The 56,027-nt window shown below is 69.9% G+C and carries 51 protein-coding genes (2 of these 51 only partly in view); 31 read left to right on the top strand and 20 right to left on the bottom strand.

Annotated features, from left to right (window positions below; genetic code table 11):
• Positions 1-971: the 5' portion of a glycosyltransferase family 2 protein gene (locus ACEN2M_RS11120; protein ID WP_441648189.1), read on the bottom strand. The gene continues 745 nt to the left of window position 1, outside the view; the window shows 971 of its 1,716 coding nt (coding positions 1-971); its start codon is at positions 969-971; its stop codon lies off the left edge, out of view.
• A 546-nt stretch (positions 972-1,517) separates the two neighbouring features.
• Here ACEN2M_RS11120 and ACEN2M_RS11115 point away from each other — a divergent pair.
• From ACEN2M_RS11115 to ACEN2M_RS11075, 9 genes are all read left to right on the top strand, one after another.
• The gene (locus tag ACEN2M_RS11115; protein ID WP_441648188.1) at positions 1,518-3,176 is read left to right on the top strand and encodes a molybdopterin-dependent oxidoreductase; all 1,659 of its coding nucleotides are present in this window, start codon (positions 1,518-1,520) and stop codon (positions 3,174-3,176) included.
• A 2-nt stretch (positions 3,177-3,178) separates the two neighbouring features.
• Positions 3,179-3,559, top strand: coding sequence for a TraR/DksA family transcriptional regulator (locus ACEN2M_RS11110; RefSeq protein ID WP_441648187.1), 381 nt, complete (start codon positions 3,179-3,181; stop codon positions 3,557-3,559).
• Between the two features lie 122 nt (positions 3,560-3,681).
• A complete protein-coding gene (locus ACEN2M_RS11105) occupies positions 3,682-5,118 on the top strand; it encodes a DUF222 domain-containing protein (RefSeq protein ID WP_441648186.1) in 1,437 nt (478 codons plus the stop codon).
• Positions 5,119-5,209: 91 nt separating this feature from the next.
• Entirely contained in the window at positions 5,210-5,581 is a 372-nt protein-coding gene (locus ACEN2M_RS11100) for a nuclear transport factor 2 family protein (RefSeq protein WP_441648185.1), read from the top strand.
• Positions 5,582-5,629: 48 nt separating this feature from the next.
• Entirely contained in the window at positions 5,630-6,223 is a 594-nt protein-coding gene (locus ACEN2M_RS11095) for a sulfite oxidase-like oxidoreductase (protein WP_441648184.1), read from the top strand.
• Between the two features lie 32 nt (positions 6,224-6,255).
• On the top strand, positions 6,256-6,969 hold the full coding sequence (locus ACEN2M_RS11090) for a ferredoxin reductase (RefSeq protein WP_441648183.1): 714 nt from the start codon (positions 6,256-6,258) through the stop codon (positions 6,967-6,969).
• Positions 6,966-7,250: a DUF6510 family protein gene (locus ACEN2M_RS11085; RefSeq protein ID WP_441648182.1), complete on the top strand. Its 285-nt coding sequence runs from the start codon at positions 6,966-6,968 to the stop codon at positions 7,248-7,250. Before ACEN2M_RS11090 ends, ACEN2M_RS11085 begins: the two co-directional genes overlap by 4 nt.
• A 91-nt stretch (positions 7,251-7,341) precedes the next feature.
• Positions 7,342-8,520, top strand: a complete 1,179-nt coding sequence (locus ACEN2M_RS11080) for a MarP family serine protease (RefSeq protein WP_441648181.1) — start codon at positions 7,342-7,344, stop codon at positions 8,518-8,520.
• Between the two features lie 50 nt (positions 8,521-8,570).
• Complete coding sequence (locus ACEN2M_RS11075; RefSeq protein ID WP_441648180.1) at positions 8,571-9,296, top strand: RNase H family protein; 726 nt, start codon at positions 8,571-8,573, stop codon at positions 9,294-9,296.
• On the opposite strand, the gene ACEN2M_RS11070 is transcribed toward ACEN2M_RS11075, so the two are convergent.
• Positions 9,297-10,772: a sugar porter family MFS transporter gene (locus ACEN2M_RS11070; RefSeq protein WP_441648179.1), complete on the bottom strand. Its 1,476-nt coding sequence runs from the start codon at positions 10,770-10,772 to the stop codon at positions 9,297-9,299.
• Between the two features lie 99 nt (positions 10,773-10,871).
• Between ACEN2M_RS11070 and ACEN2M_RS11065 the strand changes: the two genes are divergently transcribed.
• The gene (locus ACEN2M_RS11065) at positions 10,872-11,753 is read left to right on the top strand and encodes a DUF429 domain-containing protein (protein WP_441648178.1); all 882 of its coding nucleotides are present in this window, start codon (positions 10,872-10,874) and stop codon (positions 11,751-11,753) included.
• On the opposite strand, the gene ACEN2M_RS11060 is transcribed toward ACEN2M_RS11065, so the two are convergent.
• The 3 genes from ACEN2M_RS11060 to menC form a co-directional block, all read right to left on the bottom strand.
• Positions 11,713-12,003 carry a hypothetical protein gene (locus tag ACEN2M_RS11060; RefSeq protein ID WP_441648177.1) on the bottom strand — a complete coding sequence of 97 codons (291 nt, stop codon included), beginning with the start codon at positions 12,001-12,003 and terminating at the stop codon, positions 11,713-11,715. The two genes, ACEN2M_RS11065 and ACEN2M_RS11060, sit on opposite strands and share 41 nt — an antisense overlap.
• Positions 12,004-12,020: 17 nt before the next feature.
• Positions 12,021-12,392, bottom strand: coding sequence for a glyoxalase superfamily protein (locus ACEN2M_RS11055; RefSeq protein WP_441648176.1), 372 nt, complete (start codon positions 12,390-12,392; stop codon positions 12,021-12,023).
• A gap of 79 nt (positions 12,393-12,471) precedes the next feature.
• Positions 12,472-13,581, bottom strand: coding sequence for an o-succinylbenzoate synthase (gene menC, locus ACEN2M_RS11050; protein ID WP_441648175.1), 1,110 nt, complete (start codon positions 13,579-13,581; stop codon positions 12,472-12,474).
• Between the two features lie 61 nt (positions 13,582-13,642).
• On the opposite strand from menC, the gene ACEN2M_RS11045 reads away from it, so the two are divergent.
• The gene (locus ACEN2M_RS11045) at positions 13,643-14,548 is read left to right on the top strand and encodes an oxygenase MpaB family protein (protein ID WP_441648174.1); all 906 of its coding nucleotides are present in this window, start codon (positions 13,643-13,645) and stop codon (positions 14,546-14,548) included.
• On the opposite strand, the gene ACEN2M_RS11040 is transcribed toward ACEN2M_RS11045, so the two are convergent.
• Both ACEN2M_RS11040 and ACEN2M_RS11035 read right to left on the bottom strand, forming a co-directional pair.
• Positions 14,545-15,540, bottom strand: a complete 996-nt coding sequence (locus ACEN2M_RS11040) for a hypothetical protein (protein ID WP_441648173.1) — start codon at positions 15,538-15,540, stop codon at positions 14,545-14,547. The genes ACEN2M_RS11045 and ACEN2M_RS11040 overlap by 4 nt on opposite strands.
• 31 nt (positions 15,541-15,571) lie before the next feature.
• On the bottom strand, positions 15,572-16,195 hold the full coding sequence (locus tag ACEN2M_RS11035; RefSeq protein WP_441648172.1) for a MerR family transcriptional regulator: 624 nt from the start codon (positions 16,193-16,195) through the stop codon (positions 15,572-15,574).
• An 82-nt stretch (positions 16,196-16,277) separates the two neighbouring features.
• Between ACEN2M_RS11035 and ACEN2M_RS11030 the strand changes: the two genes are divergently transcribed.
• Positions 16,278-17,771, top strand: a complete 1,494-nt coding sequence (locus ACEN2M_RS11030; protein ID WP_441648171.1) for a SulP family inorganic anion transporter — start codon at positions 16,278-16,280, stop codon at positions 17,769-17,771.
• Here ACEN2M_RS11030 and ACEN2M_RS11025 read toward each other — a convergent pair whose 3' ends face one another.
• Entirely contained in the window at positions 17,772-19,049 is a 1,278-nt protein-coding gene (locus tag ACEN2M_RS11025) for a M18 family aminopeptidase (RefSeq protein ID WP_441648170.1), read from the bottom strand.
• 135 nt (positions 19,050-19,184) lie between these two features.
• Between ACEN2M_RS11025 and ACEN2M_RS11020 the strand changes: the two genes are divergently transcribed.
• The 3 genes from ACEN2M_RS11020 to ACEN2M_RS11010 are packed head-to-tail and all read left to right on the top strand — an operon-like array spanning position 19,185 to position 24,310.
• Entirely contained in the window at positions 19,185-21,683 is a 2,499-nt protein-coding gene (locus ACEN2M_RS11020) for a glycoside hydrolase family 65 protein (protein ID WP_441648169.1), read from the top strand.
• A gap of 36 nt (positions 21,684-21,719) precedes the next feature.
• Positions 21,720-22,202, top strand: a complete 483-nt coding sequence (locus tag ACEN2M_RS11015; protein ID WP_441648168.1) for a PPOX class F420-dependent oxidoreductase — start codon at positions 21,720-21,722, stop codon at positions 22,200-22,202.
• Positions 22,199-24,310, top strand: a complete 2,112-nt coding sequence (locus tag ACEN2M_RS11010; protein ID WP_441648167.1) for a RecQ family ATP-dependent DNA helicase — start codon at positions 22,199-22,201, stop codon at positions 24,308-24,310. Before ACEN2M_RS11015 ends, ACEN2M_RS11010 begins: the two co-directional genes overlap by 4 nt.
• A 48-nt stretch (positions 24,311-24,358) precedes the next feature.
• On the opposite strand, the gene ACEN2M_RS11005 is transcribed toward ACEN2M_RS11010, so the two are convergent.
• The gene (locus tag ACEN2M_RS11005) at positions 24,359-25,354 is read right to left on the bottom strand and encodes an ADP-ribosylglycohydrolase family protein (protein ID WP_441648166.1); all 996 of its coding nucleotides are present in this window, start codon (positions 25,352-25,354) and stop codon (positions 24,359-24,361) included.
• Positions 25,355-25,566: 212 nt separating this feature from the next.
• Between ACEN2M_RS11005 and ACEN2M_RS11000 the strand changes: the two genes are divergently transcribed.
• The 3 genes from ACEN2M_RS11000 to ACEN2M_RS10990 are packed head-to-tail and all read left to right on the top strand — an operon-like array spanning position 25,567 to position 27,856.
• Positions 25,567-26,388 (top strand): amino acid ABC transporter substrate-binding protein, encoded by an 822-nt coding sequence (locus tag ACEN2M_RS11000; protein ID WP_441648165.1) that lies wholly within the window; start codon positions 25,567-25,569, stop codon positions 26,386-26,388.
• A 9-nt stretch (positions 26,389-26,397) separates the two neighbouring features.
• Positions 26,398-27,066 carry an amino acid ABC transporter permease gene (locus ACEN2M_RS10995; RefSeq protein ID WP_441648164.1) on the top strand — a complete coding sequence of 223 codons (669 nt, stop codon included), beginning with the start codon at positions 26,398-26,400 and terminating at the stop codon, positions 27,064-27,066.
• Positions 27,053-27,856, top strand: a complete 804-nt coding sequence (locus ACEN2M_RS10990; protein WP_441648163.1) for an amino acid ABC transporter ATP-binding protein — start codon at positions 27,053-27,055, stop codon at positions 27,854-27,856. The genes ACEN2M_RS10995 and ACEN2M_RS10990 overlap by 14 nt, the downstream gene beginning before the upstream one ends.
• A gap of 46 nt (positions 27,857-27,902) precedes the next feature.
• Here the strand turns inward: ACEN2M_RS10990 and ACEN2M_RS10985 are convergent, their stop codons facing one another.
• Complete coding sequence (locus tag ACEN2M_RS10985) at positions 27,903-29,684, bottom strand: oleate hydratase (protein ID WP_441648162.1); 1,782 nt, start codon at positions 29,682-29,684, stop codon at positions 27,903-27,905.
• 115 nt (positions 29,685-29,799) lie between these two features.
• Here ACEN2M_RS10985 and ACEN2M_RS10980 point away from each other — a divergent pair, with 115 nt between their 5' ends.
• Together ACEN2M_RS10980 and ACEN2M_RS10975 are read left to right on the top strand one after the other, a co-directional pair.
• Positions 29,800-30,495, top strand: coding sequence for a Pr6Pr family membrane protein (locus ACEN2M_RS10980; protein WP_441648161.1), 696 nt, complete (start codon positions 29,800-29,802; stop codon positions 30,493-30,495).
• Positions 30,496-30,582: 87 nt separating this feature from the next.
• On the top strand, positions 30,583-30,978 hold the full coding sequence (locus ACEN2M_RS10975) for a tyrosine-protein phosphatase (protein ID WP_441648160.1): 396 nt from the start codon (positions 30,583-30,585) through the stop codon (positions 30,976-30,978).
• On the opposite strand, the gene ACEN2M_RS10970 is transcribed toward ACEN2M_RS10975, so the two are convergent.
• From ACEN2M_RS10970 to ACEN2M_RS10960, 3 genes are all read right to left on the bottom strand, one after another.
• Entirely contained in the window at positions 30,971-31,342 is a 372-nt protein-coding gene (locus ACEN2M_RS10970; protein WP_441648159.1) for a DUF2834 domain-containing protein, read from the bottom strand. The genes ACEN2M_RS10975 and ACEN2M_RS10970 overlap by 8 nt on opposite strands.
• A 62-nt stretch (positions 31,343-31,404) precedes the next feature.
• Positions 31,405-34,512 carry an AAA family ATPase gene (locus tag ACEN2M_RS10965; protein WP_441648158.1) on the bottom strand — a complete coding sequence of 1,036 codons (3,108 nt, stop codon included), beginning with the start codon at positions 34,510-34,512 and terminating at the stop codon, positions 31,405-31,407.
• Positions 34,509-35,666, bottom strand: a complete 1,158-nt coding sequence (locus ACEN2M_RS10960) for an exonuclease SbcCD subunit D (protein WP_441648157.1) — start codon at positions 35,664-35,666, stop codon at positions 34,509-34,511. The genes ACEN2M_RS10965 and ACEN2M_RS10960 overlap by 4 nt, the downstream gene beginning before the upstream one ends.
• A gap of 108 nt (positions 35,667-35,774) precedes the next feature.
• On the opposite strand from ACEN2M_RS10960, the gene ACEN2M_RS10955 reads away from it, so the two are divergent.
• The gene (locus tag ACEN2M_RS10955) at positions 35,775-36,512 is read left to right on the top strand and encodes an SDR family oxidoreductase (RefSeq protein WP_441648156.1); all 738 of its coding nucleotides are present in this window, start codon (positions 35,775-35,777) and stop codon (positions 36,510-36,512) included.
• On the opposite strand, the gene ACEN2M_RS10950 is transcribed toward ACEN2M_RS10955, so the two are convergent.
• Positions 36,506-36,775, bottom strand: coding sequence for a DUF559 domain-containing protein (locus ACEN2M_RS10950; RefSeq protein WP_441648155.1), 270 nt, complete (start codon positions 36,773-36,775; stop codon positions 36,506-36,508). The two genes, ACEN2M_RS10955 and ACEN2M_RS10950, sit on opposite strands and share 7 nt — an antisense overlap.
• Positions 36,776-37,644: 869 nt before the next feature.
• On the opposite strand from ACEN2M_RS10950, the gene ACEN2M_RS10945 reads away from it, so the two are divergent.
• The 7 genes from ACEN2M_RS10945 (at position 37,645) to ACEN2M_RS10915 (ending at position 44,821) form a co-directional block, all read left to right on the top strand.
• Entirely contained in the window at positions 37,645-38,433 is a 789-nt protein-coding gene (locus tag ACEN2M_RS10945) for a DeoR/GlpR family DNA-binding transcription regulator (protein WP_441648154.1), read from the top strand.
• Positions 38,430-39,401 (top strand): 1-phosphofructokinase family hexose kinase, encoded by a 972-nt coding sequence (locus ACEN2M_RS10940; protein ID WP_441648153.1) that lies wholly within the window; start codon positions 38,430-38,432, stop codon positions 39,399-39,401. Before ACEN2M_RS10945 ends, ACEN2M_RS10940 begins: the two co-directional genes overlap by 4 nt.
• Complete coding sequence (locus tag ACEN2M_RS10935) at positions 39,398-41,437, top strand: PTS fructose transporter subunit IIABC (RefSeq protein ID WP_441648152.1); 2,040 nt, start codon at positions 39,398-39,400, stop codon at positions 41,435-41,437. The genes ACEN2M_RS10940 and ACEN2M_RS10935 overlap by 4 nt, the downstream gene beginning before the upstream one ends.
• A 42-nt stretch (positions 41,438-41,479) precedes the next feature.
• Positions 41,480-43,168 carry a phosphoenolpyruvate--protein phosphotransferase gene (ptsP, locus tag ACEN2M_RS10930; RefSeq protein WP_441648151.1) on the top strand — a complete coding sequence of 563 codons (1,689 nt, stop codon included), beginning with the start codon at positions 41,480-41,482 and terminating at the stop codon, positions 43,166-43,168.
• Between the two features lie 106 nt (positions 43,169-43,274).
• Positions 43,275-43,553: an HPr family phosphocarrier protein gene (locus ACEN2M_RS10925; RefSeq protein WP_441648150.1), complete on the top strand. Its 279-nt coding sequence runs from the start codon at positions 43,275-43,277 to the stop codon at positions 43,551-43,553.
• Positions 43,554-43,698: 145 nt separating this feature from the next.
• A complete protein-coding gene (locus ACEN2M_RS10920) occupies positions 43,699-43,944 on the top strand; it encodes a hypothetical protein (RefSeq protein ID WP_441648149.1) in 246 nt (81 codons plus the stop codon).
• Between the two features lie 4 nt (positions 43,945-43,948).
• A complete protein-coding gene (locus ACEN2M_RS10915; protein ID WP_441648148.1) occupies positions 43,949-44,821 on the top strand; it encodes an FHA domain-containing protein in 873 nt (290 codons plus the stop codon).
• Here ACEN2M_RS10915 and ACEN2M_RS10910 read toward each other — a convergent pair.
• Both ACEN2M_RS10910 and ACEN2M_RS10905 read right to left on the bottom strand, forming a co-directional pair.
• The gene (locus ACEN2M_RS10910) at positions 44,799-46,400 is read right to left on the bottom strand and encodes an MFS transporter (protein ID WP_441648147.1); all 1,602 of its coding nucleotides are present in this window, start codon (positions 46,398-46,400) and stop codon (positions 44,799-44,801) included. The two genes, ACEN2M_RS10915 and ACEN2M_RS10910, sit on opposite strands and share 23 nt — an antisense overlap.
• A complete protein-coding gene (locus ACEN2M_RS10905; protein ID WP_441648146.1) occupies positions 46,397-47,179 on the bottom strand; it encodes a tryptophan-rich sensory protein in 783 nt (260 codons plus the stop codon). Before ACEN2M_RS10905 ends, ACEN2M_RS10910 begins: the two co-directional genes overlap by 4 nt.
• A 70-nt stretch (positions 47,180-47,249) precedes the next feature.
• Here ACEN2M_RS10905 and ACEN2M_RS10900 point away from each other — a divergent pair, with 70 nt between their 5' ends.
• A complete protein-coding gene (locus ACEN2M_RS10900; RefSeq protein WP_441648145.1) occupies positions 47,250-47,690 on the top strand; it encodes a MarR family winged helix-turn-helix transcriptional regulator in 441 nt (146 codons plus the stop codon).
• 25 nt (positions 47,691-47,715) lie between these two features.
• On the opposite strand, the gene ACEN2M_RS10895 is transcribed toward ACEN2M_RS10900, so the two are convergent.
• Positions 47,716-49,395 carry a CYTH and CHAD domain-containing protein gene (locus ACEN2M_RS10895; RefSeq protein WP_441648144.1) on the bottom strand — a complete coding sequence of 560 codons (1,680 nt, stop codon included), beginning with the start codon at positions 49,393-49,395 and terminating at the stop codon, positions 47,716-47,718.
• Between the two features lie 59 nt (positions 49,396-49,454).
• Between ACEN2M_RS10895 and ACEN2M_RS10890 the strand changes: the two genes are divergently transcribed.
• Positions 49,455-50,051: a DUF2510 domain-containing protein gene (locus tag ACEN2M_RS10890; protein ID WP_441648143.1), complete on the top strand. Its 597-nt coding sequence runs from the start codon at positions 49,455-49,457 to the stop codon at positions 50,049-50,051.
• Here ACEN2M_RS10890 and ACEN2M_RS10885 read toward each other — a convergent pair.
• The 3 genes from ACEN2M_RS10885 to ACEN2M_RS10875 form a co-directional block, all read right to left on the bottom strand.
• Positions 50,035-50,859: an HAD-IA family hydrolase gene (locus ACEN2M_RS10885; RefSeq protein WP_441648142.1), complete on the bottom strand. Its 825-nt coding sequence runs from the start codon at positions 50,857-50,859 to the stop codon at positions 50,035-50,037. The two genes, ACEN2M_RS10890 and ACEN2M_RS10885, sit on opposite strands and share 17 nt — an antisense overlap.
• A gap of 225 nt (positions 50,860-51,084) precedes the next feature.
• On the bottom strand, positions 51,085-52,992 hold the full coding sequence (locus tag ACEN2M_RS10880; protein WP_441648141.1) for a DUF222 domain-containing protein: 1,908 nt from the start codon (positions 52,990-52,992) through the stop codon (positions 51,085-51,087).
• Positions 52,993-53,110: 118 nt separating this feature from the next.
• Positions 53,111-54,202: a hypothetical protein gene (locus tag ACEN2M_RS10875; protein ID WP_441648140.1), complete on the bottom strand. Its 1,092-nt coding sequence runs from the start codon at positions 54,200-54,202 to the stop codon at positions 53,111-53,113.
• Positions 54,203-54,404: 202 nt separating this feature from the next.
• On the opposite strand from ACEN2M_RS10875, the gene ACEN2M_RS10870 reads away from it, so the two are divergent.
• Positions 54,405-56,027, top strand: partial view of a S9 family peptidase gene (locus tag ACEN2M_RS10870; RefSeq protein ID WP_441648139.1) — the 5' portion only. The gene runs 597 nt beyond the window's last position; 1,623 of the gene's 2,220 nt are visible here — the first part of the coding sequence; the start codon lies at positions 54,405-54,407; its stop codon lies off the right edge, out of view.

Raw genomic sequence — 56,027 nt, 5'->3', positions numbered from 1 at the left:
TTGGAGTCGGTGTACATGCCCCCGATGTCGTTGATGGCGTCCCGACGGAAAACGACATTGGTGCCGACGCAGAACGCCGCGTTGAACCGGTTGCGGCCGGGCTGGATGAACCTGTAGAAGACGGCCTGCATGTAGCCGGCGCCGCGGGAGATGACGTTGTGCAGGTTGCTGTAGGCCTGCGGGGTCTGCACGAAGGAGACCTTGTCATCGATGAAGAACGGCAGGGTCTCGATCAGGAACTCAGGTTTGGGCACGAAGTCCGCGTCGAAGATCACGAAGTATTCCGCGGTGCTCACGGTGAGGGCATGGTTGACGTTGCCCGCCTTGGCGCCGTTCGAACTCAGCCGGCGCAGGTACCGCACGCCCAGCTCGGCGGCCAGATCCCGCACCGCGTTCGAACGGCCGTCGTCGAGCACCCAGGTGAGATGCGCGCCGTGCATCGCCCGCACAGCGGTCACGGTCGTTCGAATCACGTCGATGTCCTCGCCGTAGGTCGTGACGAACACATCGACCGTCGCAGGGTGGTCGCCCAGGTGCAGGGGCCACCGCTCCGGCTGGTCCAGCAGACCGTCCCTGACGAGGGATCGGCTGTGGATCAGGGTTGCCTGGGCTTGGTGCACGTTGAACTCCCGAGGGTCGCTCGACCCGGACAGGATTGTCCACATCGACAGCAGCGCCTGGAAGATCAGGATCGACTCCGCCGCGATGACCAACGAATACGGCAGCCAGTCACCACGACTGGCCGGGTTGAGTAGGAAGTGGGCGTACGCCAGGATGCCGACGGTGGCGATCAGCACCAGCATCACCAGCGATGGCGAGTGGGCATGACCCGTGGGCGCTGGCCGAATCTGGGGAGGTTCGGTCGCCTGTGTGTGGGCGGGGACTCGGTGCATGGCCTCGGGCGGCACCACGGACTCCAGGGTGGATTCAGAGGTGCCGGGTACGCGAAGGCTGGGATGAAGGGTGGTCATCCGTCTCTCTTTCGGTGCCGGATTCGAAAATCCGGGGTTCGCGAACGGGATCTCGGGCGAGGTTCGCGGTGCTAGTGCTGAACGCAAGCGTGGCCGGGAGGTCACGGGATGGGGCCGAGGAGCTGGTTCGAAGAGCTGGTCGACAGACCCGGGAGCGCACGGGAGAAACCATCCGACAGGGGGTGCTGACGGGAGGGCAGTGGGCTTCGGCGTCCGAGTGTCGCGGGGTCTATCGAGATCGGGATCCACGAGGGATCTGGATGCGGATTGAGGGGCGAGTGCCGGGGACGGCGTTGACGACAAACGGGGAGGTCGGGTTCGACCGTTCGTCGTGGCGGGTAGATCTCACCGTAGAACCGGCACCGCTCATCTGCCTATCGGTTCCCCCAACGTTTTCGTATTCGTAACACGGCCGTAACCCGGACTCCCGCGCGGGCGGCTGAGCGGTCGGCGAGATCCTCGCGGCGGGGTCTCGTAAGCCTTTCGTAAGGCCGATCCGGCACGATTCCCCGCATATCTCCCAGCGTCCGAACCTATGCTGGGGCCATGTCCAGCCCGCTGTCTCCCCCGTCGGCATCGGCTTCGCCCGGAGACTCATCGCCCGGCGGCTCTGCGGCGGCCCTCGGCCGGGGAACGACCCGGCTGGCTGTTCTGGCCGGCCTGGCCGCTGTGCTCGCGGGTTTCGGTCTCGCCGAGCTGGTCGCCGGGCTCATCGCGCCGGGTGCCCGCCCGGTGCTGGTGGTCGGCGCGCTCCTGATCGACCTGGCTCCGGCCTGGGTCAAGGAGCTGGTGATCTCTCTGTTCGGCACCGGCGACAAGGCGGCCCTGGTCGTCTTCATCGCGGTTGTCGCGGCGGTACTTGCCGGGTTGGCCGGAATACTCGAGTACCGCCGGCCGCCGTTCGGCCGGTATGTGATCGTGGCCGCCGGGCTCGTCGCCCTCGTCGCCGCGCTCACCCGCGCCGGGGCCTCTCCCTTCGACGCCGTGCCGCCGGTGCTGGCGATGGTCGTGGCCGCGCTGGTGCTCAGTATGCTCACCCGGCGCTTGCACGCCAGCAGGGCGCCCGCGGAAGCGGCCGCGGCGGCCTCCGTGGACCCCGGCCGAACCGCATCCGTCACCCCCGCCGCAGCCAGCCGCGCCGCCGTGGACCGACGCCGGTTTCTCGCCTACACGGGGGTCAGCGCCGGCGCCGGCGTGCTCGCGGCGCTCGGCGGCCAGCTGCTCACGGCCGGCAGCCGGGCAGCGGATGCGGCCAGGACGCTGTTCACCCTGCCTACTCCCGCGACACCAGGCGTGCCGGTTGCGGCTGGGGCGTCGTTCGACATCGACGGGCTGTCGCCGATCATCACCCCCAACGCCGAGTTCTACCGCATCGACACGGCGTTGTCGGTGCCCCGCATCGACCCGTCGACCTGGACATTGAAGATCAGCGGCCTGGTCGAGAACGAGGTGGAGATTGACTTCGCCGAGTTGCTGGCGCTGCCGCTGGAGGAGAGCACGACCACGCTCGCCTGCGTGTCCAACTATGTGGGCGGCGACCTGATCGGCAACGCGGTCTGGCTGGGCTATCCGATCCGCGAGCTGCTGGCCCGCGCCAAGCCGCTGGCCGACGCCGACATGGTGCTCTCCCGCAGCGAGGACGGCTGGACGGCAAGCACCCCACTCGAGGCTCTCACCGACGACCGCAACTCCATTCTGGCCGTGGGCATGAACGGCGACCCCCTGCCGCTCGAGCACGGCTACCCGGTACGGATGGTAGTGCCCGGCCTCTACGGCTATGTGTCGGCCACCAAGTGGGTCACCGAGCTCGTCGTGACCAGGTTCGACGAGGAGACGGCCTACTGGACCACGCGCGGCTGGTCGGAGAAGGGCCCCGTGAAGCTCTCCTCACGCATCGACGTGCCGCGCGGCGATGCCGAGGCCGGCACTGTCACCGTGGCCGGGGTCGCCTGGAGCCAGCACGTGGGTGTCTCCGCCGTCGAGGTGCGGGTGGACGACGGGGACTGGAATGCCGCGACCCTGGCCGATGCGATCTCCGCGGACACCTGGCGCCAGTGGCGCTGGGACTGGCCGGCCACCAGCGGCTCGCACACCCTCACGGTGCGGGCGACGGATGCCAACGGCGAGGTGCAGACCAGCAAGACCGCCGACGTGGTGCCAGACGGCGCCACCGGCCTGCACTCGATCAGCCTGTCGGTCTCCTGATCGTGCCCGGCATCGACCCGGAGCTCACCGAGGCAGACCTGGCCCGCTTCGGTGAACTGCTGCGGCGGCGGCGCCACGATCTTGAGCAGGACCTGCTCCGGCAGGGCGCCTCGCTGGCTGCGGTGCGCGCCGCCCGCAGCGGCGCGGATGCCGACGACGAGCACGACCCCGAGGGGCCGACCCTCTCGGACGAGTGGTCGCTGCGGGCAGGCGTGCACACCGAACTGACCGCCGCGCTGGCGGCCATCGACGCCGCCCTGGGCCGCATCGCCGACCGCAGCTACGGTCGGTGTCTGCGCCGGGGTGAGCCGATCGGGCGCGAACGGCTGGAGGCCCGTCCGGCCGCCGAGCTTTGTATCGACTGCGCGCGGGAGCAGGGCTGAAGCAGGGCGGGCGGGCTGGCTCGGTGGGAGCGCCGCTCCTCCACAGGCGGGTCTGTTGACGACTTTTCCACTGTCGTCTTTTCGGGCCCTGGAGTGTCGGTGGCCGGTGGTTCACTGTCCTCATGGCCACCTCGGATGCCACACCCGAAGATACCGACCCGGCCGCGGATCCCACCGCGGCGGCGATCAGCGCGGTCATCGATCCGCTGATCGAAAACGAGAAGGTGATCGCCGCCGGCTACGCCGAACGCGTGCGTCTGTTGGCCGAGCTGGACCGGCTCGGCCAGGAGCCTCGCATCGTCGCCGGCCTCTGCGGCGACCCGGTCGAGAGCGGCCGGGACGACCCCGACACCCAGGCACACGGGCCGGCCTGGAACGACGAGGAACTCGCCCGCCGCAGCATGGCCGCCGAGGCCGCGGGTGCGTTGCGGCTGACGGCCAGCACCGCCGGCATCATGATCGTCGAGGCCACCCGCCTCACCCATCAGCTCCCCCGCTTCCACGCCGCGCTCGGCCAGGGCAGCATCACCTGGGGGCACGCGGTGAAGATGCTCGCCCTCACCGACGGGGTGCCCGACAAGATCCTGTCGGCGTTCGAGGTGAAGGCGCTGCCCGCGGCCCAGCAACTCACCTCCACCCAGTTCGTCCGGGTCGCCGGCCGCATCCTCGAGCGGATGCACCCGGTGCCGCTGCAGGAACGGGCCGACGCCGGCTTCACCAAACGCCGCGTGCTGCTCACCCCCGACGCCGACGGCATGGCCTGGCTGAACGCCTACCTGAAGGCCGAGGATGCCCAGGCGATCTACGACCGGCTCAGCCAGGTCGCCAAGAACCTCGCCGACGACGCCGATGCCGCCCCGGCGCCCGGTGCCGAGGAGCCCGTGCCGGCCCGCACCAAGGACCAGCGCCGCGCCGACGCCTACCGCGACCTGCTCCTGGAGGGCGTGGGCCCGACCGGGCTCGGCCACGGCATCCGCGGCACCGTGCACATCACCGTGCCCGCGCTGACCCTGCTGGGCCGCAGCGACGAACCCGCCATCCTCCAGGGCTACGGCCCCATCGACCCCGAGACCGCCCGCCGCATCGCCGGCACCGCGACCAGCTGGACCCGCATCCTCACCCACCCCGAAACCGGCTGCCGGCTCTCCGTCGGCCGGGACCAATACGCCCCGCCCGCCGACATGCGCCGCTACGTCGAGATCCGCGACCAAACCTGCCAAGGCATCGGCTGCACCCGGCGCGCCACCCTCAGCGAAATCGACCACACCCAACCCTGGAACACCGGCGGCCGAACCGACGTCGACAACCTCGTGCACCTCTGCAAACCCTGCCACCGCCTCAAACACCAAACCAGCTTCAGCACCAGCCAGGGCCCCGGCGGCGCCCTCACCTGGACCACCCCCGGCGGCAAGAAATACGGTTCATCCCCCGCCGACAACGAGCCCGCCACCTACGAGCCGGCGATCTCCCCCGCCAGCTGTAGCTCCCAGCCGCCCAGAGCGCCCAACCCGCCACCGGCAGAGCTACAGGCAGAGCCAGCGGAGCCACCCCCGTTCTGAAGACGCGCGACCTCGAAGAAGGTGGGCGGAAGCTGGCGAAAATGGACGACGGACGCTGGCCGAATTCATCAGAACCGGCTAGAACAGGGTGATGACAGAGCCTCTTTCGCCCGACGTGACGAGTCAGTGGATCCAGGCCTACCTGGTGGCCTGGGCATCCAATGAACCTGACGACATTCGCGCCCTCTTCACCCCGGACGCCAGCTATCGCACCGAACCGTACGCGGATCCCTGGGTTGGCCCTGAGCAGATCGTCGACGGATGGCTGGACCACGCCGACTCCCCGGACTCCTTCACGTTCGACTGGGCCCCACTCGCCGTCACGGGCGACCTCTCCGTGGTGGAGGGCACCACCCGGTACGCCACGGGCACCGTCTACAGCAATCTGTGGGTGATCCGGTTCGCGTCCGACGGCAGGGCCAGCGCATTCACCGAGTGGTGGATGGACCAGGCGAAAACATAGACCGCGCGCCGCCCGTCCAATAGGCTGCGGCCAACTGAAAGGAACCCCATGGGAATCGTCTCTCCTGGCTTCTTCGGTCGCGGCCGCCGCGACGACCCGGCCCTGCCACCCGGGCAGTACCTCACCGGGGGGTTCCCGGTGCTCTCGGCCGGCCCCACCCCACGCATCACCCCCGCCGAGTGGGAGTTCACCATCACCACCGAAACCGGTGTGGTGCACCGCTGGAACTGGGAGGAGTTCCTCGCGCTCAAGCAGGATGACGTGACCCAGGACATCCACTGCGTCACCAGCTGGTCGAAGCTCGGCACCAGCTGGCGTGGCGTCTCGCTCGACACCCTGTTCGAGTCCGTCGAATCCGACTGCGAATTCACCATGGCGCACTCCTACGGCGGCTACACCACCAACGTTCCGCTCGAGGATCTGCTCGACGGCAAGGCCTGGATCGCGCACCAGTTCGACGGCGACCCGCTCGAACCTGCCCACGGCGGGCCCGCCCGCCTGCTCGTGCCGCACCTGTACTTCTGGAAGAGCGCCAAGTGGGTGCGCGGCCTCGAGATGCTGCGCCAGGACGAACCCGGGTTCTGGGAGAGCAACGGCTACCACATGTACGGCGACCCCTGGCGCGAAGAGCGCTACTGGTGAGAACCGGCTGGAATGTTGCGGAGGTGACCGGCGTGACCCAGGAGACGGCGACGGCCCGCACGCTGCGCCTGCGCCTGCCCGGCCTGAGCGGTCACCGGGCCGGTCAACACGTCGACGTGCGCCTCACCGCCCCTGACGGCTACACCGCAGTGCGCTCCTACTCCGTGGCATCGGCGCTGCCCGGCGACGAACTCGACCTCACCGTGGAGGAGCTGGCCGACGGCGAGGTGTCACCGTATCTCGTGCACGGCGTCTCGGTGGGTGACCAGCTCGAGGTGCGCGGCCCCGTCGGCGGCTGGTTCATCTGGGACCCCACCGACCCGTCTCCGGTGCAGCTGATCGCCGGCGGGTCCGGGGTCGTTCCGCTGATGGCGATGATCCGCGCCCACGCCGCCGCCGGCCCCGACGTGCCCGGCGCGGGCGCCGCATTCCAGCTGCTCTACTCGGTGCGGAGCCCCGACTCGGCCTATTACTCGGCCGAACTCCAGCAGCTGGCCGCCGCCCGCCTCCTCACCGTCACCCACGTCTACACCCGCGAGGCTCCGGCCGGCAGCCCGGTCGCGCCCGGCCGGCTGGATGCCGCGACGCTGCTGGCCAGCGTGCTGCCGGCATCCGCGAACCCCGTCGTGTTCATCTGCGGGGCCACCGCGTTCGTCGAGGCCGTGGCCGACTGGCTGGTGCAGGGCGGACACTCCTCCGACCGGATCAAGACCGAACGCTACGGCGGGATGGGGAGCACACCGTGACCGGCACGCCCTCGAACACCGGCCTGGACTACCTGGACGGCAACGCCGCGGCCGGGCCGCTCGGCGAGTTCTTCGCCATCGACGTCACCAGCGCCCGCGGCCGCTGCGCCCACTGCGGCCGCACCGACGCCCTGGCCACCGCGCGGCTCTACCCCAACTCGCACGGTCTGCTGCTGCGCTGCCCCGGCTGCACGGAGATCCTGTTGCGGCTCGTGGACACCGGCGACACGGTCTGCCTCGACCTGCAGGGCTTGAGCTTCGTGGAACTCCGCCGCGACTGACGCCACGTGCGCCTCCCAGCTAAACCCGCATCCGCCCGCCTAGGCTGAACCCGGCGGAATTCACGCCACTTCAAGACCCACGGGAGCGTGCATGCAGGGATCGGTCATCCTCGACGTCGTTCTGGTCGTTCTGCTCGTCGCCAGCCTGGGCGCGGGCTACCGCAGTGGCCTGATCGGCAGCATCAGCGGGCTGCTCGGCCTGGTCGCCGGCGCTGTGGCCGCCTACTTCGTGGTGCCGTTGGTGCCCACCTGGGTGCCCGCCGCCGAATGGCGCACCGCGGCATCCATCGCTGCGGCGCTGGTGCTCGTGGTCGTTGGACTCACCGTGGGCGAGGCCATCGGCCTGGCCCTCCGCCGCCGCACGCCCCGCAAACTGCGCGGCATCGACAGGCTCTTCGGTGCCGTGATCGGCGTGGCCGCCGCGGCCGCGGTCATGTCGATGGTCGCGTTCAGCGTCGGCGCCCTCGGCATTCCACTCCTCACCTCAGCGATCGCCTCCTCAGGGGTCGTGCGCACCATCGACTCCGTGACCCCCGACCCGGTGAAGAGCTTCCTCGCAGAGCTCCGCTCCACCGTCGTCGACGACGGCCTGCCCCTGATCGCGGACGCGTTCGGCGGGCAGAGCCCGACCCTGCCGGAGGCCCAGCTCGACAACGCCGCTCTCGACACCGCCGCGGCATCGGTGCTGCGCATCACCGGCAACGCCGTGGCCTGCGGTCAGAGCCAGTCCGGGTCGGGCTTCGTCATCGCCCCCGAACGGGTGATGACCAACGCCCACGTCGTGGCCGGAGTCACCGAAGCCGTCGTGGAGGTGCCGGGCGCCGGCGCCCTGACCGGCCGGATCGTCTACTTCGACCCCGTCGACGACCTGGCGATCATCGCCGTGCCCGGCCTGGCCGCCGCACCGCTCACCCTGCAGGGCGACCTCGCCGTGGACAGCGAGGGCGTCAGCCTCGGCTACCCGTTCGGTGGACCGTTCGACTCCGACCCGGCCAGGGTCATGTCGCTCGGCTCGGTGCTCGTCGCCGACATCTACGGCCAGTCGCCCACCGACCGGGCCGTCTACACGCTCGCCGCCGACGTTCAGCAGGGCGAATCGGGCGGTCCGCTGCTCAGTGCCGACGGCCGCGTGGCCGGCGTGATCTTCGCCAAGGCGGCCAACACCGCCAACGTGGGCTACGCCCTGGCGATGTCCGAGGTGACCCCGGTCGTCGAGCAGGCCGCCGGCCTCACCGGCGCGGTCTCGTCCGGTACCTGCATCCAGGGCTAGCCAGCGCTGGCAGACTAGAGCCCGTCCCACCTGCGTTTCGAAAGGCTCCCATGACAATCACCGCTGCCGCCGACGGCTCGGCCCTCGGCAACCCCGGACCGGCCGGCTGGGCCTGGTACATCGACGACAATAACTGGGCCGCCGGCGGGTGGAAGCACGCCACCAACAACCAGGGCGAGCTCAAGGCCGTGCTCGAGCTGTTCCGGGCCACCGCACACGTAGACGACGACCTGCTCGTGCTCTGCGACAGCCAGTACGTGATCAACGCCATCACCAAGTGGATGCGTGGCTGGAAGGCCAAGGGCTGGCGCAAGGCCGACGGCAAACCCGTGCTGAACCTCGACCTGCTGCAGGAGCTGGACGAGGCCCTGGCGGGCCGCAAGTACAGGTTCGAGTGGGTCAAGGGCCACGCCAACCACCCGCTCAACGAGGCCGCAGACTCCCGCGCCCGCGCGGTGTCCGAGGCCTATCAGCGGAACGCGTCTATCCCGGCCGGACCGGGCTTCGTGGCCGGCGGGCCGGCTCCGACGGCGTCGGCTGCGCGGGCGAAGTCCGCGCCTGCCACAGCCGCGCCTGCCACAGCCGCGCCTGCCAAAGTTGCGCCTGCCAAAGCCGCCGCACCGAAGGCATCCGCCAATCTGGGCCTGTTCGACTTCGAGGATGACCGCCCGCACACCGTGCAGGTGTCGCTGAGCACCGAGGAACTCGGCCGGCTCAAGCGCCGGGCGACCAGCCGCGGAGTCAGCCCCGAAGAGTTGCTCCGCGACCTGATCTAGCTAACGCCGCATCTTCGGCTTCGGCTTGGCCGCGTTCTTGTTCGGCAGCAGCGTGTTCGCCTCGTCGAGCGACATGCCGTTGGTCTCGGGCACCTTGGTGAGCACGAACAGGAAGGACAGGCCGGCGAACAGGGCGTACATACCGTAGGTGAGCGGCAGCGACCAGGCCGACATTGTCGGGAACGTCACGGTGATCAGGAAGTTCGCGATCCACTGCGCCGCCGCGGCCAGGCCGAGGGCCTTGGCGCGGATGGTGTTGGGGAAGATCTCGCCCAGCAGCACCCAGACGACCGGTCCCCAGGAGGCGCCGAACGAGATGACGAAGACGTTCGCGGCGACCAGCGCGATCGGGCCCCAGACGCCCTGCAGGGCGAGTTCGCCGTCGACCATGACCGACTGGCTGAACGCCACGGCCATGGTGGCCAACGACACCGTCATGCCGATCGAGCCGCTGAGCAGAATGGGCCGGCGGCCGATCCGGTCGACCAGGGCGATCGCCACCAGCGTGACCAGGATGTTCGTCACCGAGGTGGCCACCGAGATCGCCAGCGAGCTGGATTCCTCGAAGCCCACCGCGCTCCACAGCGTGGTCGAGTAGTAGAAGATCACGTTGATGCCCACGAACTGCTGGAACACCGACAGGATGATGCCCACCCAGACGATGGGCTTGAGGCCGAAGGCCGCACCCCGCAGCGACCCGGTGCGCTTGGCCCGGATGTCGTCGTCGATGGACGCCTTCATGTCGCGCAGTTCCCGGTCGACGTCGCCGTTCGGCCACACTTTGTGCAGCACCTCACGAGCCTTCTGCTCCTTGTCGTGCAGCACCAGGTACCGCGGCGACTCGGGCAGCAGCAGCGCGATCACGCCGTAGACGATGGCGGGAATCGCGGCGATCAGGAACATCCAGCGCCAGGCCTCCAGGCCCCACCAGAAGATCTCGCTCGCGCCGCCGGCCGTCGTGGCGAACACGGCGTCCGAGAGCAGCGCGGCGAAGATACCGATGGTGATGGAGAGCTGCTGCAGGGAGCCCAGCCGGCCGCGCATCTGACGCGGCGAGATCTCGGCGATGTAGGCGGGCGCGACGACCGAGGCGAGCCCGATGCCGATGCCGCCGACCACCCGCCACACGATGAGGTCGATCACGCCGAACGCCAGGCCGGAGCCGATGGAGCTGGCCAGGAACACGATCGCGCCCACGAGCATCACCGGGATGCGGCCGTACGTGTCGGCGAACCGTCCACCGAGGAAGGCGCCGGTTGCCGCGCCGAGCAAGGCGCTGGCGACGGCGAACCCCGTGATGGCTTCGGTGAGGCCGAACTGGCCCTGAATCGCCTCGACCGCGCCGTTGATCACCGAGGAGTCGAATCCGAACAGGAACCCTCCGAACGCGCCGGCGATGGCCAGGGCGATGACCTTGCGGTTTGTCGCCGGTTTGTCCTGAATCCGGTCCGCCTTCGATCCTGTCGTGTCTGTCATCGCCACTTCCCCCGTATCCCCTGTTGTGTGCGCTGTGTGAGCAACCTGAAAATCCTACGCCTGACCCGCACTCGGGGGTGACGTGGTATCTATGACCACATGACGCGATTCCTCGGGGTGGATCTGGCTTGGGCAGAGGGCACGACGGCGAAACCGGCCAACGAGAGCGGGCTCGCCTGCATCGACGACACGGGTCGGGTGATCGATGCGGGCTGGGCCCGCGGCATCGACGAGGTCGTGCACTGGGTGCAGTCGATGGTCGAACCCGGCGCCGTGCTCGCCGTCGACGCCCCGCTGGTGGTGAACAACCCCACCGGGATGCGCGACTGCGAGCGGGAAACCGGCTCGCGCTACGGTCGCTGGCACGTGTCCGCCAACGCGTCCAATCAGGCCCTGCCCCGCCTGGGCGGCGTGACCCTGCGCGGACGGCTCGAGCAGCTGGGCTGGGCCTACTCGGATGGGCTCGATCCCGTGACACCGGGGGCCGCAACCCTGTTCGAGTGCTACCCGTACACCACCCTGGTCGGCGCCGAAGAGTTCGGCTACGGCCAGTTGCGGCCGCGCTACAAGCGGATGGGTTCGGCGCTGCCGATCGGGGAACGCCGCGCCGAGCGGGCCGTGGTCTGCGACGACCTGATCGAGCGGATCTGGCGGCTGCACGAGGCCTCGCCGCCGATGGACCTCAGCACACATGAGGCCGCAGACAGGCTGGTCACCGAGCCCACGCCACTGACCGACACCGCATACAAGCACCGCGAAGACCTGATCGACGCCCTGCTCTGCGCCTGGACGGCATCACTCTGGCACCGCTTCGGCACCGTGCGCAGCCAGGTGCTCGGCGCCGCCGACCCCCTGGTCGTCGACGGCCGTCGGGGCACCATCATCGCGCCGGCCCGGCTGGAGCAGCGTCGTGGCGACGACCTGTTGCGGGCCGCCGCGGTCAGCGCACCGGCAGCCAGCGCCCCTTCACCCTCTCGGTGACCAGCCAGCTCACCGGCACGGCGACCAGCCGGGTCCGCGTCACGACGTGGTCGCCGATGGTCACGGCAGCGGCACCGTCGTCGGCGGTGAACCGCACGGTGGCGCGGGCAGATCCGGCCACCACGGCCAGGTCGGAGGCCTCCACCGTGGCGAGTTCCGCCGCGGCCGCCGCCGCGGCCGGCAGCACGGCATCCGGTCGCACACCGGGTTGCAGGGCGCCGATGGACATGATCACGCGGTAGGAGGGCATCCGACCAGCGTATTGGCCTAGTCCCGCGGCGGCAGCTGCTGCAGCGCCCAGGTGTTGCCGTCGGGGTCGGAGAAGTAGACAAAACGGCCCCAGGCCTGCTCGTCCACGTCGCTGGCCTCGACGCCGGCGGCCAGCAGTTGAGCCCTGGCGGCGTCCGCGTCGGCGATCACCATCTGCAGTCCGCGCTGCCAGCCGGGCTGCATGTCGGTCAGGCCGAGGCCGAGGGCGATGGAACAGGCCGAACCGGGCGGGGTCAGCTGCACGAACCTCAGGTTCTCGTTCACGGTCTGGTCGTAGTCGGCGTTGAAGCCCAGCTGGTCCACGTAGAACTTCTTGGCTTTGTCGACGTCGGTCACCGGAATGTAGACGAGCTCGATCTTCATGTCCATGGCGGATCCTCTCGTTTCGGGCCATGGCACGCTGCCACGGCACAGACCCGGCCAGCATACGACCGCGACCGGGCCTCGGCTAGAAGCGGATGTCCTGGCGCGACCTGGTCACCTCGGCCAGCACGTCCGGCAGCACCGCCACCCCGGTGCCTGGGCCGGTCGGCACCCGCAGGTGCCCGTTCTCGAGCACGAACGGGGCGGTGAGGTCCTGGGCGTAGTAGCGGTCGGAGGCGGAGGTGTCCCCCGGCAGCACAAAGTTCGGCAGGCCGGCCAGCGCCACATTGGCGGCCCGGCCGATGCCGGTTTCCAGCATCCCGCCGCACCAGACCGGCACCCCGTGCGCGGCCGCCACGTCGTGGATGCGCCGCGCCTCCAGGTAGCCGCCCACTCGTGAGGGCTTCACATTGATGATGCTGCACGCGCCCAGGCTGATGGCCGCGGCGGCATCCTGCGCCGACTCGATCGACTCGTCCAGGCACACCGGGGTGGAGATCAGCCGCGCCAACGCCGCATGGCCGAGCAGATCCCGCTCGCCCAGCGGCTGCTCGATCAGGAGCAGGTCGAACGGGTCGAGCCTGGCCAGGTGCCGCGCATCCGCGAGCGTGTACGCGGTGTTCGCGTCGACCTGCAGCAGCAGCTCGGGGCCGAACCGTTCGCGCACGGCCCGCACCGGGGCGAGGTCCCAGCCCGGTTCGATCTTGAGCTTGATGCGCAGGTAGCCCTGGGCAAGGTATTCCTCGACGTTCGTGAGCAGTTCTTCGATGGAGTCCATGATGCCCACCGAGACGCCGGCCGGCACTCGGTCGTGCACGGCGCCGAGGTAACCGCCGAAGGACTGCCCGCTCTCCCGCAGCTGGGCGTCCAGGATCGCTGCCTCGAGCACGGCCTTCGACATCTGGTGGCCCTTCACGGCCGCGAGCGCACCGCCCACCCGTTCGGCGGTGAGTGCGTCGCCGAGAGCCTGCAGCCGGGGAATGAGGTGGTCCCGGATCACCAGGTCGCTGCCGTCGATGAACTCCGAGCTGTACAGCGGACGCACCTCGGCCGCGCACTCCGCCCATCCCTCGGCGCCGGCGGTCGACACGTGCACGAGGGAGATCTGGCGCTCGGTGATGGTGCCGAACGAGGTGCGGAACGGCCGCACCAACGGCAGGCTCACCCGGCGCAGCTCGATGTTCTCGATTCTCATGAGCGGAGTTTACGGCGCATCCCCAGCCATCCGTCCGGTCTTCTCGATTAGGGTTCGAAGAATGACTGGCCTCGTGGATGGATTCGTGAACAGTTGGCGGTCGCACCTGCTGGTGACCCTCTCGGGCAACGACGAGGGCCGGCCGGCCTGGGTGGGCACCATGGCCGAGGGCGACGACGCCGGCTTCTTCGGGCCGGGCTCGGCGTCATGGGCGGTGCACGGCGGCATGGCCACCATGGTCGCGGGCATCCGCGCGCTGTTGATGCAGACCCTGCATCCCGGCGCCATGGCCGGGGTGCACGACTGGTCCAGGTACCGGGAGGATCCGCTCGGCCGGCTCAGCGGCACCATCCAGTGGCTGGTCACGGTGACGTTCGCCGCCACCGAACAGGCCGAACACGAATCCAGCCGGGTCGGCAGGTTTCACAACAGGGTGGTGGGCACCTACCTGGACGCCAACGGTCTCGAGCGACCGTACTCGGCGGGTGACCCCGAGCTGCTCTCCTGGGTGCACGTGGTCTTCACGGATGCCTTCCTGGCCAGCCACAAGCTCTGGGGCGGGCCCATCCCGGGCGGCGCCGACCGGTACGTGCGGGAGTGGGCGAAGGCCGGCGAGCTGGTGGGTGTGCAGAACCCGCCCCGCTCCGGCGCCGAGCTCGCCGCGCAGCTGACGGCGTTCTCCGACGCCGGGGTGCTGACGGGCGGCGACAGGGTGGCCGAGGCCGTGCGGTTCATCCGCAACCCGCCGCTCCGGCGCGGCATGATGCCGTTCTACCGCATCATGTTCGCCGGTGCCGTGGCCTCGATCCCGGTCGAATACCGGCGGATGCTGGGCCTTCGCCGGTCTCCCCTGCCCGTGATCTGGGCCACCGGCGCGGTGCTCGGCCTGGTGCGCCTGCTGCTCGGCGCCTCCTCCACCTCCGAAGACGCCGCCCGGGCCCGCATCGCCCGCCTGGGTGTGAGCTAACGGCGGGATTCTCGGCGCAGGGTGAGGGTGATGGCTGCGGCGGTGGCGGCGAACAGGCCCGCCGCCAGGCCCACCACCAGGGCGCTCGGCGCCACGATCGACTGGCCGGCGAGGGCTTGGCCGGTCACCAGGGCCAGCACACCCAGGTAGAGACCCACCAGCGCGCGCAGGATGCCGCTGCGGGCCAGTGGACGCGCGAGAACGGGCATCCGCCGGGCGAGCGCCTCGAGCAACAGGGCCGCCAGCGGCAGCACCTGCAGGGCGTGCATCCCCACGAAGTGCGGGATGCGCAGGTCGCCGGCCACGGTGCTCCAGCCCACGAGCGGCAGGCTCGGGCCGCCGTCGGCGACGCCGACGGTGTGCGCGCCGACGATGCCCTGATAGTCATCGAGCTGGGCGGCGGTTGGCCCGGTCATCAGGAACGCCAGGCCCATGCCCACGAGGGCGATGAGCAGCCCGGAGCGGATCGCGAGGGCCCTGGCCGGGTCACCCAGGTCGGTGCGGAGGAGCAGGATGGCGATGGGCACGGCCGCGACCCAGACCGTGACGATCGAAGCCGCCATGATCGACCAGAGCGCCGCGTGGAACCCCGTGGACACGTTGAAGTGGCTGGTCAAGCCGGCCGCGGCCGCTCCCACGATGATCACCATCTCCACGACGAGGAAGGTCGCGGCCACCGTGCCGGCCCACCAGGCCAGGCGGCGGCGCCTGGCGAACGTGCCGGGCAGCAGCCCGATCAGCCAGGACAGGGTCACCGCGTAGATGCCCACCGAAATGGCGAACTTGAGCGGCTTGGCCCAGAGCGGGGCGCCGGTGATGACGCGGGGATCGACGGCGAGGCCCACCAGGGCCGCGGCGGCAACGACTCCCATGGCCACCGCCAGCCAGAGCAGCGGCCGGTGCCAACGGATGGCGGGCGGGGCGCCGAGTGCGGGGCCGGTGAGCAGGGTGCTACGAAAGGTGGTTCCGGTTCCGGTGCGAGTGCTGGCCATGATGACGGACTCCTGTCGGGATGGGGGTGGCTTACGGGTTGGGTGGTGCGGAGTAACGCTGGGAGGAGACGTGTTCCTGCGCGGCGCGGCGGAGGGCCGCGAACAGGGCGTCGCCGAGCACCGTGCCGATGACGACCATCTCGGTCTTGGATTCGCGGTCGTCTCTGGCGTCGACCTCGTCGAGGTCCGCCTCGGCCACGGCGAGCGCCGCGGCAGCGTAGCCGGGCACCCAACCGCTGAGGTCGGGCTGGCCGAGCTCGGCGAAGGTCTGCAGCACACGGGCAGCAGCCAGGCGGCCGGGGTTCTCCGGCGAGACGTGCCAGCCACTGAGCACCTCGTCGACCTGTGCCACGGACTCGGGCGTCAGCGTCTCGCGGTCGATCTCGGGCGAGACCGTGCGCTGGGCGATGTCGAAGGTGTGGGCGAGGCCCAGGTCGGAGTCGATGGCGTCGATCACCCGCCGGGCGGCAGCGATACTGAGTCCACCCACATCGAGCAGGCCCCGGATGACGCTCAGCCGGCGCAGGTGCTCCGGCCCGTACAACGACTGGTTCGGGCCGTGCCGCTCCCCCGCCGGCAGCAGCCCCTCCCGCAGGTAGTACTTGATCGTCGCCACGGGAACCCCGCTGGTCGTGCTGAGCTGCGCCATCCTCATGCAGATAGTGTAACTATCGGATAGTGCAACTGTCTATACCTGGTCGCATACCAAAGCACGTCCCGCCGATTACAGTTGCACGGTGCCCCAACGACCCCACACCGCGCTCTCCCCCACCCCGCCGACGGTGCGCGCCACCCTGCGCGAGCCGAAGGCGCTCAGCGTCGAGGTGCTTGCCGGCGTCGTGGCCACCCTGGCCCTCATCCCCGAGGTGATCTCGTTCTCGATCATCGCGGGCGTCGACCCCAAGGTGAGCCTGATCGCCTCCGTGGTGCTGGCCGTCTCGATGTCGTTCCTCGGCGGCCGCTCCGCCATGATCACGGCCGCTGCCGGCGCCGTCGCGCTCGTGGTGGCCCCGCTGGTGAAGGACCACGGCGTCGAATACCTGCTGCCGGCGGTGCTGCTGGCCGGGCTGGTGCAGATCCTCTTCGGCGTCACGGGCCTGGCCCGGCTGATGCGGTTCATCCCTCGGTCGGTGATGATCGGTTTCGTCAACGCGCTGGGCATCCTGATCTTCGTCGCCCAGGTGCCGCACCTTGTCGACGTGCCCTGGCTGGTCTACCCGTTGTTTGCCCTCACCATCGTCATCGTGCTCGGGCTGCCCCGCATCACCAGGGTGGTGCCTGCACCGCTCGTGGCCATCGTGGTGGTCACCGCGATCACCATGGTCGCCCACCTCGCCGTGCCCACCGTGGGCGACCAGGGCGACGTCTCCGGCGGCCTGCCCGACATCACGCCGCTCAACGTGCCGTTGAACCTGGAGACCCTGCAGATCATCTGGCCCACCGCGCTGAGCGTGGCGTTCGTGGGCCTGGTCGAGACCCTGCTCACCGCCAAGCTCGTCGACGACATCACCGACACCCGCTCCCCCAAGGGCCGGGAGGCGTGGGCGCTCGGCATCGCCAACCTGCTCGCCGGTCTCTACGGCGGCATCGCCGGCTGCGCCATGATCGGCCAGACCGTGGTGAACGTGAAACTCGGCCGGGCCCGCACCCGCATCTCCACCTTCGTGGCCGGCGCCTTCCTGCTGCTGCTCGTCACCGCGCTCAGCGGCCTGATGGAGCAGATCCCCATGGTGGCCCTGGCCGCCGTGATGATGGTCGTGGCCGTCACCACCGTCAACTGGCACAGCGTGCGCCCGGCCACCCTGCGCCGGATGCCCGTGCCGGAGACCGTCGTGATGCTCACCACGGTCATCGTGGTCGTGGCCACCCATAACCTGGCCATCGGCATCGTCGCCGGCGTCGTGCTGGCGATGGTGCTCTTCGCCCGCCGGGTGGCCCACGTCGTGCGCGTTGACCGCACCCTCGCCGACGACGGTCTCTCGGTGCGCTACGCGGTGAGCGGGCCGCTGTTCTTCGGCAGCAGCAACGACCTCGTGGAGCAGTTCTCCTACGGCGTCGACCCCGCCGTGGTCGACGTGGACCTGTCGCAGGCGCAGATCTGGGACGCGTCGACGGTGGCGGTGCTCGACTCGGTCGAGACCAAGTACCGCCAGCACGGCGCCACGGTCAGCTTCCACGGCCTCGACGAGCGCAGCCGGGCCATGCACGGCCGGCTCACCGGGCGGCTGTAGTCACGCGCCGGCGAAGAACGCCCCGATCGCGGCCGACAGGCTGAACGGGTCGTTCACGTGCGCCAACTCCCGTGCCGAGTGCATCGACAGCAACGGGATGCCCACATCCACGGTGCGGATGCCCAGCCGGGTCGCGGTGAGCGGCCCGATCGTGGAGCCGCAGGGCACGGTGTTGTTCGAGACGAACTCCTGATACGGCACTCCGGCCGCCGCGCTGCAGCGCGCCCAGAGGGCCGCACCCGCCGCATCCGTGGCGTAGCGCTGGTTGCCGTTGATCTTCAGCAGCGGACCCCGGCCGGCCAACGGCAGGTTGGCCGGGTCGTGCCGCTCGGGGTAGTTCGGGTGCACCGAGTGGCCGGCGTCGGCCGAGACGCACCAGGACTCGGCGTAGGCGCGCTTGCGCTCGGACATCGTGGCGCCGAGGTCGTCGCCGATGCGGCTGAGGATGTCGTCGAGCATCGGCCCGCTCGCCCCTGACCGCGACTGCGAACCGAGTTCCTCGTGGTCGAACGCCGCCAGCACATTGATGGTCTCGTCGTTCTCGGACGCCGCGATGAGCGCCACCAGGCCGGCGTGCACCGAGGAGAGGTTGTCCATCCGGCCGGCGGCGAACAGCTCGTGGTTGAGCCCGAACCTGGCCGGCGGGTTGGTGTCTGCGGTGAGGATGTCGTAGCCGGCGACGTCGGCGCCGTCCACCCCGGCGAGCGCCGCCAGGTGCCCGATCAGGTCGGCCTGGCGCAGGTCGCCCACGCCGAAGACCGGGTTCAGGTGCCGCTGCCGGTCGAGGGAGAGCGCCTCGTTCGCGGTGCGGTCCAGGTGCACGGCCAGTTGCGGAATCCGCAGGAACGCTCCGGTGCGCACGAGGTGCTCCACCCCGTCGGTGGTGACCAGCCGGCCGGCGAGTTCGAGCTCCCGGTCGAGCCAGGAGTTGGCCAGCGGGCCGCCGTAGACCTCCACGCCGGCCTGTAACCAGCCGAAGGACCCCGTGGTCGGCTTGGGCTTGAGCTTGAATCCGGGTGAGTCGGTGTGCGAGCCGAGGATGCGAAACGGCATGGTCGGCGTCGCCCCTGCCGGCTGCACCCAGGCGACGATGGCGCCATCCCGCACCACGTAGTAGCGGCCGGCGCTCGTAGTGGCGGTCCAGTCCTCCGCCTCGTCCCTCCGCTCGAAACCGGCGTCGTCGAGCCGCCGGGCCGCCTCCGCCGCCGCATGGTACGACGACGGCGACGCGGTGATGAAGCGGGCGAAGTCGTCGATGTAGGCCGAGAGAGAAGTCATGCGTCCATCCAACCATCCGCGCCTCCACCACCGGCACCTCCACCATCCGCACCTCGACAACCGGCACCTCGACAACCCGCACCTCGACAACCGAGCCCAGCGGTGCGACCCTCGGGATCGGGCGAGGAGGCCACCGTGACCGAGAAGCACTTTGACGAGGATCCCTGGCTGCTGCGCTTCGACGGCTTCGACCCCGCCGCCGAGGGACACCGGGAGGCGCTCTGCACCCTCGGCAACGGCTACTGGGGCACACGCGGCGCGGCGCCGGAGGCCCGCACGGACTCCGTGCACTACCCGGGCACCTACCTGGCCGGGGTCTACAACCCGCTCAGCACCGAGGTGCACCGCGGTGAAGCCGCCGGCGGCGAACACGTGCGCGACGACGAACACATGGTGAACGCCCCCAACTGGCTGTCGCTCTGGTTCCGCACCGGCGGCGGCCCGGGCAGCAGCAGCGTGGGCGACTTCGCGGCCCCCGACACGGGCTGGTTCCACCCGGAGACCGCCGACCTGCTCGACTACAGCCAGGAGCTCGACCTGCGCCGCGGCCTGCTCACCCGGTTGATGCGGTTCCGCGACCCGCGCGGCCGCATCACCCGGGTGCAGAGCCGGCGATTCGTGTCGCAGGCTGCGCCGCACGTCGCGGTGCTCGAGACCACCTTCGTGGCCGAGGATTGGTCGGGGCCGCTCACCGTGCGCTCGGCCATCGACGGCCGGGTGGCCAACCGCAATGTGACCTCGGACCGGCTGCTCGCCCACCTGCACCTGATCCCCGGCAGCACCAGGGATCTGGGCGGGGAGGCGGTGCTGCTCGAGGTCGAGACCAGCAGGTCGGGGATCCACATCGCCATGGCAGCCCGCACCCGCGCCTTTTCCGGTGGCGCCCTGCTCGAGCCCGAACGCCGGTTCCTCACCGATTCCAGCCGTTGGGTCGCCCACGAGTTCGACCTCACCCTCGAGCGCGGCGTGGCCGTGCGGGTCGAGAAGGTCGTCGTGGTGAGCACCTCCAGGGACCGCGCGGTGGTCTCCCCCGCCTCGGCGGTTGCCACCTGGCTCGGCCGCATGCCGGCGACAGCCGAGCTCCTGGCCGCGCACGAGCGGGCCTGGCAGATTCTCTGGGACGAGTTCGCGGTGCACCTGCACAGTGCCCCACGGCTGTCGCTCGCCGTCAACCTCAACACCTTCCACGTTCTGCAGACCGTGGCAGCGGTGGATGCCGACCTCGACTCCGGCGTGCCCGCCCGCGGGTTGCACGGAGAGGGCTACCGCGGCCACGTGTTCTGGGACGAGATGTTCGTCTACCCGGTGCTCACCCTGCGCCGGCCCGACCTCAGCCGGGCGCTGCTGGGCTACCGGTACCGCCGGTTGGGCGAAGCCAGGGCAGCCGCAGGCGCCGCCGGCCACGCCGGAGCCAGATTTCCCTGGCAGAGCGGCATCGACGGCCGCGACGTCACCCCCACCGAGCTCTTCAACCCGCGCACCAACCACTGGATGCCCGACCACTCCGGCCTGCAGCACCACGTGGGCCTGGCGGTCGCCTACAGCGTCTGGGGCTACTACCAGGCCACCGGCGACGTCGAATACCTGATCGAGCAGGGCGCGGAGCTGCTGCTGGAGGTCGCCAGGTTCTTCGCCTCGCTTGCCGAATACGACGAGGAGGCGGACAGGTTCGACATCGGCGGCACGATGGGGCCGGACGAGTTCCACGACGGGCCGCCCGGCCATCCCGGCGAGGGGGTGCGCAACAACGCGTACACGAACGTTCTGGTGGCCTGGCTGATGCGCCGCGCCGTCGAGACCATCGGCGTGCTCGAGGGCCGGTCCTGCCGGCCGCTCTGGAACCGGCTGCGGCTCGGGCCCGACGAGGTGAGCAACTGGGAGAAGATCGGCCGGCGGCTGCGGCTGGTCTTCCACACCGACGGCGTGATCAGCCAGTTCGAGGGCTACGAGGGCCTGCCCGAGCTGGACTGGGAGCACTACCGCACCGTCTACGGCAGCAGAGACCATTCCCTGGGCCGGCTCGACCTCATCCTCAACGCCGAGGGCGACAGCACCAACAACTACCAGGTGGCCAAGCAGGCCGACGTGCTGATGCTGCTCTACCTGTTCTCGGCGGAGGAACTGCGCGAGCTGATCGAGGAGCTGGGCTACTCGCTCTCCCCCGACCAGGTCCGGCGCACCGTCGAGTTCTACCGCACCAGGTCGACGCACGGCTCGACGCTGAGCAACGTCGTGCACTCCTGGGTCGACGCCCGCGCCGACCGCGGACGCTCCTGGGGCTCGCTGGTGCGGGCCCTCCACAGCGACCTCGACCTCGTGGCCGGCGGCACCACCCACGAGGGCATCCACCTGGGCGCGATGGCCGGCTCGCTCGACATGGTCGTGCGATGCTACACGGGCCTCGAGATCCGGGACGGCATGCTCTGGCTGCACCCGGTGCTGCCGCTCGGGCTGGAGAAGGTCGACTTCAGCATCACCTACCGCGACCAGCCGATCCAGGTGGAGGTGACGCCGACCAACCTGCGGCTGGCGCTGTCCCCCGGCGGCATCGCCCCGACCCGGGTGCGTGTCGAGGGTCGCGAGGCGCAACTCTCCCCCGGGCAGACCCATGATTTCCTGCTCGACCCGCCGTGAGGAACGAGTGTCGGGGGGCTCCGTTAGCCTGAAGGTATGGCCAGAAACGTCGCAACCAGCACCACAGTCTCCCTGCCTGACCTGCTCGATTTCGTGAGGCCCCGGCACCGGATGCTGCTGGCCACCGTGCGCAGCGACGGCCGGCCGCAAATGTCGCCGGTGTCCGGCGGGGTAGACGACGCGGGCCGGCTGGTGATCTCGTCGTACCCGTCCAGGGCCAAGACCCGCAACGCCGCACGCGACCCGCAGACCTCGGTGCTGGTGCTCTCGGAGGAGTGGAACGGCGCCTGGGTGCAGGTCGACGGCACCGCCGAGATCCTGCACATGCCCGAGGCCGCCGACGGGCTCGTCGACTACTACCGCTGCATCGCCGGCGAACACCCGGACTGGGACGAGTACCGGGCGGCCATGGCCCTGCAAGACAAGTCCCTGATCAGGATCACCCCCACGCGATGGAGCCCGATCGCCACCGGCGGGTTCCCCGCCGATGTGGCCGCCAGGCTCGACGCCCAGTCATGACCGACACCCGCGCGGCTGCGCTCGAGATCCTGCGCACCCTGGTGGGCCGGCCGGACGCCGACTTCCACGAGGGCCAGTACGAGGCCATCGAGACGCTCGTCGACCAGCGCCGCCGCGCCCTCGTGGTGCAACGCACCGGCTGGGGCAAGTCGGCCGTCTACTTCGTCGCCACCCTGCTGCTTCGCCGCCAGGGCGCCGGCCCCACGATCCTGGTGTCACCGCTGCTGGCGCTGATGCGGGACCAGGTGGCCGCCGCCGCCCGCGCCGGTGTGCGCGCGGTGTCGATCAACTCCGCCAACGCCCACGAGTGGACCGACGTGCTCGCTGCGCTCCGCGCCGACGAGGTCGACGTGCTGCTGGTCTCCCCCGAACGGTTGAACAACCCCTCCTTCCGCGACGAACAGCTGCCCGCGCTGCTCGAGCGGGTCGGCCTGCTCGTGGTCGACGAGGCGCACTGCATCTCCGACTGGGGCCACGACTTCAGACCCGACTACCGGCGGCTGCGCGACCTGATTGCGGCGATGCCCACCGGCGTGCCCGTGCTGGCCACCACCGCCACCGCCAACAGCCGGGTGGTGACGGATGTGGCCGAGCAGGTCGCTCGTGGTGGGACGGACGTCGTCACCATCCGCGGCCCGCTCGCCCGGGCCTCGCTGCGGCTGGGCGTGCTGCGCCTGCCCGACTCCCGCGCCCGGCTGGCCTGGCTGCTCAGCCACCTGGCCGAGTTGCCCGGCAGCGGCATCATCTACACCCTCACGGTCTCGGCGGCCGAAGACACCGCCCGGCTGCTGCGCGACGCCGGCCATGAGGTGCGCGCATACACCGGGCAGACCGACACCACCGAACGCGAGGAGTCCGAGGGGCTGCTCAAGGCCAACCGGGTGAAGGCCCTCGTGGCCACCAGCGCCCTGGGCATGGGCTTCGACAAACCCGACCTGGGCTTCGTGCTGCACCTCGGCGCTCCCAGCAGCCCGGTCGCCTATTACCAGCAGGTCGGCCGCGCCGGCCGCGCCACCGCGAACGCCGACGTGCTGCTGCTGCCCGGCGTCGAAGACGAAGCCATCTGGCAGTACTTCGCCACCTCCTCGATGCCGAGCCAGCACAAGGCCGAAGCCGTGCTCAACGCGTTGAACGCGGCCGGCGGCGCTCCGCTGTCGACCCCGGCGCTGGAATCCAGGGTCGACCTCCGCCGCTCGCCGCTCGAGCTGCTGCTCAAGGTCCTCGACGTCGACGGCGCCGTGCGCCGGGTCACCGGCGGCTGGCTGGCCACCGGAGCGCCCTGGGTCTACGACAGCGACAGGTACGAGCGCATCGGCGCGGCCAGGGTCAACGAACAGAACGCCATGCTCGACTACGAACGCATCACCGGCTGCCGGATGGAATTCCTGCAGCGCGCCCTCGACGACGACACCGCGGTGCCCTGCGGTCGCTGCGACAACTGCGCGGCGCCCTGGTATCCCACCGACGTGTTGGCCGAGGCCGCGAGCACCGCCAGTTCGGCCCTGGACAGGGTGGGCGTGGCCGTCGACCCCCGCGCCCAGTGGCCCACCGGCGCCGACAGGCTCGGCGTCACCGCCAAGGGCCGCATCGACCCGGCCGACCGGGTGCTGCCCGGCCGCGCCCTGGCCAGGCTCACCGACCTGGGCTGGGGCAACACCCTGCGCGCCGTCTTCGCGCCGGGCACACCGGATGCGCCCGCCTCGGCGGCGCTGCTGGCCGCCTGCGTGCGGGTGCTCGCCGAGTGGGGCTGGGCCGAGCGGCCCGTTGGCGTGGTGGCCATGCCGTCCCGCGCGCACCCGCAGCTGGTGGCCTCGGTCGCCGCCGAACTCAGCCGGGTGGGCCGGTTGCCGCTGCTGGGCACGCTCAGCCTGGTCGGTTCAGGGCCCACCGGCGAGTCCGGCGGCAACAGCGCCTACAGGCTCTCCAGCGTCTGGGGCGCGTTCGAGGTGGGCCAGGAGCTCGCCACGAACCTCGCCGGCGCCGACGGACCGGTGCTGCTGGTGGACGACCTCGGCGACAGCCGGTGGACCATTACCGTGGCCGGCCGGTTGCTCCGCCGCGCGGGCGCCCCGGCGGTGCTGCCGTTCACCCTGGCTTTGCGGTCGTAAGGGCGCCTACGTCACGGCGTCTACTTCACGGCGCCTACGTCACGGCGTCTACTTCACGGCGTGGAGCCGAAAGGTTTCGCGTTCGCCGGCCTCGTTGGTGTCCCGGCCGTGCGCGGCCAGCACCGAGAGGCGAACCAGGTCGGCCCCGCGCAGGCCCGGCCAGCCCTGCACCAGCCGGCGCCATTCGCTGGGCACCGCGGCAAGTCCCCACCGGGCGGCGAGCAGGCCACCGGCCACTCCCGCCACGGCGTCGGTGTTGCCGCCACCCCGCACCGCGGTTTCGAGGCCGAACCGGTACTGGTCGGCATCCGTGTCGTCGGTCTGCACGATGGCCGACCAGGCCCCCTGCACCGCCTGCACCACCCAGCCGTTGCGGGTGAAGTCGCGGGGTTGCCGGCGTTCGGCGTGGTCGATGCGCGCCGACCACAGTTCACGGCGGCCGGGCGACAGCGTGCCCAGGCCCACCCGCAGGTCGAGTTCACCGTTCAGCACGGCATGCCGGATCGCCAGCCCCCACAGCACGCAGGCGTCGCCGGCATCCGTCTCGCAGTGGGTGAGGTCGCTCAGCCGCCGGGCCGCGTCCGCGAGGGCCTCCGGATCGTGCAGGAACGCCAGGGCCACCGGGGCGGTGCGGAGCAGGCAGCCGTTGCCGGCGCTCCGGCCGACCCTGGCGTGCTGGGCGCGCGCGGCGGAACGCACACCGGCGGCCGTCGGCTCAGGTCCAGACAGCGCGGCTCCGAGTTGCAGGCCCGCGAACGGTGCCGTGTTCGCCCAGTCCACCCACTCGGCGGCAATCACATCAAGGGTCGACTCCTCCCGCAGGTCGAGTCCGTCGGCCGCGGCACGCGCCACCGGGATGGCCAGGGCCGTGTAGTCGGTCCACTCCCCGCGCGCCCAGTTCGCACCGCCGCCGCCACGCATGCCCACCGGAGCGGCGGGCGCCAACGGTCCGGCGTAGGCGAACCCGGCGCCCAGGGCATCGCCGCAGGCCATTCCGAGCAGAACGGCGGCCGAACGATCGTGTTGAACCATCGACAGTTTCACGCGTACTCCTTCGGGTTGAGTGCGACGGCGGCAGCCTATGCCGAAAGACCCGGGCCCGACAGGTGCTCGAACGGGGGCCAGGGGCCCCCTCGAGCACGTCATCCGGCGTCATCGGAATATTCCCCGGGGCCCCGGACTTGTTAACCTCGGTGTAGGGGCGCAAGCTCCCGCACAGCCCTGAACCTCGATCAGCACATTGGATGAACCCACACATGAAGCGTCGCCTCGTCTCCGCCACCGTCCTCACCCTCGCCGCAGTGGTGGCCCTGACCGGGTGCAGCAGCTCCGCCGGTGACTCCGGCAGTGACGGCGCCACGGCCGGAACCGACGACTCGCTCAGCTCGGTGCTCGAGTCCGGCACCCTGACCGTGGGCACCGAGGGCACCTACCGCCCGTTCTCCTTCCACGCAGACGGCTCCGGCGACCTCACCGGCTATGACGTCGAGGTGGCCAAGGCCGTCGCCGACGAGCTGGGCGTCGACATCAAGTTCGAAGAGACCCAGTGGGACGCCATCTTCGCCGGCCTCGAGGCCGGCCGATTCGACACCATCGCCAATCAGGTGTCGATCACCCCGGAGCGCGAAGAGTCCTACGCGTTCTCCACCCCGTACACCTACTCCACCGGCGTGATCGTGGTGCCGGAGGACAACACCGACATCACGTCGTTCGAGAGCCTCGCCGGCAAGACCACCGCCCAGTCGCTCACCAGCAACTGGAACACCCTGGCCACCGAGAGCGGCGCCACCGTGCAGGGCGTCGAGGGCTGGGCGCAGTCCGTGGCCCTGGTCGAGCAGGACCGCGTCGACGCCACGATCAACGACAAGCTCACCTACCTCGACTACAAGAAGCAGACCGGCGCCGCCGGGCTCAAGGTCGCCGCGGAGACCGAGGACCGCTCCGAGAGTGCGTTCGCCTTCGCCAAGGGCGGCACCGCGTTGGCCGACGCAGTGTCTGACGCTCTGGCGACGCTGAGCGAGAACGGCACCCTGGCCGCCATCTCGGACACCTACTTCGGGGCGGACGTCTCCAAGTAGGCTCGCCCTATGCCCCCCTCCACCTGGCAGCTCATGCTCGATTCGCTGTGGCCGATGCTCAGCGGTGCGATCAAGGGCACCATCCCGCTCGCGCTGTCGTCGTTCGCGATCGGGCTGGTGCTGGCCCTGCTGCTGGCGCTGATGCGGTTGTCCAGGCGGCGTTGGCTGTCGTCGATCGCCCGGGTGTACATCTCGCTCGTGCGCGGCACCCCGCTGCTGGTGCAGCTGTTCGTGATCTTCTACGGCCTGCCGTCACTCGGGGTCGTGATCGATCCCTGGCCCAGCGCCATCATCGCCTTCTCGATCAACGTCGGCGGCTACGCTGCCGAGGTGATTCGCGCAGCCATCCTGTCGGTGCCGAAGGGGCAGTGGGAAGCGGCCTACATGGTCGGGATGTCGCACCAGCGTGCGCTCACCCGCATCATCCTTCCGCAGGCCGCCCGGGTATCGGTGCCGCCGCTGTCGAACACCTTCATCAGCCTGGTCAAGGACACCTCGCTGGCCTCGCTCATCCTGGTCACCGAGCTGTTCCGCGAGGCCCAGCAGGTGGCGGCGTTCAGCGGGCAATTCATGGCCCTCTACCTGGAGGCCGCCCTGCTCTACTGGGTGATCTGCCTGGTCCTCTCCAGCGGCCAGGGCGTGCTCGAAAAGCGATTGGACCGGTATGTCGCCCACTGACCAGCTGCTCACGGTGCGCGGCCTGCAAAAGAGCTTCGGCGCCAACCAGGTGCTGAAATCGGTGGACCTCACCGTGGCCCGCGGCACCGTGCTCGCGCTCATCGGCCCGTCCGGCTCCGGCAAGACCACGGTGCTGCGCTGCCTGAACGGTCTCGAGATCGCCGACGGCGGCACCATCAGCGTTGTCGGCGCCGACGACGCCAGGCATGCGCCGGTGACCATCGACTTCGCCGCCGCCCACGGCACCCGTGGTGGCGTGCCCAAGAAGGCTCTCACCAACCTGCGGGACCAGTCCGGCATGGTCTTCCAGCACTACAACCTGTTCCCGCACAAAACCGTGCTCGAGAACGTGATGGAAGGCCCTGTCGTCGTGCAGCGCCGCCCACGGGCCGAGGTCGAGGCCGAGGCGCTGGCGCTGCTGGAGCGTGTGGGACTAAGCGACAAGCGCGACAGTTACCCGTTCGAGCTCTCCGGCGGCCAGCAGCAGCGGGTGGGCATCGTGCGCGCCCTGGCGCTCCGGCCCACCCTGCTGCTCTTCGACGAACCCACCAGCGCCCTCGACCCCGAACTGGTGGGCGACGTGCTGAGGCTGATCAAGGAGCTCGCGGCCGAGGGCTGGACCATGGTGATCGTCACCCACGAACTGGAATTCGCCCGCGAGGTGGCCACCGAGGTCGCATTCGTCGACGGTGGCACCATCGTGGAGCACGGCGACCCCAAGGTCATGCTGCGGAACCCCCAGCACGAACGCACCCGGCAGTTCCTGCACCGGCTGCTATTCCCCTTCTAGCCATTTCCAGCCTCGTCCAGCCTCTTCCAGCCTTTGCTCCGGCGGTCTAGCTGGTCAGCCCGAACTCGGTGAGCAGCTCGCCGATCTCGGTGCTGCCCAGCTTCTTCACGATGCGTTTCTGCACGAACCCGGGCACCGGCATCTTGAGTTCGGCGCCGTCCCGCAGCCGGCTCATCGCCGCGAGCAGGCTGCGCACGTCGTAGGTGGAGTTGAAGACCTCCGGCACGCCGCGCTCGATGCCGAGCAACTGGTAGGCGGCTTCCATCCCCGTGCGCACCGAGTACTCGGTGGTGAAGATGGTGTCGCGGGTGGTCTCGGCGAACTGGCCGATGAAGGCGAAGTTCACCGCGCCTTCGGGCACCACCTGCGGCCGGTCGCCGGCCACGCGGGGCAGGAAGAACGAGGTGACGTACGGCATCATCACCGGCACGGCCTGGGCGGCGTTGGCGGCGAGGTCGGGAATGTCGGCCACCGGGACCCCGAGGTGGAAGAGCCACTCCTGGGTGATTTCCTCGCCCGTGCAGTCCTGCATCGACTTCTTCACGAAGTCGCCGGGGGTGTCCACGAGCAGGGAATACACCCAGACCACGACCTGGTCGGGGCTCTGCTGCTTGAAGTGCGGCTGCCGGTTCACGGTCCAGCTGAGCAGCCAGCTCGAGTCGCGCGCGGTCACGATGCCGCCGGTCACGACCTTGCCGCTGAACGGGTCGCGCTTGGCGATCTTCTCGATGTAGGCGGGGATGCGCGCGTCGAGGGTGGTGACGGTGGCCGACTCCCACTTGCTCTCGGCGATGTTCTCGCAGAACACCTCCGGACGGCCGAACGCCCTGTCGTTGCGGGCGATGTTCTTCCAGAGGTCCCAGGCCGGCGCTGGCCCCTCGTTGAGCGCCGCCGGGGTGTGCTGGTCGCCGTCGGTGGAGTTCTCGGTCAGCGACCCGATGGTCGTGAAGACCAGGTCCTTCTCGCCGAGCTCCACGCTGCCTTCTGTCACACCGCCCGGCGCACCGTCGGTGAGCCAGTGGATGCGGGTGGCCTGCTTGCGGCCGGCGCTGATGTTGATGTCGAAGTCGAGGTCGGTGACCTCGGTGCTGAACCTGAAGGTGACACCCTGATCGAGCAGCCAGCGGTAGAGCGGCAGCACCAGGGACTCGTACTGGTTGTACTTGGTGAACTTGAGCGCGGTGAAGTCGGGCAGCCCGCCGATGTGGTGCACGAAGCGGTGCAGGTAGAGCTTCATCTCCAGCGCGCTGTGCCACTCCTCGAAGGCGAACATTGTGCGCCAGTACAACCAGAAGTTGCTGGCCAGGAAGTCGGCCGAGAAGACCTCGTTGATGCGCTTGCCCTCCATCTCGGCCCGCGGCGCGAGGAACATCTTGGTGACCTCCTTCTGCGCCTTCTCGCTCAGGGTGAACAGGCCGTCGGTGTGGGCATCCTGGCCCTGCTTCTCGGTGACCCGCTGCAGGGAGGAGTTGGGGTCGTCCTTGTCGAGCCAGTAGAACTCGTCGAGCACGCTCGCGCCCTCGATCTCGATCGACGGCACCGACCTGAACAGGTCCCACAGGCATTCCATGTGGTCTTCCATCTCGCGGCCGCCGCGGATGACGAAGCCCTTCTTGGGCGCCTTGATGCCGTCCAGTGCTCCGCCGGGTAGCGTCAGCCGCTCCAGGATGGTGATGGTGCTTCCGGCCATCTGCCCGTCCCGGATCAGGAACGCCGCGCCGGCGAGCGAGGCCAGGCCGGCGCCGACGAACCAGGCCGTGCGCCCGTCGACGCCCTCCGGCTTCCGGGGCCGGGCGAAGGCTTCGTAATTGCCGCTGCTGTAGTACATCTGCATCTCCCTGTGAATCCGAACGGTGGTGTCCAGTCGAACACGCATCCGCGAATAATGGAGCGCGCTCATTAACGATGCTACTCAGCAGCATGCCCGGCACTAACCTGATCAGGTGAATTCACCAACGATGCCCAGCCGGGGCGACGCCGGCCCCACGCCCTTCCGCCGCATCGTCGGGGTGCTGCGCATCCTGCTGGCCGGGCTCGTACTCGCGGCCATCGTTACGCAGATCACCGACCAGCTGCTCAACGACGCGTTCGACCCGGCCGGGTACTTCGGTTTCTTCACCATCCAGTCCGGCCTGATGAACGTGGTGGTACTCGTCGTGGGCGGCGTGCTCGCCCTGCGCCTGGCCGCCGAACCCGAACTGCTGGCACGGGTGCGCATGTCGACTCTCGCCTACGCCGTGATCACCGGGGTGGTCTACAACCTGTTGCTGCGCAACCTGCCCGCCGACGGCACCTTCGTGGGGGTCAGCTGGCCCAACGAGGTGCTGCACGTGTGGGCGCCCGCCCTGATCCTGCTGGACTGGCTGCTGGCACCCGGGCGACCGGCGCTGGCCTGGAAGCGGATCTGGTTCGCGTTGATCTACCCGCTCACCTGGCTGGCCTACGCGCTGCTCCGTGGCACGTTCACCGACTGGTGGACCTACCCGTTCCTGAACCCCAACGAGCCGGGCGGTTGGCCGTCTGTGCTGCTCTACGTTCTGGTGATCGCCGTAGTGATCGTCGGCATCGCCGCAGCCGCGATCGGCCTGAGCCGCCTCGGCCGCCGCGAGCCGGCACGGCTGGAACCCGAACCGGCCTGAGCGACATCTGCCGTTCACCTCGACGACCGATACTGAGCCGAACGTGGCCAACGGGCCATGCGATGACGCAACGTTCCGGAGGGTGACATGAACGGTCAAGCTGCTGAGCACACAACCGCACACAAGTCCGACTACGCCGAGTTGGTCGCCCAGCACGGTCGGGACCTGGCCGACGCCGTGGCCGTTCTCGCCGACGGAGACGGCCCGCTGCTCGTGCACGGAACCGGCGGTGAGCACCAGACCGGCCTCGTTCTGGCCCTGGCGCTGCTCGCCGCCGGTCTGACCCACGAGGAGGCCGTGGCCGCGGCCCTGCCGGCAGAATCGCGTCCGGCCGCCCTGCTACAGGCCCTGGCCGGCATCGGCGCCCTCGGCGGTCCCGAACCGTACCTGCTGCGGCACGGGCTCACGGTGTCGCACTTCCATGCCCTGCGCGAGCGGTTCGCCGGCGACGAGGTCGGCCTCGCCGCCGGAGACGTCAGCTGAGGCCCGAGCGCACCAGCCGGCGCTCCCGCATGGCCAGGAACAGCGGGAAGCCGAAGGCGAAGGCGATGAGCAGCCCCACCACCACGTAGGCCCAGCCCGCCTTCATGCCGAGTCGGCGGGCCTCCACGATGATGAAAACGCTCCCGGCGATGGCCACCACCAGCAGGTCGGTGGTCAGCGATGACACGGCCGGGCCGCTCATGGTCCAGTCGGCGATGAAGTTACTCGCCTCCACGATCGCCTGGATGTTCCAGGTCCAGGTGCCGATCAGCCCCACCACGGCCAGGGCCAGGTAGATGAAGGTGAGGGTCGTCCAACCGGCGGCGGCGGACGACGTGTCGGGGGTGGCGTCAGTTCGGCTCATGACCACAGTGTGCCGCGATCTGGTCGCTCGCGGCACATCCGTTGTCGATCAGCCGACCGATCCTAGGACACCGCCACGGCCGCCCGGTCGATCTCGCTGTACCCCTGGGCGGTCACCCGGATCGAGAGTTTCGCCGGGATCTGCTCCTTCATCGACTCGACGTGGCTGATCAGCCCGATGGTGCGGCCACCGGCCCGCAGGCCGTCGAGGGTGCTCATGGCGGTCTCGAGGGTTTCGGCGTCGAGGGAGCCGAACCCCTCGTCGACGAACAGGGTGTCCAGGGCGATGCCTCCGGCCTGGTTGGTGACCACCTCGGCCAGCCCGAGCGCCAGCGCCAGGGACGCCAGAAAGGTCTCGCCGCCGGACAGCGAATGCGTGGCCCTGGCCCGGCCGGTGTGTTCGTCGCGGATCGCGAGGCCCAGCCCGGCCTGGCTGCCGCGGTACTGCAGGGCGTCGTCGTGTTCGAGGGCGTACCGGCCGCCAGTCATGGTGCGCAGCCGGTTGTTCGCGGCCGCGATGATCTCCTCGAGCTGCGCGGCGAGCACGTAGGTTTCGAGTTTCATGCGCTTGGTGTTCGGGTCGTCGCCGTGCACCACGGCGGCGAGCTGGCGCACCTGGGCCTGTGTGGCGAGCATGTCGGCGGCGAGGGCGAACCTGGTGCGGGCATCCGCCACCAGGGCCGTGAGCGCCGTGGAGCGTTCGCGCAGCGACTCCCGCCGGGCCACGGCGTCATCGCGGTCGGCGGCGGCCTTGTCGCGGGCGAGCCGCGCGGGATCGAGGTCGATGGGGTGCTCGGGCAACCCGGTCAGGTCGGTCTCGGCCAGCACGCCGCGGGCGCCGGCGAGTTCGTCGTCGTAGGCGCGGATGGCGGCCTGGCCGGCCTGGATCTCGGCCGGGCTGAGCCGGGCGCTGACAGCGGCGGCCTCGTCGGCGAACCCCTCTTCCAGGAGCTGCGCGGCCAAGGCGTCGCCGGCCGCGTCGGCGGCGCGGCGCGTCGACGCGGAATGCGCCAGAGCGTCGGCCAGGGCACGGGCGGCGTCGAGCTCGGTCTGCAGCAGGGCGACCCGCTCGGTCACGGTGTTGAACCCGGCGCGCTGGGCATCGATCCGGTCGACGATGCCGGCGCGCTCGGTGCGTCGCTCCGCCAGGTGCAGGGCGGCTTCGTCCCGCACCAGTTGCAGGGGCGCCACGGCGGCCTGGGCCTCGGCCTGGTCGGCGCGCAGCCTGGCGAGCTCGGCTTCGAGAGCGGGCACCCTGGCGAGGTGCCCGGTGGCGACGGTGAGCGCGTCCCCGGCCTGGCGCAGCACGGTGTCGATCTCCTCGGCGTCGCCGTCGCCGGCCCGGGTGCGAGCCGCGGTGAGCAGGGTGGCGACACTCTGGGACTGGGTGCGCGCGGCGTCGACGGCGGCCTGCCGGCGGGCCATCAGGCTGCGGGCGTCATCGAGGTCGGCCTCGGTGACGGGTTCGGCGTCGCCGGTCTGGGGCGCCGGGTGTTCGGTGGCCCCGCAGACCGCGCAGGGGCTGCCGTCGACGAGGCCGGCGGCGAGCTCAACGGCGAAGCCGCCGAGCCGGGCGTCCACAAGCTGCTGGTAGTGCAGCGCGGCCGCGGTGTTCTCCGCCACGGCTTCCCGTTCGGCGCGGTGAACCCCCACCAGTTCGGTTTCCAACCTGCGCACGTCGTCGAACGCGGCCAACGCTGCCTCGGCCCGGTTGAGCGCCGCCTCGGCCTCGGGGGCGCGGGCGGCGCCGAGGGTGGCCGCGGCGAGGGCGTCCGAGGCAGCGTCGATGCGTTCGGGCAGGGCGAGCAGCAGCAGCCTCGCGTCGTCGAGGGCCTCGACGTGGGCCGCCAAGCGGAACTCGAGGGCGGCGATCTGTTCGTCGAGGCCGGGCAGGCGGCGTTCCTCGAGGAGCAGGTCGTCCAGGCCGCCGAGCTGGCGCAGCCTGTCGTCGATCAGGCCGGTCAGGCCGGCTGCGTCGTACAGGGCATCGGCCGGGGCATCGGGCGAGGCATCGGCGGAATCGGCGACCAGCCGCTGCCAGGCTGCGCGCGCGGCCATCTCGGCAGCATTTGCCGCGGCGACGGCGTTCTGGGCGTCGGAACGCGCCCGCACCTGCGGCCACACCCTGGCCGCGCGTTCGGCCGCCCGCAGCGCGTCGCGACGGTCGAGCATGTCGTCGCCCCGGCTTTCGAGGGCGGTCAGCGTGCGCTCGGCAGCATCCCGGCGGTCCTGGCGGCGCCGGCGGTCCTCCTCGTTTTGGTAGCGGGCGGTGGCCGTGGCCAGCGCGGTCGAGGCGGTCTCGGCCCGCCGGGTGGCGGCCGCCAGCCGTTCGTCGAGGGTGCCGAGGGCGGCCTCGAACCAGCCCAGGTCGGGGTCGGTCGGCTCGGCTGCGGCGGCATCGCCGGCATCGTCGGCCCCGTCGGCACCGTCGGCACCGTCGGCACGGTCAGCATCGCCGGCACCGTCGGCACCGTCGGCACGGTCAGCATCGCCGTCGCGCCAGAGCTGGCGCAGTGTCGCCGCCACGATCCCGTCGATCTCGTGGCGCACGAGCGCCAACTCGTCGTCGAGCACCTTGCGGCGCGCGAGCAGCTCGGTCTCCAACTGCTGGAACCGCAGCGTGCCGAACAACGTGCGCAGCACGGTGAGCCTGTCGTCGGTCTTGGCCAGCAGAAAGCGTTGGAACCGGTTCTGGGCGAGCAGGATCACCTGCAGGAACTGGTCCTGCTTGAGCGGCAGGATGCGGCTGAGCTCGTTGCCCACATCCACCGGGCGGGCCGCGATGCCCACCCAGTCGCCCTCGGCGCTGTCGTACCGCTCCAGGCGCGCATCCGGTTGTGACGTAGTGGTGCCCACGCCGCGCTTCTTGGGCTTCTCGTATCGCGGGGTGCGGTAGACCCGATAGGCGTCGCCCTTGAGGGTGAACTCGAGCTCGACGAAGCTGGGGTCGGCGGGGTCACAGTGGTCGCTCCGGAGCCTGAGCTCACTGCCGTCGAACCTGGGCACGGAGCCGTACAGGGCGAAGCAGATGGCGTCGAGGATGCTCGACTTGCCCGCACCGGTCTTGCCGGTGATCAGGAATATGCCGTCGGCGTCGAAGCGGGTGAAGTCCACCTCCTGCTCGGTCTTGTACGGGCCGAAGCCGGCGATGCGCAGCCGGGTGATCTTCATACCGCGGCGTCCGTCGTCTGGCCGAGCACCTCGGCGACGAGGTCGCGCTCGAAGTCGCTGAACCCCACGCCGTTCCGCACGAACTCGAGGAAGCCGGCGACGATCTCGGGGTCGCTCTTGTGCTTCACCCGGGCAGAGTAGGTCGAACCCGCGGCGGCCTCGGTCACGGCAGGGCGGTGCTCGAGGGCAACGCAGTGCGGGAAGCGCTTCTGCAGGGTGCGCATGCCGTCGAGCGGGCGCACCCGGTCGGTGAGCACCGCGGCGACCCAGTCGGATTCGTTCGCGGTGAAGGCGTCGTCGTGGGTGAGCGTCTCCAGCTCCCCGGTCAGCACGCTCAGGCGCCGCGGAATCGGCAGGTCCACCCACTCCACCGCGGCCAGGCCGGCGGCGTCGAGGTCGACGAGCCAGGCCCCGCGGGGCTTGTCGGCCTCGGCGAAGGAGAAGTGCAGCGGGGCGCCGGAATAGCGCACCCTGTCGCTGATTCTGGCCCGGCCATGGATGTGGCCGAGCGCCACGTAGTCGGGGCCGTCGAAGACTGAAATAGGAACCAGGTCGAGGCCGCCGGCGCTGATGTCGCGCTCCACATCGCTGGCGGAATCGCTGGCGGCGACGCCGGCCGCGAAGCAGTGCGAGAGCACCACCGACCGGCCGCCCCGCTCGGCGAGGTCGGCGCGCACCTGTCGCATGGCCAGGCCGAGCACCTGTTCGTGGGTCTTGAGCAGCTCGTCGGGGTAGTGGTGCCGCACCAGTGCCGGCTCGAGGAACGGGATGCCGTAGAAGTGCACGGGCCCGTGCTCGTCGTCGATGCTGATCGGTGTGCGGTACTGGTCGAAGCCCGTGACCACGTGGATGCCCGCGAGCCCCGCCCACTCCGACTGGAAGCCGAGCCGGGTGGCGGAGTCGTGATTGCCGCTGGTCAGCACGACGCGCGCGCCGGTGGCGTGCAGACGCGACAGGGTGCCGCTGAGCAGGGCATAGCTGTCGGCGGAGGGCGTGGCCGAATCGAAGATGTCGCCGGCCACGGCAACCACGTCGACGTGACGCTCGCGCACGATGTCCACGAGGGCATCGAACACCACCCGCAGGTGCTCCTGGGTCTGATGGGTGTGGAAGGTGCGCCCGATGTGCCAGTCACTCGTGTGCAGGATCTTCATGACTCTCACGCTACCGTCGGCCACCGACAGTACTGGTCTGAGCCCCGCGCGTGTACATTCCCCGTCGAACTCGTTTACCCGACGTCGACCGGAAGGTGAGGTAACACCATGGCTCGTGTCAGCGGCAAAGTCGCACTGATCAGTGGCGGAGCACGGGGGCTGGGGGCCGCGATGGCCCGCCGCCTGGTGGAGGAGGGCGCCCAGGTGGTGATCGGCGATCTGCTCGGCGACGAAGGCAAGTCCCTCAGCGCCGAACTGGGCGACGCCTGCCGGTACGTGCACCTCGACGTGACGCGGGCGCAGCACTGGGATGCCGCGGTCGCTGTCGCCGTGGACGAATTCGGTGGGCTCGACGTGCTCGTGAACAACGCCGGGATCGTGAACTTCGGCCCGATCGAGGAGTACACCCTCGAGTCCTGGAACGACATCATCGCGATCAACCTCACCGGGGTGTTCCTCGGCATCAAGGCGGCGGTGCCGGTGATCATCCGTTCCAAGGCGGGCTCGATCATCAACGTGTCCTCGACCGCCGGGTTGCAGGGCTACGAGGCGCTGCCGGGCTACGTGGCCGCGAAGTTCGGGGTGCGCGGCCTCACCAAGTCGGTGGCCCTCGACCTCGGCAAGTACAACGTTCGGGTCAATTCGGTGCATCCCGGCGCCATCGCCACCCCGATGACGGCCGGGCTGGACACCCCGCAGAACCACGTGGCACTGCACCGCGTCGGCCAGGCCGTCGAGGTGGCCAACCTGGTGCTGTTCCTGGCCAGCGACGAGTCGAGCTTCTCCACCGGCGCCGAGTTCCTCACCGACGGCGGCGAGTTGAGCGGCCTCGCCCACTATCAATAGGGAGCGCCGCGGGCCCGCACCCGCCGCGCGATGCGGGCGACCAGAAACTGCAGCACCTGCCAGCCGTTGTCTTCGAGCCGGCCGACGCGGCGGATGTCGGAGCGCCACTGGGCGCGATCGGTGCGGTGCTGGTCACCCTGGTATTCGATGAGCACCTTGTAGGCGGGATAGGCGAGGTCTCCTCGGGCCAGGAACCTGCCGCCGGCATCGAACACGTTGTAGTTGCACTCGGGTTCGGGTAGCCCGGCGAGCACGATGATCACCCGGAGCAGCGACGAGCTCGCCCAGGGTGAGCACCGCGGCGAGGTCGAGCCAGGTGCGGGCCGGGCCGGTAAGCCGTAGCGCCCCCCTGTCGACGAGGTCGTCGGGGGCGATCCGCAGGCTGTGGCCGACGATGTCGCGCGCCACCATTGCGGAATCAGGTGCAGTGACGCCGACATGCACTGGTCGCGTCCGGGCAAGTCGGGCGGGTATGGGCAGGCCGAGCAACAGCGCCGCGGTGGTGTGCGTGAAGAACGCGTCGGGCTTCATCCGTACCAGAAGGGACCGGCAGAGCGCCTCCACCTCGCTGCGGCGCGCGGGACCCCGTGTCGCCCCAGACCCGGTACTACTCCTGGCGCTCGGGCCATCGGCTGGGCGCGCCGCCGGGGTTCGGATGCCCCAGAAGGGCCGGTCGAGGTCGCCGCTCCACAGCCGTGAGCGGCCAACCCCGGCGTCGAGGGCATCGCCTACCCGAAACGGGCGGTCGGCCCATCCGTCGGGGAGTGGGATGCGTGCGGTCACCGGTAGAGAGTGCCTCACAGCGCGGGTGCCGCGCTGGAATTCTCCACAAGGGACTCCCCGAGCCGGCCGCTCGGCTCTCGTTTCGGAAGAAAGCACCTTCCTTGGTTTGCCGCCCCCTGCGAAGTTTCGAAACGAGAGCGCTTGTCCCCGTGTAGCGCCCCGGAAACGTCCGGCTCGCGCTCAGGGATCTTTGTTTATCTGCGTTTGTGTTGACTTTCAAAAACAAACGGGTCTAAAGTCAGGCATACAAAGTTTTGGGTCCGGTTCACCGGATCGCGCAGCCCGCAGTAGTTCACCCCGCAGTTCACCCGCAGTTCACCCCCGTAGTTCTCACCGTCGAGGAGGCCAGATGTTCGCCGAAGAGCGTCAGTCGATGATCGCCGAACTGGTGTCCGACCGCAGCCGCGTGACCGTCAACGAACTCGCCCTCCGCTTCGACATCACTCCGGAGACCGTGCGCCGCGACCTCTCCACCCTCGAGCTGAGCCGCCACCTGCGCCGGGTGCACGGCGGCGCCGTCGCCATCGACCGGCTGAGCATGAGCGAGCCGAGCCTCGAGGAACGTCAGAGTCAGCATCACGACGAGAAGGCCCGCATCGCCGACGCCGCCCTGGCCATGATCCCCGCGAGCACCACCGGCTCGATCATCCTGGACTCCGGCACCACCACCGAGCTGCTGGCCGACCGCCTGCTCGACTGGAAGCCCGCCAACCTCGGCGACCAGCTCCTCGTGATCACCAACGCCCTGCCCATCGCCTACAAGCTGGCCGGCAACGAGGCCATCTCGTTGCAGATCCTCGGCGGCCGGGTGCGCGGCCTCACCCGCGCCATCGTTGGCACGCGCACCACCCAGATGCTCGACGCCATGCGCCCCGACATCGCCTTCGTCGGAGCCAACGGTGTGGATGCGGGCTTCGGCCTCAGCACCCCTGACTCGGTCGAAGCCGCCGTGAAGACCGCCATCGTGCGCTCTGCCCGCCGCGTCGTCGCGCTGGCCGACTCCTCCAAACTCGACCAGGAAACCCTGGTTCGATTCGCGGCGCTGGGCGATATCGACGCGCTCATCACCGATGCTCCCCCTTCCCCTGAACTTGCCGCGGCCCTGGCCGCGGCGGATGTCGAGGTCGTAATCGCATGATCGTCACACTCACCCCCAACCCCAGCCTCGACCGCACCATCGAACTCGCCGGCCCGCTCGCGCGCGGCGATGTGCAGCGCGCCCTGGATGCCCACCAGGAACCCGGTGGCAAGGGCGTCAACATCTGCCGGGCCCTCGAGGCCTCCGGCGTGCAGAGCCTCGCGATTCTGCCCGGCGACGCGGATGACCCGGTGCTGCTCGCACTCACGGCGCAGGGCATCCCGCACCTGGGCCTGCCGATCGGGGCCACGCTGCGCAGCAACATCGCCATCACAGAGCCCGACGGCACCACCACCAAGGTGAACGAGCCCGGCCCTGCCCTCAGCACCGAGCAGCAGGCCGCCCTGGTCGAGCTCGTGCTGGACAAGGCCGCCGGCGCCGGCTGGCTGGTCCTGGCCGGATCCCTGCCGCCTGGCGTGCCGGACACCTTCTACGCCGACCTCACCCTGGCGCTCAAGGCCCGCTTCGGCGCCGCGGCCCCCAAGGTCGCCATCGACTCCTCGGGTGCTCCCCTGGCCGCTGCCATCGCGGCCGGCCCCGACCTGCTCAAGCCCAACGCCGATGAGCTCGCCGAGCTCACCGGCATCGGCGACCCCGACAGCCTCGAGGCCGACCCGCACCTGGCCGCCCGGGCCGCAGCGACCCTGATCGCCGCCGGCGTCGGCGCCGTGCTGGCCACGCTCGGCTCCAAGGGCGCGCTGCTGGTCACCGCCGAGGGCTACTGGCTGGCCACTCGTGCCCCGATCGTCGCGGTCTCCACCGTCGGCGCCGGAGATTCTTCGCTGGCAGGCTTCCTGCTCCGCGACCTGGCCGGAGCATCCGCCCCGGACTGCCTGCGTCAGGCCGTCGCCCACGGCGCCGCTGCCGCATCCCTGCCGGGCTCAACCGTGCCGGCCTTGTCCCAAACCGACCCCAGCGCCGTCATCGTGACGGCATTTGCTACCCATCCAAAGGAGGATGACCAGTGAGCGCACTGATTACCCCAGAGCTCGTTGCTTTGGACCAGAACCTCGGCGCCGAGCCGTCGACCGTGATCCGGCATCTCGCCGAGCTCGTGGCCGGAGCCGGCCGGGCCACCGAGATCGAGGGGCTCTACGCCGATGCCCTCGCCCGAGAGGCCAAGACCTCCACGGGCATCCCCGGCGGACTCGCGATCCCGCACTGCCGCTCCGCGGCCGTGACCGAGCCGACCCTCGCGGTCGCCCGGTTGTCGCACCCTGTCGACTTCGGTTCGGCCGACGGCCCCGCCGACCTGATCTTCATGATCGCCGCCCCCGAAGGCGCCGACCAGGACCACCTGAAGATCCTCTCCAAGCTGGCCCGCTCGCTCATGAAGGCCGACTTCACCTCGGCCCTGCGCGCCGCGAAGACTCCCGAAGAGATCGTGACCCTGGTCACCGAGATCGTCGCGCCGGTCGCCGCCGCTCCCGCCGCCGGTGCCCACACCAACGCGCCGCGGGTCGCCGCCGCTCCCACCGGAGCCGGCACCACCGGGGCCGCACCCACCGGCAACCGCCGCCTGGTCGCGGTCACCGCCTGCCCCACCGGCATCGCACACACCTACATGGCAGCGGATGCGCTCGTCGCGGCCGCCAAGGAGATGGGCATCGACCTGCAGGTCGAGACCCAGGGGTCCGCCGGAGCGACCCCGCTGGCCGCCGGCGTGATCAACGCCGCCGACGCCGTGATCTTCGCCGTTGACGTCGACGTGCGCGACAAGGGCCGGTTCGCCGGCAAGCCTGTCATCCAGGCGCCCGTCAAGCGCGGCATCGACGAACCCAAGAAGATGATCGAAGAGGCCCTCGCCGCCGTGGACAACCCGAACGCCCGCCGCGTCAGCGGTGGCGGCGCCGCGGCATCCGACTCGGTCTCCGAGAACGAGCACATGGGCCAGAAGGTCAAGCGCGCCCTGCTCACCGGTGTCAGCTACATGATCCCGTTCGTCGCCGGTGGAGGCCTGCTCATCGCCCTGGGCTTCCTGCTCGGCGGCTACGACATCACCGATGTCGCCGACAAGGTGGTGCTGGACAACAGCCTCTGGAACCTGCCGGACGGCGGCATGCTCATCTACCTCGGCGCGGTCTTCTTCAAGATCGGCCAGCTGTCGATGGGCTTCCTCGTTCCCGCGCTGGCGGGTTACATCGCCTACGGCATCGCCGACCGCCCCGGTATCGCTCCGGGCTTCGTCGCCGGTGCGGTCTCCGGCTTCATGGGTGCCGGCTTCCTCGGCGGCATCGTCGGTGGCCTGCTCGCCGGTATCGCCGCGGCCTGGATCGGTTCGTTCGACGTGCCGCGCTGGCTCCGCAGCCTGATGCCCGTCGTGATCATCCCGCTGCTGGCGTCGATCTTCGCCTCCGGGCTGATGTTCCTGGTGCTCGGTGGACCGATCGCCTGGCTGACCGTGGCACTGAACGACTGGCTCAACGGCATGACCGGCGCGTCTGTTGTCATCCTCGGCCTGATCCTGGGCCTCATGATGGCGTTCGACCTCGGTGGTCCCGTCAACAAGGTGGCCTACTCCTTCGCCGTCGCCGGCCTCGGCGCGGCAACGCTGGCCAACCAGGCTCCGTGGCAGATCATGGCCGCGGTCATGGCCGCCGGCATGGTTCCGCCGCTCGCCATGGCCCTGGCCACCGTGCTCGACCGCAAGCTGTTCAGCCCGGTGGAACGCGACAACGGTAAGGCAGCCTGGTTGCTGGGTGCGTCGTTCATCTCCGAAGGCGCCATCCCGTTCGCCGCGGCCGACCCGCTGCGCGTGATCCCGGCGAGCATGCTCGGCGCGGCCACCACCGGCGCCCTGACCATGGCCTGGGGCGTCACGTCGAAGGCACCGCACGGCGGAATCTTCGTTTTCTTCGCCATCGAGAACGTTTTGGGCTTCATTCTGGCGATCGTGATCGGCACCGTCATCTCGGCTGTAGCAGTAATCGTGCTCAAGCGCTACGTCCGAAAGACCCCGAGTGCGGAGTCCATCCAGCAGAACAACACCCTGGTGACCGCCTAACATTAGTGGGCACCATTAACGCCGAAGAATAGAGGAAGTTCCGTGCAGAGTTTCACAGGAGTAGGGGTCAGCCCCGGTCGGATCGTCGGATCCGTTCGGCAGATGCCCAAAGCCGTGAGCGAGCCGCCAGCTGGAGAAAAGCTGGCCTCGTCGACGACGGCAGAGGAAGCCGCCGTCACCCTGCGCGCAGCCGCAAAGGCGGTGCAGGCCGAACTCAAGCAGCGTTCGGTCAGCGCCACCGGCGCGGGCAAGTCGGTTCTCGAAGCCACGGCACTGATGGCCGCGGACCCCATGCTCATCAAGGGCGCCGTGAAGTTGATCACCAACAACGGCACCTCCGCTGAGCGGGCAATCTGGGAGTCCGCGGCATCCGTGGGCGAGATGCTGCACAACCTGGGCGGCTACATGGCCGAGCGGGCCACCGACGTTCTCGACGTTCGTTCGCGCATCGTCGCCGAGCTGCGCGGGGTGCCCGCCCCGGGCATCCCCGCCTCCGACGAGCCGTTCATCCTCGTCGCCGACGACCTGGCGCCGGCCGACACGGCCACGCTGAACCCGGCCGTCGTGCTGGCCCTGGTCACCTCAGGTGGCGGACCGCAGTCGCACACGGCGATCATCGCCCGTGCACTGGGCCTCCCGGCCGTCGTGGCCGCTGTCGGTGTCGAGTCCGTCGCAGACGGTTCCACCGTCTATGTCGACGGCGCGGCCGGCAGCATCACCATCGACCCGGATGCCGAACAGCTCGCGGCCGCCGAGGCCTGGGCCGCCAACGCCGCCACCCTCGCGGTGTTCTCCGGCGAAGGCGTCACCGCAGACGGCCACCTCGTGCCGTTGCTGGCCAACGTGGGCGGCGCAGCGGATGCCGTCAAGGCCGCCGCAGCCGGCGCCCAGGGCGTGGGCCTGCTGCGCACCGAGTTCTGCTTCCTCGACCGGGAAGAAGAACCCACCCTCGACGAGCAGGTCACCGCGTACCGCGGCGTCTTCGACGCGTTCCCCGGCAAGAAGGTCGTCGTGCGCACGCTCGACGCCGGCGCCGACAAGCCGCTCCCGTTCCTCACCGACGCGTCCGAGCCCAACCCGGCCCTGGGCGTGCGCGGTTACCGCACCGACTTCACCTCGCCCGGCGTGCTCAAGCGCCAGCTGGCCGCCATCGCGACCGCAGCCGAGGGCACCGAAGCGGATGTCTGGGTCATGGCCCCGATGATCTCCACCGCCGACGAGGCCGCGGACTTCGCTGCCATGTGCCGCGAAGCCGGACTGAAGACCCCCGGCGTCATGGTGGAGGTCCCCTCCGCCGCGCTGACCTCCGAGACGATTCTCGGCCTGGTCGACTTCGCCAGCCTCGGCACCAACGACCTCACCCAGTACGCCATGGCGGCCGACCGCCAGCTGGGCCCGCTCGCGGCGCTGAACACTCCGTGGCAGCCCGCCGTGCTCAAGCTGATCCAGCTCACCGTGGCCGGTTCCGTCGCCGAGGGCAACAACAAGCCCGTCGGCGTCTGCGGCGAAGCCGCGGCCGACCCGGCTCTGGCCGTGGTGCTCGTTGGCCTGGGTGTCAACACCCTGTCGATGACTGCCCGTGCCCTGGCCGCCGTGGCCGCGGTGCTCGCGAAGGTCACCGTCGCCGAGGCCCAGCGCCTCGCCGGCATCGCCCTGGCCGCACCGAGTGCGCTCGAGGCACGCGCCAGGGTGCGCGCCGAGCTGCCCGTTCTCGACGAACTGGGACTGTAGCGCCAAGCCGCAACCCAGCCGTCAACCGCACGATGTGCGCCGCCTCATGGCGTGCGCACATCGTGCGGGCAATACAGTAGAAACCCGCAAGTCTTCAGGAGGAACCATGTCAGAACGTACCGCCACCATCGCCAGCCGCGTCGGCCTGCACGCTCGTCCCGCAGCGATCTTCGCTGAGGCCGTCGGCGCCCTCGACCTCGAGGTCACCATCGCCCTCGAGGGCGACCCGGCCGACGACGCCATGGACGCGTCGAGCATCCTGTCGCTCATGAGCCTGGGTGCCGCAAACGGCCAGGTCGTCGTGCTGCGCGCCGAGGGTGACGGAGCGGATGACGCCCTCGCCGGCCTCGTCAAGATCCTCGAGACCGACCTCGACGCCGAGTAGATCCGGCTTCACACACTTCAGCTCGCTCGCCTCTGGCGGGCGGGCTGTTTGTGTCTCTGCCGGTCTTGGGCAGATCCCCAGTTCCGCCCCGCCCCGCCCGGCTATCGTGGCCCTATCCTCAACGACGAGCGAATAGGACCCTCTGATGACCGATCTGCAGAATGACTCCGTCGAGCCCGCAGCCGCACCCGACACGCACAGCATCCAGGACTGGACCGACCTGGGCAAGGAGATGTGGTCGTACCTGACCGGCAAGAGCGCCGTGATCGACTACAGCTTCATCGACATGACGGTCGAGGTGCCCCGCGACATCGGTCCGGATGCGCCCCGTGCGACCTGGAAGCTCAACGGCACGGTGCGGGTGACCACCAGCGAGAAGCCGGCCGACTAAGGCCATGGGCACGCACCTCGACATCGATCTGACCTTCACGATCGAACCGGCCGACGAGGAGCCGCCCGGCCTCAACGGCACCATCCGCGCGAACGGCCTGGACATCGACGTATTCCTCAGCGATCCGGACCGCTTTGTGCGCGCCCGGATGTCGTCACTTCCGGCCCTGCGCACGGTGGCGGCGGATCTGGCCGAACGCGGCCTCGTGGTGTCGGTGAGCGGGCCGGACGGCGTGATCGCCCGGATCGGGGCCGTGCAGGCTCCCCTCGCCCAGCGCCTGGTGACGAAGTCGCCGCACCTCATGCTGGGCAGCGCCGCCGCGGTGACCCAGCTGCTACGGCGCTGGCGCCAGCCGGCGGCCGCCGAGCGGGCGGTGCCGGCACCGCCGCCCACACCGTTCCCGCTGGTCCCCACGCTCGCCCGGCGCATCCGGCGGCAGGTGACGACCACGCACTACTCCCCCGGAGCCGGTCGGCCCCGCCTGATCTTCGTGGTGGGCTCGGAGAACTGGGACGGCCGGCCACCGCGGGAATTCGACCTGCTGCCCGGCGTCACCCGGATCGGCAGCGCGGACGACGCCGACCTCCGACTGGCGGGGCTGGACGGGCTGCATGCCGAGATCCGGCACGACGAGAACGACGAGTACGTTCTGGTGTCGCACGGGGTAGTGGGCGGCGGCGCCCGCTCCGAGGATCCGTCGCCGGGTCTGATCCTGCGCACCGGCGCACGCCTGGAGATGGGGCCGTGGCGGATGGGCTTCTTCCGGGAGGAGTACGCCGACCACGGTCGCCCGTTCGGCGGCCGCCTCGGCGGTGAGTTGTCGGTGCAGAAGCCGCAGCCGAGCCGACCCGGCGCTACGCGGCTACCGTCGTCGTGACCGGTTCCTCCTCGTGCTCCACGGGGCGGCCGGTCAGCCTCAGGCTGGCGAGCAGCCCGATCACGAGGAACCCGGCGGCCGCGTAGGCCGAGTACCGGGTGCCCTCGCTGAAGGCCTCACGGGCCGCATCCGCCACCGCCGGGCTCTCGGCGTCGAGCGACGGGATGGCCGCTCCCGCGCTGTCGACGACCGCATCGACGATCTGGCTGCTGGTCGCCGCCGGGATGTCCTGCTCGGCGAGCTTGGCATCCAGCGAGAGCCCCACCGAGGTGAACAGCACGGTGCCGAGCACGGCGATGCCGAGCGCGGAGCCGATCTGCCTGGCCGTGCTGGAGGTGCCGGAGCCCTGGCCGGACTGGTCCACCGGCACGTCGCCGAGCACGACGCCGGTGAGCTGAGCCGTGGCCAGGCCAACGCCCAGGCCGTAGACGAACAGGAACGGCACTATCGACAGCCACGTCGCATCCACCGAGATGACGGTGCCGAGGCCCGCCACACCGAGGATTTCGGCGACGAGGCCGATCCGCACGATGGTGAGCGGTGACACCCGGTTGCCGAAGGCCCCGGCGATGCCGCTGGCCACGAACGACCCGATGGCCAGGGCCAGCAGCACGAATCCGGTCTGCAGGGCGTCGTAGCCGAGCACGTTCTGCAACCAGAGCGGCAGCGAGAGGATGATGCCGAACTCGCCGAGCGACACGATCAGGGCGGCGATGTTGCCGTTGCGGAACGACGGGATGCGAAAGAGCGAGAAGGCGAGCAGGGTGGACTTGCCCTGGCGCTGCCGGTGCAGGCCCCACCAGATGAATGCGGTGCCTGAGACCAGGGTGATCACGAAGGCGACCGGGATGATCGACAGGTCGAACGGCCAGGTCCAGTCGCCGAGGGTGGGCGCCGTCTCGGTGAGCCACCAGCCGTAGGTGCGGCCCTCGATGAGGCCGAACACGAGGGTGGCGGAGGTGAGCACCGACAGCACGGCGCCGACCACGTCGATGCGGCGCGGCTCGCCGGCGTCACGCGATTCGGAGACGAAGACGAGCACCCCGGCCACGATGACCAGGCCCAGCGGCACGTTGATGCCGAACGCCCAGCGCCAGGAGAAGTAGGTGGTGAGCCAGCCGCCCAGCAGCGGACCCACGGCGACCATGCCGCCGATGGTGGAGCCCCAGATGGCGAACGCGATGCCGCGGTCCCGGCCCCGGAAGGTGGCGTTGATCAGCGACAGGGTGGTGGGCAGCACCATAGCCCCGCCGATGCCCTGCACGAGCCTGGCGGCGATGAGCAGGTCGCCGGTCTGCGCGAACGCGGCGAGCACCGACGCCACGGCGAAGATCACCACACCGGTGAGCAGGATGCGCCGGCGGCCGTACCGGTCGGCGAGGGTGCCGAAGACCAGCAGCAGCGCGGCGAAGACCAGGGTGTAGCTCTCCTGCACCCACTGCACCTGGGTGGACGTGATGTCGAGGTCGTCGATGATCGAGGGGATCGCGACGTTGACGATGGTGGAGTCGACGATGATCAGGGCGACGGCGATGCTGATGAAGACCAGGCCGAACCAGCGGCGGCGGGCCCCGGTCATCGGCGCGGCGCCCGGATGCGGAGGACCACGGTGACCGCGACGACCACGACGACGGCCACGATCGCGGTGATCGCGGTGGGGGTGGAGAGCGGGTCGCCGGTGAGGCGGGCGAAGGCCACCCAGGCCAGGCCCCAGCAGAGCGCGAGGGTGGGGGTGAGCCGGCCGTGTCCGGCCACGGCCAGGAGCACGCCGACGATTCCGGCCACCGCGATGACCACAACGCCCCAGGCATCCGCGGCCAGGCCGAAGCCGTCGAAGCCCGCGGCGACGAGCACGGCGGTGATGTTGGCGGCGGTGGCCACGCAGACCCAGCCGAGGTAGAGGCCCATGGTGCCGTCCACGAGGACCGTCTCCACGAGGGTGCGCGGGCGGGTGCGCAGGATGATCAGGAAGGCCCAGACCAACACGGCCAGGAGCAGCACGATGACAGGCACGCTCAGCCAGAGCAGGTCGAATTGCACGCTGAGGATCCAGGCGGCGTTCAGGAGCAGCGAGGCCGCGATCGGGTAGCCGAGCCGGCGTTGCCTGGCGTCGGCCTTCTGCTTCGGCAGGAACTGCCAGATGGCGTAGAGCACGAGTCCCGCATATATCGGCGTCCAGATGGCGAAGGCCGGCCCGCCGGGCGCGATCGGGGTGGCGTCGGCGGCCAGCGCTCCCCCGGAGGCGTTCTGGATGGGAGTGCCGCCGGCGGCGCCGGAGCCGATGAACGACCCGACGAGGGCGAGGATGGCACTGATCAGCACGGCGCTCTGGCGGAGCAGGTCGCGGGACGTGGTCATGAGGTTCTCCTCCGTCGTAGAATTATTCATCAGCTAGCTGACTAAACCACGCTAGCAGTACATTGAGGGGGTGACCACTCCCGATTCCGCACCTGAGAGCGGCATGGCGCAGTGGCCGAACGGTCGGCTGCTGTCTACGGCCGCGCGGCTGGTGGAGCATGCCTGGGTCGAGGCCCTCGACACCCTCGGTCTCACCCACGCCGGCCTGATCGTGCTGCACCTGCTCGGCACCGGCGCGCAGAGTCAGACCGAGCTGGCCCGGCAGGCGCGGGTACAGACGCAGACCATGTCGCGCACCCTGGACCGGCTCGAGCGCGAGGGCCTGGTCGCCCGGATCCGTGACGAACGGGATGCCAGACGCCACGTGGTGACCCGCACGGATGCCGGCACCGCGGCCTGGCGGAAGGCTCGCACCCTCGAGGCCGACGTCTTTCCGCCGCTCGACAACGCCGACGAGCTGCGCGCCGCCCTGCTGCAGATCATCTCGGCGTCATCGGCCGAACGCTGGTAGGGCGCTTCCCCGCGGCCGTCGTGCCTCAGAGGTCGCGGACGAGCCGCTCGAGCTGCCGCACGGCTCGATCCGTCTCGTCCAGGACGACCGGCACGGTGTCGTCGAGTCGCTCGGCCCGAGCCACGAGCAGGCCGTAGACCAGTGTGTTCTCGCCGCTCTCGTGCGCGGCCTGCGCGGCCTGGTTGATGTCGTCGATGTAGAGCAGCCTGTCGTGCCGGTCGCCGAGTCGCTTCACGACCGGCTTGGCCACTCGGGCGATGTGGGTGTACCGACGACGGTGCTTGGCGAACCGGGCGGCGGCCGAGGCGGCTTTCCTCGCCGCTTTCTTGGCGGCCTTCTTGGCGGACTTCTTGCTGCCCTTCGTGCCCGGCTCCGCCGGCGTCACGGGCTGGGCCGATGCGACCGCGGCGGCCGCGTAGCGCAACCGCCTGGCGGCCTTGCGCACCTCGTGCAGAGCCTGCTCGGGGGCATCCGCGTCGGCGACCTTGGTGGTGCTCTTCGCGAGCGCGGCAACGGCCCGGCCGAGGTCGTGCTTGATGGCCGCAGCCGCGGGATTCTCGGCCTTGGGGGTGAGTGGCGGCCACGCCACGAAGCTGTCGAGAGAGTCGAGGAGTCGGTAGTAGCGGGTGCTCAGCAGGTAGTCGCGCGCGGCCGCGAAGCCGTCGGCGTAATCCCGGCGCGCGCCGCCGACCAGCCGGATCTCGGCATCCTCGGTGGGGTACTCGGCGGCGGCGGCGAGTTCGTCGGCCAACCGCCCGCCCCGCACCTCGGCGTCGCGGGCCCGGCCCAGCACGATTCCGAGGTGCTTGAGCTCGAACCGCAGCTCGTTCAACGCCGTTTTCTCGAACACTCGGGAGTAGATCGCGAGGACGCTGCGCAGGCGGCGCACCGTCGTGCGCATCTGGTGGATCGCGTCCGGTGCATCCGCGCGCGCCAGGGGGTCCTTGGTCACCAGGGTCTCGGTCAGGCCACGCAGCGCTCCCACGACGACGGCGCCGACGGAGCCCGGGTTCTGCAGCGCCAGGGCAGGGAGCAGGCCGGACAGGACCCGCGTGCCGTCGAGGTCGGTCAGCGAGTCCACGCCCACGGCACGGGCGATCTTTGCCACGCTGGTGGATGGCGTCGCACCGGCGGCGAGTAGGGCCTGTTCGATGGAGTCGAGCAGTCTGGTGCGCTTCTTGCGGGTGTCGGGGGCGCCGTCCAGCAGTTCGGCCTCCCACTCGCGCCATTTGCGGTACGCGCCACCGCGTGCGTCGGAGGCCGAGACGTGGTCGTCGGCGATCTCGGCGAGGGGGCGGCCATCGGCGTCGTCGAGTCGCACCGTGGTGCGCACCGTGCTGATCCGCGCCAGCGGGGTGAGGGGGCGGTCGCGCACGATGGCGCGAACGGGTTCGAGCACCTCTGCGGGGATTCGTTCCGAGCCGTCGTCGTCACCGGTCTCGAGTGGCCAGTGCACCTCGGTGCGGCCTTCGGCGGCCGGCATCTTGATGTGCCAGCCGGCGTCGCCGCCACCCTCGCGACGACGCAGAACGATCCGCCGGCGGGCGAGCGCGTGGTCGTCGGTGTCGTAGTAGACGGCCGTGAGGATGTCGGGTTCAGCTGCGGTTTCGGCGGTGACGCCGTCGACCCCCAGAAGCGACGGCACTGGCGTGAGCCCCTCGATGTCGTACTTGCGCTCGATCTCGGTCTGCTCTCGCCCTGTCATGTGTCCTGTCTACTACGTTGGTTGCAGCAAGAGAAATAGACCTGTTGAAGGGGGACATCATGACAGCCACAACGCCTGAGTTCGGGGAACCGCGTTGGTACGCCGACCCGGCTGGAGGGCAGGGCCTTCGCTGGTGGGACGGAACCCAGTGGACGTCAGCCGTGATGGGCCCGGCCGAGCTGGGGCCTCCCGTTCAGCAGCCGTTGGCACCCGAAACCGTCGTTTATACGGTGCCGCTCTGGATCATCGTGTTGCTGCCGCTGCTGTCGACGCTCGGCGTTGTGCTGATCCCCACCGCTTCGCTCTCGGCGGCTTTTGACCCGCAGTCCGCCGGGCAGCTGCAGTCCTTCGACCCGTCGACGATGCTGCGCAACCTGCTGAGCCTCTTCATCTACGGCACGACGGTTGCGCTGGCCTACGCCGATCGCCGCACTCTGCTCGGCGCCGGCTATGTGCGACCGTTCCACTGGGCGTGGGCGTTCCTCTCGACCGGGGTCTACGTGATCGGACGGTCGATCATCGTGCAGCGCCGCATCGGACGCGGTCTCACGCCCATCTGGATCTGGGTGGGCATCACCGTACTGGGGTTCATTGTGTCTTTCAGCGTGATGGCTTCGACGCTGACGTCGGTTTTGGACCTTATGACTCGGGGGTGAGCGAGAAGACCACGCCGTGATCGTGTAGTTCGATGCGCAGGCGGTCGAGGCTGGACACGACCAGGTCGGCATCCAGCTCGTCGGCGGAGTGGGTGCCGACGACTCCGATGGTCGCGCACCCGGCGGCTCGTCCCGCCGCCAGGCCGGCGGGGGCGTCTTCGATCACGACGCACTGTCGGGCATCCAGGCCCAGGCGGTCCGCGGCCTCGAGGAACGGGTCGGGGGCGGGCTTTCCCTTGACGGTGTCTTCGATGGTGACCACGGTGGCGGGAGCTGTGAAGCCGGCCGCGGCCATGCGGGTGTAGCAGAGGTCGTGGCTGCACGAGGTGACGATCGCTCGTCGTTCCTCGGGCAGGCTCGCCATCAGTTCGGCGGCACCGGGGAGGATGGTGATGTCGTCGGTGTCGGCCAGTTCGAGTTCGCTGACTCGGGCGACAGAGGATTCGACCTTGTCAGCAGACACGAGCTCGGCCACCGAGGCGCGGGCCGGGCGACCGTGTGGCACGCCGGTGAACAGGGCGCCGAAGCCCATTTCGTCTGCCCACTGCTGCCAAGACCGGTTCACGGCCTTGGTGGAATCCACCAGGGTGCCGTCCATGTCGAAGAGCACCCCCTGGAAGACCCGGCCGACCACGGCGTGCGCTTCGTTCTCAGCAACCGGCTCGGGAACCGCCTGCAGAATGCTCTGCAGATCGGCCTCGATGTCGGCGCCGACAAGCCTGTCGGCGATCGTGCCGGCTGTGTCGTCTGAGGTTCCTGAGGTCATGCCTGAGGTCGTGCCTGAGGCGGTGTTGTCGGACGTCGTCATGGTGGTTCCTATCCGAAGCACCGTGGTGGAGGTGGACGCTCTGATGCTCCTTCTTCGACCCTAACGAAGCCCCATGCGAGCCGGTAATCGCCCTGCGCGTGGTAGCTGAGCGGCCGGGGTGTCGCCGCAGTGTGGGTCAGGGCGTAGTCGCACGGCGGCCAGAATGTGGTCCCTGTTCTGTCACTGTGGCGCCAATGCGCGGGCCAGGGTGTGGTCACGGGACGGTCACTCTGTTCGGGGAGGTCTTCGGGTGCGGGGGTCGTGGGCCCGGTGTTGGTTCGGTGGCCGCCAAGCGCCGGTCGGGTCGATCCAGCGCGGTGCTTTGACCTGCGGCATGCCGGCGACCATGCGGATCTTCCACCCGCCCCCACTGGTGATCGTGTGGTGGTGATACCAACACAGCAGCACCCCGTTGCTGACATGGGTGTCGCCGCCTGACTGCCAGGGTGTGACGTGGTGCACTTCGGTCCATTGCGGTGGGCAGTCACAGCCCGGGATGATGCAACCGCCGTCCCTTGCTGTGATCGCCTTGCGTTGTTTGGGGGTGAAGCAGCGCTCCTTCGAGCCGAGGCCGAGGACGGCACCGTTGGTGCCGAAGAACAGCGGCTGCATGCCGCCGTTGTCGATCAGCTGGGTGATCGTGGTCATCGAGATCGGTTCGTCGACCCCGTCGATCCAGCCCACCCCGGCCTGGTTGAGCAGGTCGGTGGCGTTCACGTGCACCATCACCGTGGGTGGCATGCCGCCCATCGTCGGGGTGCGGGGGTCCTGGGCCACCTGCACCAGGATGCCGCGGAGAATGTCGGCGCGCTTCTCGCCGCCGGTGCGCTCGTCGATCAACTCGCCGGGCACCAGCTCGCCGGCCTCGATGCGCTGCTGCTCGTCCACGGACGGGAACGAGGGCGCGGACCGGGCGGACTGGAACGTGTTGAACAGGTTCTGCATCACCCCTTTCAGCTCCGGCGTCACCCCGCCGCGCAGGGGGTGCAGGCCGTCTTTGCAGGGGCCGAACGAGAAGGTGGATTTCGCTTCGACGGTGGGTGCGTTCGGGGCGAGTCCGTCCGGGTTGAGCACGGCTTGCCAGCGCACCGCCAGTTTGCGGATCTCATCGGCCGGATAGGTGAACCCGTCCGACTCGCCCAGGCGACCGATCGGCCCGGTGAACCCGCCGGCCGGCCCGCGATCACCATCGGCGTCAGCGTCGGCGTCGGCGTCAGTGCCGGTGTCGCCGTCGGTGTCGCCGTCGCGATCGCCGGCAGTGTCGGCGTCGCCGTCGTCGTCCGACCCGGTGCCAGTCTCGCCGGGGCCGGGTGTGTGGCCGTAGACGGACCCCGTGGCCTGTTCCACGAGGTCGCGTTCGGCTTTCTGAACGTGGGCGGGGTCGGCGTCGAGGCGGCCGGTTGCCGTGTAGTCGGTCAGGCCGGCCACAATGGTCTCCGCCGCGTCGATGCCCAGTTCTCCGGAGCGCAACGCCGCAGCGACCACCGGGAACACCGGCTCGAACGCGGCACCGCCCAGCACCCGGGGCGTCACCTTCTCACCCAACGCCATCCGACGTTTCATCTCCGGCACCGACGCCAGCGTCAGCCGGGTCAGCAACACGTTCTGGTGCGGAGCGCCCATCCGCCAGGCCATCGACTCCCGGCCCAGCATCCGCCTAGACCGGTAACCGACCACCGTCGCAGTGCTCACCCGGGCCGCATCCACCGGCCGGCCCGCCCGCTCCACCATCTGCGTCAACGCGACCACCTCGGCGTCGCTGAGCCCATTCACATCAATGGACGCCATCACCGCCTGCACCATCGCCGCCGCGTCATCGAGCACCTTCAGCTTCTCGCCGAACGGCCCGGTATGCGCCCGCTGCACCGCGGGCAACTCGGACGGCTCCCGCCACGGCGGCCGCGGCTTACCCAGGGCGGGGCCGGACTGCGGCGAGCCCGCGGTGTCGGTGGTGCCGCCGAGACTGGCGGCATCGGGCGCGCCACCCGGCACGGCACCGGTCAGCGGATCGGTCAGCTCATCGACAGGCTCCGGTGCCGGGCCGGCGAGGCCGGTGTTCCAGTCATGCAGATTCGGACCGGCGGGAGGAGTTCCCGTCGGTGCGGTGGAGCCTGGAGCCAGCTCGTCGTCCATACCCCCATTCTCTCACGAATCGAACAAATATGTGAGAATAGGTCAAGTTTTCCACAGGTAAATTCGTAAGTTTTTCCTCCTCGGTATGGCGGGTCATTCGATAGCCTGACCAGCGCGCCTAGGTGGCGGCCGCGTAGCGGGCGTAGGACCTCACGGCGAGCGCCGTGGCGTCGGCGAGATCGGCGGGGCCAGTGGTCGTGACGGTAAGCCAGACGTCACCCGCCAGAAGGGTCACCTGGCAGTCCGCTCCGGCGCAGCCCGACAGGGCTGCGACTCCGGTTGCCGGCCAGCCGGCATCCGGCTCGCTGGACAGATCGACCTTCTGCAGCGCGATCGGGGAGTTCAGGGCGGCGAACTTCATCTTCTGCCACGCCTCCCCGGCGGCCGGCAGCACCGTCAGGTGCACCCGGTCCCAGCTCGCGCTCTGGTCCGACGCCCAGGAACAATCCACCAGACCGGCACGATAGGCCGGAACCTCGAACCTGAAGTTGCCGCTGCCGACCGGCGTGATGTCTCCGCCGCTCGCTCCGACCAGCCGCCCCTCGATGGTCAGGTCATGCGGGCTGAGCAAAGTGGCACAGTCCGCCCGCGGGGGCACCACCGCAACGGGCAACGTCACGCCGGCCACAGCATCGACCAGGGTGCCCGCATAGGCCAGGAACTCGGCTTCATCGGGCTCCGGCATGCCCACGGTGATCGACAGCCATGTTGTCGCTACCAGCACCTGGGCCCGGCAGCCATCCCATTCGCCGCCGCGGCAGGCGAAGAATGCGGCGTCACCGAGATCCACCGGCAGCATGGGATGGCCGTCGTTCGGATCGGGCTCGGTGAGAGCGAAATAGCTCGCACTGTCGGGCAGGACCGTCACCAGCACGGATGGCCCGGCATCCTCGCCTGCGGGCACCGCATAGCGGCAGGACTGCTGCCCGGATGCCTCAACCGCGGCAGCCGTCATGTCGATCGCCACCACCTCGCTGTTCGGCGCGTACCCGTCGGTCGACCGCTCGGCGTCGCCCAGCACCAGGTCGCCCTCCGGCACGCCCAGGATGCCGGCGACACCGGCTGCCGGCACCACGACAGCACAGTCCAGCCGCACGGTCTGTGCGGAGGGCTCGGCGACGACGGCGGCCGTGGACGTCGGCGTCGGCACTGTGGGCAGCAGGTCCTGCCCGCCCGTGCAGCCGGTCAACAGCACGAGCAGCGTTCCCACCGCCAGCACTCGACGTGGCCCGTGCCCCATCCGACTCCGTGTGTGCATACCCCTCGTGCCCCTCATCGACTCACCCACCCTGAGCTTCACCCTAGGCCTCGGCGCGCGCCCGCGACCGCCCCGGGCCACCCCCAAACCGGGTAGCTGCGCCGGCCCGGCCGTTACACGGGACACGGCCGGATCGGATGGCTACGCTGAAGACATGAACCTTCCTCCCGTCGCCGCCCAGAAGCCCACGCGGCGCATCCACCACAACGATGTCTACGTCGACAACTACGAGTGGCTGCGCGACAAGGATGCCCCGGAGGTCATCAAGCACCTCGAGGCCGAGAACGCCTACACGGATGCCCGCACCAGCCACCTGGAGCTGCTGCAGGAGCAGATCTTCGAGGAGATCAAGGACCGCACCCAGGAGACCGACCTCAGCGTGCCCGTGCGCCGCGGGCAGTGGTGGCACTACACGCGTTCCGTGGAGGGCCAGGAGTACGGCATCCACTGCCGCGCCCCGATCTCGGGCCCGGACGACTGGACTCCCCCGGTGATCGAACCCGCGACCGGCACCGGCACCGGCACCGCCGGCACCGATGCCGCCGCACCCGGTCTCCCCGGCGAGCAGGTGCTGCTCGACGACAACGCCGAGGCCGCCGACCACGACTTCTACTCCCTGGGCAGCTTCGATGTGAGCGACGACGGCACCCAGTTGCTCTACGCCGTCGACGTGGAGGGCGACGAACGCTACACGGTGCGGATTCGCACCATCGCCACCGGCGAGAACCTCGCCGACGAGATTCCCAACACCAGCGCCGGCGCGCTGTTCGACCCGAGCGGCCGCTACGTCTTCTACACGACTGTCGACGACGCCTGGCGTCCCGACACCGTCTGGCGCCACGAGGTCAACACTCCCGCCGCGTCGGACGTCTCGGTGTTCACCGAGCCAGACGAACGCTTCTGGGTGGGTGTCGGACGCTCCCGCAGCAACCGCTACCTCATGATCGAGGCCGGCTCCAGCGTCACCAGCGAGACCTTTTTGCTCGACGCGAACGACCCCACCGGCGAATTCACGGTGGTCTGGCCGCGCCGCGACAACGTGGAGTACGACGTGGAGCACGCCGTCATCGACGGCGAGGACCGCCTGCTGATCGTGCACAACCACAACGCCGTCAACTTCGAACTGGTCAGCGTGCCGGCCGGCGACCCGCAGAGCGAGGGCCGGGTGGTACTGGCGCACAACACGCGCATCCGCCTCGAGAGCGTCGACGCCTTCAGGGACTTCGTCGTGGTGGAATACCGCAAGGACGGGCTCACCCAGGTGGCCTACGCCACCAAGCGCGGCGGCGGGCTCACCGAGATCAACTTCGACGAGGAGCTCTACTCGGTGGGCACCGGCGGTAACCCGGAGTGGAACCAGCCCACCATCCGCCTGGGCTACACGAGCTTCGTGACCCCGTCGACGGTGTACGACTACGTGGTCGCGACCGGCGAGCTGCGCCTGCTCAAGCAGCAGCCGGTGCTCGGACACTACGACCCGACCCTGTTCGAGCAGCGCCGCGAGTGGGCCGTTGCCGCCGACGGCACCAAGGTGCCCCTCTCCATCGTCTACCGCAAAGACCTGGTGGCGCCGGGCACCCCGGCGCCGACCCTGCTCTACGGGTACGGCTCCTACGAGATCAGCATCGACCCGTCATTCAGCATCTCCAGGCTCAGCCTGCTCGACCGCGGCATGGTCTTCGCGGTCGCCCACGTGCGCGGCGGCGGCGAGCTCGGCCGGCTCTGGTACGAGAACGGCAAGACCCACCAGAAGCGCAACTCGTTCACGGACTTCATC

The sequence above is a fragment of the Cryobacterium sp. W22_MBD10_FK3 genome (genome assembly GCF_052113745.1).
In the GTDB taxonomy this organism is placed as follows: Bacteria; Actinomycetota; Actinomycetes; order Actinomycetales; family Microbacteriaceae; genus Cryobacterium.
Note: the sequence above shows the minus strand (reverse complement) of the source record. Positions and strands in the feature narration are given on the sequence as shown.

Bases quoted from the DNA above. Each gene is read 5' to 3' on its own strand.
- ACEN2M_RS10915 (WP_441648148.1), top strand. From the start codon at position 43,949: ATGGGCACGCACCTCGACATCGATCTGACCTTCACGATCGAACCGGCC.
- ACEN2M_RS10970 (WP_441648159.1), bottom strand. From the start codon at position 31,342: ATGAGCCGAACTGACGCCACCCCCGACACGTCGTCCGCCGCCGCCGGT.
- ACEN2M_RS11035 (WP_441648172.1), bottom strand. From the start codon at position 16,195: ATGAGGATGGCGCAGCTCAGCACGACCAGCGGGGTTCCCGTGGCGACG.
- ACEN2M_RS10985 (WP_441648162.1), bottom strand. From the start codon at position 29,684: ATGTACTACAGCAGCGGCAATTACGAAGCCTTCGCCCGGCCCCGGAAG.
- ACEN2M_RS10990 (WP_441648163.1), top strand. From the start codon at position 27,053: ATGTCGCCCACTGACCAGCTGCTCACGGTGCGCGGCCTGCAAAAGAGC.
- ACEN2M_RS11025 (WP_441648170.1), bottom strand. From the start codon at position 19,049: ATGACTTCTCTCTCGGCCTACATCGACGACTTCGCCCGCTTCATCACC.
- ACEN2M_RS11100 (WP_441648185.1), top strand. From the start codon at position 5,210: ATGACAGAGCCTCTTTCGCCCGACGTGACGAGTCAGTGGATCCAGGCC.
- ACEN2M_RS11010 (WP_441648167.1), top strand. From the start codon at position 22,199: ATGACCGACACCCGCGCGGCTGCGCTCGAGATCCTGCGCACCCTGGTG.
- ACEN2M_RS10945 (WP_441648154.1), top strand. From the start codon at position 37,645: ATGTTCGCCGAAGAGCGTCAGTCGATGATCGCCGAACTGGTGTCCGAC.
- ACEN2M_RS11080 (WP_441648181.1), top strand. From the start codon at position 7,342: ATGCAGGGATCGGTCATCCTCGACGTCGTTCTGGTCGTTCTGCTCGTC.
- ACEN2M_RS10925 (WP_441648150.1), top strand. From the start codon at position 43,275: ATGTCAGAACGTACCGCCACCATCGCCAGCCGCGTCGGCCTGCACGCT.
- ACEN2M_RS11055 (WP_441648176.1), bottom strand. From the start codon at position 12,392: ATGGACATGAAGATCGAGCTCGTCTACATTCCGGTGACCGACGTCGAC.
- menC (WP_441648175.1), bottom strand. From the start codon at position 13,581: ATGAGAATCGAGAACATCGAGCTGCGCCGGGTGAGCCTGCCGTTGGTG.
- ACEN2M_RS11115 (WP_441648188.1), top strand. From the start codon at position 1,518: ATGTCCAGCCCGCTGTCTCCCCCGTCGGCATCGGCTTCGCCCGGAGAC.
- ACEN2M_RS10965 (WP_441648158.1), bottom strand. From the start codon at position 34,512: ATGAAGATCACCCGGCTGCGCATCGCCGGCTTCGGCCCGTACAAGACC.
- ACEN2M_RS10905 (WP_441648146.1), bottom strand. From the start codon at position 47,179: ATGACCACGTCCCGCGACCTGCTCCGCCAGAGCGCCGTGCTGATCAGT.
- ACEN2M_RS11075 (WP_441648180.1), top strand. From the start codon at position 8,571: ATGACAATCACCGCTGCCGCCGACGGCTCGGCCCTCGGCAACCCCGGA.
- ACEN2M_RS10960 (WP_441648157.1), bottom strand. From the start codon at position 35,666: ATGAAGATCCTGCACACGAGTGACTGGCACATCGGGCGCACCTTCCAC.
- ACEN2M_RS10880 (WP_441648141.1), bottom strand. From the start codon at position 52,992: ATGGACGACGAGCTGGCTCCAGGCTCCACCGCACCGACGGGAACTCCT.
- ACEN2M_RS10940 (WP_441648153.1), top strand. From the start codon at position 38,430: ATGATCGTCACACTCACCCCCAACCCCAGCCTCGACCGCACCATCGAA.
- ACEN2M_RS11040 (WP_441648173.1), bottom strand. From the start codon at position 15,540: ATGGCCAGCACTCGCACCGGAACCGGAACCACCTTTCGTAGCACCCTG.
- ACEN2M_RS10890 (WP_441648143.1), top strand. From the start codon at position 49,455: ATGACAGCCACAACGCCTGAGTTCGGGGAACCGCGTTGGTACGCCGAC.
- ACEN2M_RS10885 (WP_441648142.1), bottom strand. From the start codon at position 50,859: ATGACGACGTCCGACAACACCGCCTCAGGCACGACCTCAGGCATGACC.
- ACEN2M_RS11045 (WP_441648174.1), top strand. From the start codon at position 13,643: ATGACTGGCCTCGTGGATGGATTCGTGAACAGTTGGCGGTCGCACCTG.
- ACEN2M_RS10955 (WP_441648156.1), top strand. From the start codon at position 35,775: ATGGCTCGTGTCAGCGGCAAAGTCGCACTGATCAGTGGCGGAGCACGG.
- ACEN2M_RS11060 (WP_441648177.1), bottom strand. From the start codon at position 12,003: ATGCCCTCCTACCGCGTGATCATGTCCATCGGCGCCCTGCAACCCGGT.
- ACEN2M_RS11015 (WP_441648168.1), top strand. From the start codon at position 21,720: ATGGCCAGAAACGTCGCAACCAGCACCACAGTCTCCCTGCCTGACCTG.
- ACEN2M_RS10995 (WP_441648164.1), top strand. From the start codon at position 26,398: ATGCCCCCCTCCACCTGGCAGCTCATGCTCGATTCGCTGTGGCCGATG.
- ACEN2M_RS11095 (WP_441648184.1), top strand. From the start codon at position 5,630: ATGGGAATCGTCTCTCCTGGCTTCTTCGGTCGCGGCCGCCGCGACGAC.
- ACEN2M_RS11070 (WP_441648179.1), bottom strand. From the start codon at position 10,772: ATGACAGACACGACAGGATCGAAGGCGGACCGGATTCAGGACAAACCG.
- ACEN2M_RS10895 (WP_441648144.1), bottom strand. From the start codon at position 49,395: ATGACAGGGCGAGAGCAGACCGAGATCGAGCGCAAGTACGACATCGAG.
- ACEN2M_RS10910 (WP_441648147.1), bottom strand. From the start codon at position 46,400: ATGACCGGGGCCCGCCGCCGCTGGTTCGGCCTGGTCTTCATCAGCATC.
- ACEN2M_RS10920 (WP_441648149.1), top strand. From the start codon at position 43,699: ATGACCGATCTGCAGAATGACTCCGTCGAGCCCGCAGCCGCACCCGAC.
- ACEN2M_RS11000 (WP_441648165.1), top strand. From the start codon at position 25,567: ATGAAGCGTCGCCTCGTCTCCGCCACCGTCCTCACCCTCGCCGCAGTG.
- ACEN2M_RS11105 (WP_441648186.1), top strand. From the start codon at position 3,682: ATGGCCACCTCGGATGCCACACCCGAAGATACCGACCCGGCCGCGGAT.
- ACEN2M_RS10975 (WP_441648160.1), top strand. From the start codon at position 30,583: ATGAACGGTCAAGCTGCTGAGCACACAACCGCACACAAGTCCGACTAC.
- ACEN2M_RS11065 (WP_441648178.1), top strand. From the start codon at position 10,872: ATGACGCGATTCCTCGGGGTGGATCTGGCTTGGGCAGAGGGCACGACG.